General features: G+C 70.9%; 56 protein-coding genes (2 of these 56 cut by a window edge). 18 read left to right on the forward strand and 38 right to left on the reverse strand.

The features are described 5' to 3' along the window. From HEB94_RS46245 to HEB94_RS46255, 3 genes are all read right to left on the reverse strand, one after another. Nucleotides 1-474 carry the 5' portion of a phosphoribosylaminoimidazolesuccinocarboxamide synthase gene (locus HEB94_RS46245; protein ID WP_192755711.1) on the reverse strand. Its footprint begins 387 nt before the window's first position, so the window shows 474 of its 861 coding nt (coding positions 1-474); it begins with the start codon at nt 472-474; its stop codon lies beyond the left edge, outside the window. A 71-nt stretch (nt 475-545) separates the two neighbouring features. Further along, nucleotides 546-1,301, reverse strand: coding sequence for a metallophosphoesterase family protein (locus tag HEB94_RS46250; protein WP_192755712.1), 756 nt, complete (start codon nt 1,299-1,301; stop codon nt 546-548). Nucleotides 1,302-1,403: 102 nt separating this feature from the next. Then, nucleotides 1,404-2,801 (reverse strand): sulfatase family protein, encoded by a 1,398-nt coding sequence (locus HEB94_RS46255; RefSeq protein ID WP_192755713.1) that lies wholly within the window; start codon nt 2,799-2,801, stop codon nt 1,404-1,406. 51 nt (nt 2,802-2,852) lie between these two features. Here HEB94_RS46255 and HEB94_RS46260 point away from each other — a divergent pair, with 51 nt between their 5' ends. Beyond that, the gene (locus tag HEB94_RS46260; RefSeq protein ID WP_192755714.1) at nt 2,853-3,305 is read left to right on the forward strand and encodes a VOC family protein; all 453 of its coding nucleotides are present in this window, start codon (nt 2,853-2,855) and stop codon (nt 3,303-3,305) included. A gap of 30 nt (nt 3,306-3,335) precedes the next feature. On the opposite strand, the gene HEB94_RS46265 is transcribed toward HEB94_RS46260, so the two are convergent. The 4 genes from HEB94_RS46265 to purB form a co-directional block, all read right to left on the reverse strand. Then, nucleotides 3,336-4,238 carry an NAD(P)-dependent oxidoreductase gene (locus tag HEB94_RS46265; RefSeq protein WP_192755715.1) on the reverse strand — a complete coding sequence of 301 codons (903 nt, stop codon included), beginning with the start codon at nt 4,236-4,238 and terminating at the stop codon, nt 3,336-3,338. 113 nt (nt 4,239-4,351) lie between these two features. After that, nucleotides 4,352-4,753 carry a hypothetical protein gene (locus HEB94_RS46270; RefSeq protein WP_192755716.1) on the reverse strand — a complete coding sequence of 134 codons (402 nt, stop codon included), beginning with the start codon at nt 4,751-4,753 and terminating at the stop codon, nt 4,352-4,354. Further along, a complete protein-coding gene (locus HEB94_RS46275; protein WP_192755717.1) occupies nt 4,750-5,373 on the reverse strand; it encodes a glycine zipper family protein in 624 nt (207 codons plus the stop codon). Before HEB94_RS46275 ends, HEB94_RS46270 begins: the two co-directional genes overlap by 4 nt. A gap of 239 nt (nt 5,374-5,612) precedes the next feature. Next, on the reverse strand, nt 5,613-7,040 hold the full coding sequence (gene purB / locus HEB94_RS46280; protein WP_420481563.1) for an adenylosuccinate lyase: 1,428 nt from the start codon (nt 7,038-7,040) through the stop codon (nt 5,613-5,615). A gap of 137 nt (nt 7,041-7,177) precedes the next feature. Here purB and HEB94_RS46285 point away from each other — a divergent pair, with 137 nt between their 5' ends. Continuing rightward, nucleotides 7,178-7,969, forward strand: coding sequence for an LLM class F420-dependent oxidoreductase (locus tag HEB94_RS46285; protein WP_192755719.1), 792 nt, complete (start codon nt 7,178-7,180; stop codon nt 7,967-7,969). Between the two features lie 376 nt (nt 7,970-8,345). Then, on the forward strand, nt 8,346-8,639 hold the full coding sequence (locus tag HEB94_RS46290; protein ID WP_202896902.1) for a DUF1540 domain-containing protein: 294 nt from the start codon (nt 8,346-8,348) through the stop codon (nt 8,637-8,639). Nucleotides 8,640-8,716: 77 nt separating this feature from the next. Here HEB94_RS46290 and purD read toward each other — a convergent pair whose 3' ends face one another. The 3 genes from purD to HEB94_RS46305 form a co-directional block, all read right to left on the reverse strand. Continuing rightward, nucleotides 8,717-9,985 carry a phosphoribosylamine--glycine ligase gene (purD, locus tag HEB94_RS46295; protein ID WP_192755720.1) on the reverse strand — a complete coding sequence of 423 codons (1,269 nt, stop codon included), beginning with the start codon at nt 9,983-9,985 and terminating at the stop codon, nt 8,717-8,719. A gap of 163 nt (nt 9,986-10,148) precedes the next feature. Further along, nucleotides 10,149-10,538 (reverse strand): NTP pyrophosphohydrolase, encoded by a 390-nt coding sequence (locus HEB94_RS46300; RefSeq protein ID WP_192755721.1) that lies wholly within the window; start codon nt 10,536-10,538, stop codon nt 10,149-10,151. 111 nt (nt 10,539-10,649) lie between these two features. Continuing rightward, complete coding sequence (locus HEB94_RS46305) at nt 10,650-11,942, reverse strand: adenylosuccinate synthase (protein WP_192755722.1); 1,293 nt, start codon at nt 11,940-11,942, stop codon at nt 10,650-10,652. Between the two features lie 227 nt (nt 11,943-12,169). Here HEB94_RS46305 and HEB94_RS46310 point away from each other — a divergent pair, with 227 nt between their 5' ends. Then, nucleotides 12,170-13,102: a diacylglycerol kinase family protein gene (locus HEB94_RS46310; protein WP_192755723.1), complete on the forward strand. Its 933-nt coding sequence runs from the start codon at nt 12,170-12,172 to the stop codon at nt 13,100-13,102. Between the two features lie 203 nt (nt 13,103-13,305). Further along, nucleotides 13,306-14,166, forward strand: a complete 861-nt coding sequence (locus tag HEB94_RS46315; RefSeq protein WP_192755724.1) for an aldo/keto reductase — start codon at nt 13,306-13,308, stop codon at nt 14,164-14,166. Between the two features lie 65 nt (nt 14,167-14,231). On the opposite strand, the gene HEB94_RS46320 is transcribed toward HEB94_RS46315, so the two are convergent. Continuing rightward, nucleotides 14,232-14,651, reverse strand: coding sequence for a DUF3151 domain-containing protein (locus HEB94_RS46320; protein ID WP_192755725.1), 420 nt, complete (start codon nt 14,649-14,651; stop codon nt 14,232-14,234). 620 nt (nt 14,652-15,271) lie between these two features. Then, on the reverse strand, nt 15,272-16,297 hold the full coding sequence (fbaA, locus tag HEB94_RS46325) for a class II fructose-bisphosphate aldolase (protein WP_192755726.1): 1,026 nt from the start codon (nt 16,295-16,297) through the stop codon (nt 15,272-15,274). A gap of 29 nt (nt 16,298-16,326) precedes the next feature. Here fbaA and HEB94_RS46330 point away from each other — a divergent pair, with 29 nt between their 5' ends. Next, nucleotides 16,327-16,773: a VOC family protein gene (locus HEB94_RS46330; RefSeq protein WP_192755727.1), complete on the forward strand. Its 447-nt coding sequence runs from the start codon at nt 16,327-16,329 to the stop codon at nt 16,771-16,773. 45 nt (nt 16,774-16,818) lie between these two features. Here the strand turns inward: HEB94_RS46330 and HEB94_RS46335 are convergent, their stop codons facing one another. Continuing rightward, on the reverse strand, nt 16,819-17,583 hold the full coding sequence (locus HEB94_RS46335) for a GntR family transcriptional regulator (RefSeq protein ID WP_337918447.1): 765 nt from the start codon (nt 17,581-17,583) through the stop codon (nt 16,819-16,821). Nucleotides 17,584-17,750: 167 nt separating this feature from the next. On the opposite strand from HEB94_RS46335, the gene HEB94_RS46340 reads away from it, so the two are divergent. Together HEB94_RS46340 and HEB94_RS46345 are read left to right on the forward strand one after the other, a co-directional pair. Next, entirely contained in the window at nt 17,751-18,794 is a 1,044-nt protein-coding gene (locus HEB94_RS46340; protein ID WP_192755729.1) for an SIS domain-containing protein, read from the forward strand. 367 nt (nt 18,795-19,161) lie between these two features. Continuing rightward, nucleotides 19,162-20,124 (forward strand): 23S rRNA (adenine(2058)-N(6))-methyltransferase Erm(C), encoded by a 963-nt coding sequence (locus HEB94_RS46345; RefSeq protein ID WP_202896903.1) that lies wholly within the window; start codon nt 19,162-19,164, stop codon nt 20,122-20,124. Nucleotides 20,125-20,151: 27 nt separating this feature from the next. Here HEB94_RS46345 and HEB94_RS46350 read toward each other — a convergent pair whose 3' ends face one another. Then, complete coding sequence (locus HEB94_RS46350; protein ID WP_192755730.1) at nt 20,152-20,904, reverse strand: ANTAR domain-containing protein; 753 nt, start codon at nt 20,902-20,904, stop codon at nt 20,152-20,154. Nucleotides 20,905-21,772: 868 nt separating this feature from the next. On the opposite strand from HEB94_RS46350, the gene HEB94_RS46355 reads away from it, so the two are divergent. Next, a complete protein-coding gene (locus HEB94_RS46355) occupies nt 21,773-22,057 on the forward strand; it encodes a hypothetical protein (protein WP_192755731.1) in 285 nt (94 codons plus the stop codon). Between the two features lie 206 nt (nt 22,058-22,263). After that, nucleotides 22,264-23,043, forward strand: coding sequence for an HAD-IIA family hydrolase (locus tag HEB94_RS46360; RefSeq protein ID WP_337918448.1), 780 nt, complete (start codon nt 22,264-22,266; stop codon nt 23,041-23,043). A gap of 22 nt (nt 23,044-23,065) precedes the next feature. Here the strand turns inward: HEB94_RS46360 and HEB94_RS46365 are convergent, their stop codons facing one another. After that, nucleotides 23,066-23,698 (reverse strand): TrmH family RNA methyltransferase, encoded by a 633-nt coding sequence (locus HEB94_RS46365; protein WP_337918449.1) that lies wholly within the window; start codon nt 23,696-23,698, stop codon nt 23,066-23,068. Nucleotides 23,699-23,822: 124 nt separating this feature from the next. Between HEB94_RS46365 and HEB94_RS46370 the strand changes: the two genes are divergently transcribed. Further along, a complete protein-coding gene (locus HEB94_RS46370; protein ID WP_192755733.1) occupies nt 23,823-24,524 on the forward strand; it encodes a VTT domain-containing protein in 702 nt (233 codons plus the stop codon). Nucleotides 24,525-24,560: 36 nt separating this feature from the next. Here HEB94_RS46370 and HEB94_RS46375 read toward each other — a convergent pair whose 3' ends face one another. The 6 genes from HEB94_RS46375 to HEB94_RS46400 form a co-directional block, all read right to left on the reverse strand. Further along, complete coding sequence (locus HEB94_RS46375) at nt 24,561-25,283, reverse strand: LemA family protein (protein ID WP_192755734.1); 723 nt, start codon at nt 25,281-25,283, stop codon at nt 24,561-24,563. Nucleotides 25,284-25,329: 46 nt separating this feature from the next. Further along, entirely contained in the window at nt 25,330-26,025 is a 696-nt protein-coding gene (locus HEB94_RS46380; RefSeq protein ID WP_192755735.1) for a hypothetical protein, read from the reverse strand. Between the two features lie 121 nt (nt 26,026-26,146). Beyond that, nucleotides 26,147-26,692 carry an orotate phosphoribosyltransferase gene (gene pyrE / locus HEB94_RS46385; protein ID WP_192755736.1) on the reverse strand — a complete coding sequence of 182 codons (546 nt, stop codon included), beginning with the start codon at nt 26,690-26,692 and terminating at the stop codon, nt 26,147-26,149. Between the two features lie 85 nt (nt 26,693-26,777). Beyond that, nucleotides 26,778-27,416: a peptidoglycan DD-metalloendopeptidase family protein gene (locus HEB94_RS54040; RefSeq protein WP_192755737.1), complete on the reverse strand. Its 639-nt coding sequence runs from the start codon at nt 27,414-27,416 to the stop codon at nt 26,778-26,780. Between the two features lie 73 nt (nt 27,417-27,489). Next, a complete protein-coding gene (locus tag HEB94_RS46395; protein WP_192755738.1) occupies nt 27,490-28,269 on the reverse strand; it encodes an SDR family NAD(P)-dependent oxidoreductase in 780 nt (259 codons plus the stop codon). Between the two features lie 30 nt (nt 28,270-28,299). Beyond that, the gene (locus HEB94_RS46400) at nt 28,300-28,782 is read right to left on the reverse strand and encodes a hypothetical protein (RefSeq protein WP_192755739.1); all 483 of its coding nucleotides are present in this window, start codon (nt 28,780-28,782) and stop codon (nt 28,300-28,302) included. 330 nt (nt 28,783-29,112) lie between these two features. Between HEB94_RS46400 and HEB94_RS46405 the strand changes: the two genes are divergently transcribed. Then, complete coding sequence (locus tag HEB94_RS46405; RefSeq protein WP_425550399.1) at nt 29,113-30,279, forward strand: pyridoxal phosphate-dependent aminotransferase; 1,167 nt, start codon at nt 29,113-29,115, stop codon at nt 30,277-30,279. A 23-nt stretch (nt 30,280-30,302) separates the two neighbouring features. Here the strand turns inward: HEB94_RS46405 and HEB94_RS46410 are convergent, their stop codons facing one another. After that, complete coding sequence (locus HEB94_RS46410) at nt 30,303-31,280, reverse strand: helix-turn-helix transcriptional regulator (protein ID WP_192755740.1); 978 nt, start codon at nt 31,278-31,280, stop codon at nt 30,303-30,305. Between the two features lie 171 nt (nt 31,281-31,451). On the opposite strand from HEB94_RS46410, the gene HEB94_RS46415 reads away from it, so the two are divergent. The 3 genes from HEB94_RS46415 to HEB94_RS46425 are packed head-to-tail and all read left to right on the forward strand — an operon-like array spanning nt 31,452 to nt 33,824. Further along, nucleotides 31,452-31,922 carry a DUF3224 domain-containing protein gene (locus tag HEB94_RS46415; protein WP_192755741.1) on the forward strand — a complete coding sequence of 157 codons (471 nt, stop codon included), beginning with the start codon at nt 31,452-31,454 and terminating at the stop codon, nt 31,920-31,922. 35 nt (nt 31,923-31,957) lie between these two features. Then, a complete protein-coding gene (locus HEB94_RS46420) occupies nt 31,958-32,653 on the forward strand; it encodes a maleylpyruvate isomerase family mycothiol-dependent enzyme (protein ID WP_192755742.1) in 696 nt (231 codons plus the stop codon). Between the two features lie 40 nt (nt 32,654-32,693). Continuing rightward, nucleotides 32,694-33,824, forward strand: coding sequence for a winged helix DNA-binding domain-containing protein (locus HEB94_RS46425; RefSeq protein WP_192755743.1), 1,131 nt, complete (start codon nt 32,694-32,696; stop codon nt 33,822-33,824). A gap of 46 nt (nt 33,825-33,870) precedes the next feature. Here HEB94_RS46425 and HEB94_RS51930 read toward each other — a convergent pair whose 3' ends face one another. Then, complete coding sequence (locus HEB94_RS51930; RefSeq protein ID WP_337918451.1) at nt 33,871-34,395, reverse strand: DinB family protein; 525 nt, start codon at nt 34,393-34,395, stop codon at nt 33,871-33,873. Between the two features lie 106 nt (nt 34,396-34,501). On the opposite strand from HEB94_RS51930, the gene HEB94_RS46435 reads away from it, so the two are divergent. Further along, nucleotides 34,502-35,410 carry a dihydrodipicolinate synthase family protein gene (locus HEB94_RS46435; RefSeq protein ID WP_192755745.1) on the forward strand — a complete coding sequence of 303 codons (909 nt, stop codon included), beginning with the start codon at nt 34,502-34,504 and terminating at the stop codon, nt 35,408-35,410. Between the two features lie 111 nt (nt 35,411-35,521). Here HEB94_RS46435 and HEB94_RS46440 read toward each other — a convergent pair whose 3' ends face one another. From HEB94_RS46440 to HEB94_RS46490, 11 genes are all read right to left on the reverse strand, one after another. Continuing rightward, nucleotides 35,522-36,223, reverse strand: a complete 702-nt coding sequence (locus tag HEB94_RS46440; protein ID WP_337918452.1) for an HAD family hydrolase — start codon at nt 36,221-36,223, stop codon at nt 35,522-35,524. 95 nt (nt 36,224-36,318) lie between these two features. Then, the gene (locus HEB94_RS46445; protein WP_192755746.1) at nt 36,319-37,323 is read right to left on the reverse strand and encodes a Gfo/Idh/MocA family protein; all 1,005 of its coding nucleotides are present in this window, start codon (nt 37,321-37,323) and stop codon (nt 36,319-36,321) included. Continuing rightward, nucleotides 37,320-38,408 carry a DegT/DnrJ/EryC1/StrS family aminotransferase gene (locus HEB94_RS46450; RefSeq protein WP_192755747.1) on the reverse strand — a complete coding sequence of 363 codons (1,089 nt, stop codon included), beginning with the start codon at nt 38,406-38,408 and terminating at the stop codon, nt 37,320-37,322. The genes HEB94_RS46445 and HEB94_RS46450 overlap by 4 nt, the downstream gene beginning before the upstream one ends. Continuing rightward, nucleotides 38,405-39,013, reverse strand: a complete 609-nt coding sequence (locus HEB94_RS46455; RefSeq protein WP_202896906.1) for an acyltransferase — start codon at nt 39,011-39,013, stop codon at nt 38,405-38,407. The genes HEB94_RS46450 and HEB94_RS46455 overlap by 4 nt, the downstream gene beginning before the upstream one ends. Nucleotides 39,014-39,037: 24 nt before the next feature. Beyond that, nucleotides 39,038-40,270: a DegT/DnrJ/EryC1/StrS family aminotransferase gene (locus tag HEB94_RS46460; protein WP_192755749.1), complete on the reverse strand. Its 1,233-nt coding sequence runs from the start codon at nt 40,268-40,270 to the stop codon at nt 39,038-39,040. A 6-nt stretch (nt 40,271-40,276) separates the two neighbouring features. Next, a complete protein-coding gene (locus HEB94_RS46465) occupies nt 40,277-42,400 on the reverse strand; it encodes a hypothetical protein (RefSeq protein ID WP_192755750.1) in 2,124 nt (707 codons plus the stop codon). A 123-nt stretch (nt 42,401-42,523) separates the two neighbouring features. After that, nucleotides 42,524-43,732: a glycosyltransferase family 4 protein gene (locus HEB94_RS46470; protein WP_192755751.1), complete on the reverse strand. Its 1,209-nt coding sequence runs from the start codon at nt 43,730-43,732 to the stop codon at nt 42,524-42,526. Next, nucleotides 43,729-45,225, reverse strand: coding sequence for an O-antigen polymerase (locus HEB94_RS46475; RefSeq protein ID WP_192755752.1), 1,497 nt, complete (start codon nt 45,223-45,225; stop codon nt 43,729-43,731). The genes HEB94_RS46470 and HEB94_RS46475 overlap by 4 nt, the downstream gene beginning before the upstream one ends. After that, on the reverse strand, nt 45,218-46,534 hold the full coding sequence (locus HEB94_RS46480) for a lipopolysaccharide biosynthesis protein (RefSeq protein ID WP_192755753.1): 1,317 nt from the start codon (nt 46,532-46,534) through the stop codon (nt 45,218-45,220). The genes HEB94_RS46475 and HEB94_RS46480 overlap by 8 nt, the downstream gene beginning before the upstream one ends. Beyond that, nucleotides 46,531-47,718, reverse strand: coding sequence for a glycosyltransferase family protein (locus HEB94_RS46485; protein WP_192755754.1), 1,188 nt, complete (start codon nt 47,716-47,718; stop codon nt 46,531-46,533). The genes HEB94_RS46480 and HEB94_RS46485 overlap by 4 nt, the downstream gene beginning before the upstream one ends. Before the next feature lie 98 nt (nt 47,719-47,816). Further along, entirely contained in the window at nt 47,817-49,649 is a 1,833-nt protein-coding gene (locus HEB94_RS46490; RefSeq protein WP_192755755.1) for a polysaccharide biosynthesis protein, read from the reverse strand. 158 nt (nt 49,650-49,807) lie between these two features. Between HEB94_RS46490 and HEB94_RS46495 the strand changes: the two genes are divergently transcribed. Next, nucleotides 49,808-51,232: a polysaccharide biosynthesis tyrosine autokinase gene (locus tag HEB94_RS46495; protein WP_192755756.1), complete on the forward strand. Its 1,425-nt coding sequence runs from the start codon at nt 49,808-49,810 to the stop codon at nt 51,230-51,232. 16 nt (nt 51,233-51,248) lie between these two features. Here the strand turns inward: HEB94_RS46495 and HEB94_RS46500 are convergent, their stop codons facing one another. Next, complete coding sequence (locus HEB94_RS46500; protein WP_192755757.1) at nt 51,249-52,184, reverse strand: WD40/YVTN/BNR-like repeat-containing protein; 936 nt, start codon at nt 52,182-52,184, stop codon at nt 51,249-51,251. A gap of 259 nt (nt 52,185-52,443) precedes the next feature. Between HEB94_RS46500 and wecB the strand changes: the two genes are divergently transcribed. After that, complete coding sequence (gene wecB / locus HEB94_RS46505; protein ID WP_192755758.1) at nt 52,444-53,601, forward strand: non-hydrolyzing UDP-N-acetylglucosamine 2-epimerase; 1,158 nt, start codon at nt 52,444-52,446, stop codon at nt 53,599-53,601. A 64-nt stretch (nt 53,602-53,665) separates the two neighbouring features. On the opposite strand, the gene wecC is transcribed toward wecB, so the two are convergent. The 3 genes from wecC to HEB94_RS46520 all read right to left on the reverse strand — a co-directional run. After that, complete coding sequence (gene wecC, locus HEB94_RS46510) at nt 53,666-54,928, reverse strand: UDP-N-acetyl-D-mannosamine dehydrogenase (protein WP_337918454.1); 1,263 nt, start codon at nt 54,926-54,928, stop codon at nt 53,666-53,668. A gap of 113 nt (nt 54,929-55,041) precedes the next feature. Beyond that, nucleotides 55,042-56,076: a CAF17-like 4Fe-4S cluster assembly/insertion protein YgfZ gene (gene ygfZ / locus HEB94_RS46515; protein ID WP_337918455.1), complete on the reverse strand. Its 1,035-nt coding sequence runs from the start codon at nt 56,074-56,076 to the stop codon at nt 55,042-55,044. Nucleotides 56,077-56,170: 94 nt separating this feature from the next. Next, nucleotides 56,171-56,416: the 3' portion of a Fur family transcriptional regulator gene (locus HEB94_RS46520; RefSeq protein WP_192755759.1), read on the reverse strand. Its footprint extends 237 nt past the window's final position; the window shows 246 of its 483 coding nt (coding positions 238-483); the start codon falls outside the window, past its right edge — the gene reads right to left on this strand; its stop codon occupies nt 56,171-56,173.

The following is a 56,416-nucleotide window of genomic DNA, read 5'->3' on the forward strand; positions in this document are numbered from 1 at the left end:
CTCGAACGTCATGGCGGTGTCGTGTTCGCCAAGCGCGGCCTTGGTGGTGGGCGTGAAGATCGGTTCCGGGATCCGGGAGCCGTCGGTGAGCCCGGCGGGCAGCGGGATACCGCAGACCGTGCCGGACTGGGCGTACTCCTTCAGCCCCGACCCGGTGAGGTAGCCGCGGGCGATGCACTCGACGGCGACCATCTCGAGCCGGCGGCAGCGGATGGCCCGGCCGGCGAACTCCGCGGGGACGTCGGTGCTGGACAGCACGTGGTTGGGCGCGAGATCGGAGAGCTGGTCGAACCACCACAACGACAGGGCGGTCAGGATCCGGCCCTTGTCCGGGATCGGAGTCGGCAGGACCACGTCATAGATCGACATCCGGTCCGAGGCGACGAGAATCAGGTCGTCACCGTCGGTATAGATGTCTCGGACCTTGCCCGAGTAGGTGTGCTGCGGACCCGCTGGCGGAACGCGCTCGCTCATGGCCCAATCCTTTCAGAGCCGCTCGGACGGACCGGCGCCCGGACCGGGTATGCCCCGCTTCGTCCAGCCGCTCAGGCCCGGCCGTCCCGTGGACCCATCGCCTCGATCGCGTCCGCGTCCGAAGCCCGGGAACGGAGGTAGTAGTCGGCCCACTCCGCGGCGTCGGCGAAACCGGACTCGGCGGCGACCCGCGCGCACGCCTCGTCGAGGTCGAACGCCGTGCGCCGCAGACTCACGCCCGGGCCGAGCAGCGCCCAGTGCGCTCCCGCCCCGCCGTAGGGCATGCCGACGCTGCCCGGGTTGACGACGAGTCGCCGGTGGGCGAGGCGTGCGTACGGCATGTGGGTGTGCCCGCAGACCACCGTCCGCACGGACTCCTCCAGCCCGGCCAGGACCTCACTCCACCGTGCCAGGCGCGAGTCGACCAGGACGACCTCCTCGTCGTCACGCGGCGTGGCATGGCAGAACAGCGTGGGCCCGAGCCCCTCCACCGCGAGCGTCACCGACACCGGGAGCGAGTCGAGCACCTTCAGTTGGTCCGTACGCAACTGGCCGGCCGCCCAGCGAGCGACCGGGTCGTCTGTGGCCATGACACCGGTACGGGCGAACTCGACGAGTTCGCGGTCGGCGTTCCCGCGCACCCACACCGCCCGCTCGCCGAGCGACGTCACCAGGTCGAGAACCTCCACCGGCTGCGGTCCGGCCGCGATGTCGCCGGTGAGCACGATCCGCTCCGCGCTAGCGACGTCGGGCTCGGCCAGCACCGCCTCCAGGGCGGGCAGGACGCCGTGGATGTCGGACAGGACCGCGACGCTGTGCAGGGACATGCGCCCAGCCTGGCGACCCGCTTCGCGGACGGAAGGCGTTTCCGCGCAGAGCAGAGAGCGCCGACCGTGCCCGGGTGCCTGTGCCCCGTGGCCCGTGGGGACTCAGCCGATGCCGACCTCGGCGCGCCAGGCGTCGTGGCGGGCCCGCAGCCGCGCGACGACCTCCGGGTAGTCCGAGGTCCAGTCGGTCTCCTCCCCCACGTCCCTGCCCAGGTGGGTCAGCCGGGACCCGACACCCACGTCGGCGTGTTCGGTACGCCGGAGCGCCTCCGCGTGCGGGCCCTCGTCCGCGCTGTGCAGCTTCCAGTCGCCCTCGCGGACCGCCCACTGGAAACCGCAGTCCCAGTGCAGCACCTCGTGGCCGACGGCCCCGACGTCTCCCCGCAGGGCGTCGAGTTGGTCGAGCCCGTCGGAGTGCTCCCAGCGGGTCGGAGTGGCACCTGCCGCGGAGAGCAGTGTGGGGTAGAGGTCCAGGGTGCTCACCAGCCCGGAGTTCGTGCCGCCACCGCGAACGCCCCCGGCGGGCCAGCGAACCAGGAAGGGCACCCGGATCCCGCCCTCCCACAGCGTGTACTTCGTTCCCCGCAAGGGCGTGTTGACGCCGAAGTTGCAGGTCGAGCCGCCGTTGTCCGTCGTGTAGACGACGATGGTGTCCTCGGCGAGGCCTCGCCGGTCGAGCTCGTCGAGCAGCCGGCCGATCTGCGCGTCCATCAACTCGAGCTGGGCCAGGTAGTAGGCACGTCCGTCGGGGAGGTCCGGCCAGATCGCACCGTCGTACCAGTCCACGTACCTAGACGTCGAGGGGTCCCAGTCGTCGTACTTCGTCAACCCCCGCTTGTCGAGCTCCTCGTCGGGCAGCTGGAAGCAGAAGTTGTGGACGGCGTTGAAGGCGAGCATCAGGAAGAAGGGCTCGTCCTGGTGGCGGGCGACGAAGTCCCGCGCCCGGTGGCCGAGCTCGTCGGTGAGGAACCCCTCCAGCTCCACCTCGTCGTCTCCGTCAAGGAGAGGTTGCACAGCCATCCGCCAGGACGCGTCCGGACCGTAACGCTCGACCGCGTCGCGGGAGTGGTGCAGGTAGTTGAGCCGCCCCATCTGCTGACCGGCCAGGCCGTAGTAGCTCTCGGCGAAGCCGTGATGGGGAGGGCAACCACGGTCGCCTGGACGTTCCTGGCCGTAGTGGACCTTGCCGAGGTATCCGGTGGCGTAACCGAGTTCGGCGAAGCGCTCCGCGAGTGAGGGGAGATGGTCGGGGAAGCCGCTGCTGTCGAACCACCGCGCACCCCACCGCTGCTGGTACTGCCCGCCGATCAGGCCGGCTCGGGACGGGCTGCAGATCGGAGCCGTGACGTACGCCTGCGCGCAGGTGACCCCCTCCGCCGCCAGCCGGTCCAGGGCGGGGGTGTTCACGTGCGGGTCGACGCGGAGCGCGCCGCGGTCGGCGTAGCCGTGGTCGTCGGACACGATGAGGACGACGTTGGGGCGTTTCGACGTGGTGGCCATGGCGGCATCCTCCCGGGCGGACCCGCACGCGTGCGGGATAGCGTCACCCGGGTGACCGTACCTGGACAGCCGGACGTCGATCCGGCACCGACAGCGCGGACCGCGACTCCCACACCCGGCCAGCTTCACCACGTCGAGCTGTGGGTCGCCGACCTCGCCGCGACCAGGCGGAGTCTGGGGTGGCTGCTCGGCGAACTCGGCTACGAGCTGTACCAGGACTGGGCGGCCGGATGCAGCTGGCGGCTCGGCCCGACCTACCTCGTGGTCGAGCAGTCCCTGGCGCTGCGACCCGGACCACACGACCGGCTACGGGCCGGGCTCAACCACCTCGCCTTCCACGTGGCCGATCGGTCCGAGGTCGACCGGCTGGTCGCGGCCGCGACCACCCACGGCTGGACGCTGATGTTCGCCGACCGGCACCCCCACGCCGGAGGTCCCGAGCACTACGCCGGCTACCTCGAGGACGGCGAGGGGTTCGAGGTCGAACTCGTCGCCGCGACCTGAGGGTTCCGTCCGGGGCGACGGCACCGCCGTTCAGACCCCCTCGGCCATCCGGACCGCCAGCGCCCGGGCGTCCTCGTCACCGTGCCCGGCGGCGACCACCCGCCGGCAGGCCTCCCGCACCGCCTGCGTCAGACCGAGTTCGTCCGCTTCCCGCAGGCACAGGTCCAGGTCCTTGAGCAGGAGAACCATCTCGAAGGCCGCGGGCTTGGTCCGTCCGGTCTCCACGATCTCCCGGATTCTCGGGTACGACGGTCCGAGCTGGCTGGTTTCGATCAGGTCGTTCCGCAGGTCGTCCGGCAACCCCAGGACGCTGCTCAGCCGCAGCGCCTCGCCGGTGGCGGCGATCGAGACCCCGAGGATGAGGTTGCGGACGAGTTTCGCCGCGCTGCCGGCGCCGACCGGGCCGAGGTAGCGCACCTTCGCAGGGTCGCCCCACTGGTCGAAGAAGGGCCTGGCCCGCTCGAAGTTCTCACGCTCGCCGCTGCCGTACACCTCGAGCACGCCCTCGGTGGCCGGGCCGACCGTGCCGTACACCGGCGCGTCCACGTAGCGCAGGCCCCGCCCGGAGGCCTCGGCGGCGATCTCGCGCGTGACGGTGGGCCCGATCGTGCTCGAGTCGATCACCAGCGTCCCCGGCTCGGCGGCGGAGAGGACCCCGGACGAGCCGGACATGACCTCCCGGACGGCGGTGGGGTCGGCCAGCATGAGGACGACGACCTGCCGCCCCCGCGCAGCCTCCGCCGGTGTGTCCGCGACCTGGACGCTCTGCTGGGGGACTTCCTGGGCGACTTCCTGGGCGAACGACTCGGCCTTCGACCTGGTGCGGTTCCAGACCGCCAGGTCGTACCCCGCACGCGCCACGTGCCGCGCCATCGGCGCACCCATCCGGCCCAGGCCGAGGAAGGCGACGCGGGGACGGTCCGTGGACGACATCGCTGCTCCTCCGTGTCGCGGGCGCGTCGTGGGCGCGGCGCCGCCCGACCCGCGGTGTCCGTGCTCGGCGGCCTCCACATCTCCTACCCCCGTGCGACGTACGGGGCACACCGTCAGTCGCTCGGTCGTTGAGTAGGAAGAGGCACCTCCGGTCCCGCGTAGGGCGGCAGCTCAACGTCGACGATCGGCCGCGGCTCGTGCTCGGCGCCAGGCTCGGCGCGTCGGAGCACCCGTCGACGGACGACATTCCGAACGACGTTCCAGCTCGGCAGGGACCGCTCTCGCGACCGGCTGGTGCTGGCGGCCGGCGTGTCCTCCCTCACGCCGGCCGCCATTCCCCCCATCCCGGAACCCGACGGCCCTCCTCCGCCCGGCCCGGGAGTTCCTGTTCCGCCCGCCCACAGCTCCCGGTCCGCACCACGGTGCGAGCGGATCACCGCGACCACCCGGCGTACGACCGCGCGGCGGGGCCTGTCCACACGCACCGCCCGCGCCGCCCGCGCCAGGCCGGTCATCGCGGCGGCCCGTAGACCCGGTAACACCACGCCTCGTTCCAGACGTGCGGATAGACGCCGTCCATGAAGTAGGCGCCGAACTTCCTGATCGGGTACCGCGAGTGGTCGTGGTAGAGCCACCAGAACGGGATGACTGTCGCCAGTGCGTAGTTGACGAGCACGAGCGGCACGTAGAACGGGCCGAAGATCCTCGCCTGGAGCACGTGACCGTGTTCGTGGGCGTGGACCGCCGGAGCGACACCGGCGATCACCGTCCCGATCGTGGTGAGATAGCTGACCCCGTTGATCCGTGGAAAGACACCTCGCGTCAACTGCACGCAGCCGCTGTGCAGGCTGTAGTGACGCTCCACCCGGTTACCGCCGATCAGGTTCCCGGTGAGATACACCGCGCCGATGAGGGTGTTGGGCAGGCTCCACGTCAGGTCGACGACGTAGCGAAAGATCCCGATTCCGGCGCTGAAGTCGTACGGTCGGGCCGTTGCCACCGCCCAGCCGAAGACCGCGCCGGCGACCCCTCCCACGACCAGGCCGACGACCAGGCCCACCGCGGCGCCCAGCGCATACCCGACAAAGCCCGTCGCGCCGGCGAGAACCACCGCGGCGATCGTTCCAGCCACCATCGCCGGAGCCCTTCCGCTCGAGCCTTCGACGCGGTGGTTCGGCGGGCGAGTGCCACCCCGCCGCCTCCCGTCGCCGAGGGCTGCTCCTGCCTGGTGATCAGCACCGTGATCAGCTTGGCCTGATTTGAGTCCACGGACGGAGCAGCGTCAAGCCCCAGCGACGCGCGGATCCGGGCGGCGTGGTGTCGGCGGGTCGGAGCAGAGCGCCGACGGCTCGGCCGGCGTCCTGGTCAGAACGTCTAGAGGATGGCGCCGGGCTTGTAGGCCGCGGCCTCCGGGTAGCGGTCGGCGACCTCCTGCGCACGACGGACGATCTCGGCGACCTGAGCCGAAGCCGCGCCGGTGAACGTCAAGGGGTCGTTGACGAGGCCGGCCAGGTCGCTCCGGGAGAGGCCGAGCCGCCCGTCGGAGGCGAGCCGGTCGAACAGGTCGTTACGGTCCGCGCCCTCCCGCATCTCCAGCGCGACGGCGACCGCGTGCTCCTTGATCACCTCGTGGGCGGTCTCCCGGCCCACGCCGCGCCGCACTGCCGCCATCAGGATCTTGGTGGTGGCGAGGAACGGCAGGTAGCGGTCGAGCTCTCGCTGCGCCACCGCCGGGAAGGCACCGAAGTCGTCGAGCACCGTCAGGAACGTCTGGAACAACCCGTCGGCGGCGAAGAACGCGTCCGGCAGCGCGACCCGGCGTACGACGGAGCAGGAGACGTCGCCCTCGTTCCACTGGTCACCGGCCAGCTCACCCACCATCGACAGGTAGCCGCGCAGGATGACGGCGAGGCCGTTGACGCGTTCGCAGGAGCGGGTGTTCATCTTGTGCGGCATCGCCGACGAGCCAACCTGGCCCGGCTGGAAGCCCTCGGTCACCAACTCGTTGCCCGCCATCAGTCGGATCGTGGTGGCGAAGCTGGACGGCGCGGCCGCGGTCTGGACCAGGGCGGAGAGGACGTCGAAGTCGAGTGAGCGCGGGTAGACCTGACCCACGCTGGTGAGGACCCGGCCGAAGCCGAGGTGTTGGGCGACCCGGCGTTCGAGCTCGGCGAGCTTGGCGGCGTCACCGTCGAACAGGTCGAGCTGGTCCTGCGCCGTACCGACCGGCCCCTTGATCCCCCGCAGCGGATACCGCTCGAGCAGGTCCTCGAGGCGTTCGAGCGCCACCAGCAGCTCGTCCGCCGCGGAGGCGAACCGCTTTCCGAGCGTGGTCGCCTGCGCCGCGACGTTGTGGCTGCGGCCGGCCACCACCAGGTCGGTGTACTCGGCGGCGCGCCCGGCGAGGCGGGTCACCGTGGCCACGGCGCGGTCCCGGATCAGCTCCAGGGACGCCCGCACCTGCAGCTGCTCGACGTTCTCGGTGAGGTCGCGGCTGGTCATGCCCTTGTGGATGTGCTCATGCCCTGCGAGCGCGGAGAACTCCTCGATCCGGGCCTTCACGTCGTGCCGGTTGATCTTCTCCCGCTCGCGGATCGAGTCGAGATCAACCTGGTCGACGACGCGCTCGTAGGCCTCGACAACACCGTCCGGGATCTCGACACCGAGCTCAGCCTGGGCGCGGAGCACGGCGATCCACAACTGGCGTTCCAGAACGATCTTGTGTGCCGGTGACCACAACCGGGCCAGCGACTCGGAGGCGTAGCGGGCGGCAAGGACGTCGGGGATCACAGGCTGCGGCACGTCCCACATTCTCTCCCGGGCCCGTAAACCCGGCCACCACCAGGTACCCGTCACGCGGTGCGGGCCACCGCGAAGCGCGCCGGTGCCCGGGTCACCCGTCCCCCAGAACATCAGGATGGCCCCCTAGTCTGCTCGGCATGACAACGCCCGCACGTGTTGCTGTCCAGATCCAGCCCCAACACGCCGACTACGCCCAGATCCGGCGCGCCGTCGCCGCCGCGGAGGAGGCCGGAGTCGACATCGTCTACAACTGGGACCACTTCTTCCCGCTGTCCGGTGAGGCCGACGGCAAGCACTTCGAGTGCTGGACGATGCTCGGAGCGTGGGCCGAAGCCACGTCCCGCGTCGAGATCGGCGCCCTGGTGACGTGCAACAGCTACCGCAACCCGGAGTTGCTCGCCGACATGGCGCGCACCGTCGACCACATCAGTGACGGCCGGCTGATCCTCGGGATCGGCGCCGGCTGGTTCGAGCGCGACTACACCGAGTACGGCTACGAGTTCGGCACCGCCGGCAGCCGACTGAACGACCTGTCCGAGGCGCTGCCGCGCATCACGAAGCGGTGGTCCAAGCTCAACCCGGCGCCGACCCGCGACATCCCGATCCTCATCGGTGGCGGCGGCGAGAAGAAGACCCTGCGCTACACCGCGGAGTACGCCAAGATCTGGCACGGCTTCGGCGACTCGGAGACCCTCACCCGCAAGCGGGACGTCCTCGACAAGTGGTGCCACGAGATCGGCCGGAACCCGGCCGAGATCGAGCGGTCCGCCGGTGTCGGCGGCACTCCCGACGAGGTGGCCGAGACCATGGTGGCCGCCGGGATCACGCAGTTCACCGTCGGAGTCTCCGGTCCCGACTACGACCTCGGCTCCGTGCGTGACTGGGTCGCCTGGCGCGACGACTTCAACAAGGCGGCGGCCAGCGCCTGACGGCCGCTGACTCGCACGACCGTACGCCCGCCACGGCATCGACCGCCGTGACAGACGAGGCGGACGTGGCGGAGGACTGAAGTCCGACATGATCGGCCCCGGCGACGACCGCCGGGGCCGATCGCTTGTGGCGGCCGGCTCGCCCGCGGAGCGGCCATGATCACGAAGACGGACCGACGGGCGGGCGGGTGCGTACCGAAATCCTCCGTGATCACGGGAGGGCGTTGGGGAGGGGCACCGGGGAGGAGAAGGTTCTCACCTGCCCGGGAGCGAAGTCCCACAAACCGGCAATACCGCGGTCGCACAGTACCGACGCACGTAGCGTGGTCAGGAGGTCAGCGGCCGTTGGTGGCCGGAGACGAACGGGGGAACCACCATGGACAACGTGGACATGCCCGTCGTGGACAACTGCACGGCAGACGCGTGTGCGTACAACCGCAACAACTCCTGCCACGCCCTCGCGATCACGGTGGGGGACGGCGGAGGTGCCCACTGCGACACGTTCTTCGGCATCTCCCGCAAGGGCGGAGTGGCGTCGGTGACCGGTGGAGTCGGCGCGTGCAAGATGGCCGACTGCACCCACAACGTCGACTTCGAGTGCCAAGCGCCCGCCATCAGCGTCGGCGCCCAGCGGGACTCGGCGGACTGCCTCACCTACGAGCGCCGCTGAGCGGCTCCTGGCGAGGTCCGGCCAGAACTCCACCCAACAAGCTCCGGCATGGCGTCCGGCAAGGCGTCGAGGCAGGGTCAGGACTGCGGTACGACGACCTCGCCGAGGGCGGCCTTCGCCGCGATGTCGCTGCGGTGATGTGCCCCGTCGATGTGGATGCGCGCCACCGCGTCGTAGGCACGGTCGCGGGCGAGAGGTAGGTCGGGGCCGTACGCCGTGACGGCGAGCGCCCGGCCACCGGTGGTGAGGAGTTGTCCGTCGGGGCCGGCCGACGTGTTCGCCTGGATCACTCCCACGCCCGGTAGCTCGTCGGCCTCCTCGACGCCCTCGATCACGTCCCCGGCGCGCGGCGCCTCCGGATAGCCGTGCGACGCGACGACGACCGTGACCGCGGCTCCCTCCAGCCAGCGCGGCGGCTCGGCGTCGGCGAGCGCGCCGTTGGCCGCAGCCGCGAGCAGGCCGGCCAGCGGCGAGTCGAGCAGCGCCAGCAGCGCCTCGGTCTCCGGGTCACCGAACCTGCAGTTGAACTCCACCACCCGGATCCCGCGCGAGGTGAGGGCCAACCCGGCGTAGAGAACGCCGACGAACGGCGTCCCCCGGCGCCGCAGCTCCTCGACCGTCGGCCGCAGCACCCGGGTGAGAACCTCGTCCGAGAAACCCTCCGGCAGCCAGTCGAGCGGGGCGTAGGCACCCATGCCACCGGTGTTGGGGCCGGTGTCGCCCTCGCCCACGCGCTTGAAGTCCTGCGCCGCCACCAGGGGTACGACGTTCGTGCCGTCGCAGATCCCGAACAGCGACACCTCCGGCCCATCGAGGTACTCCTCGACGACGACCCGCTCGCACCGCTCCGCGTGGGCCAGCGCGGCGTCCCGGTCCTCGGTGACCACCACACCCTTGCCACTCGCGAGAGCGTCGTCCTTCACGACGTACGGCGCACCGAACGCGTCGAGGGCGGCGACGACCTCCTCGTGCTTCTCACACACGTGCGCCAACGCGGTGGGCACGCCGGCCGCGGCCATCACCTCCTTGGCGAAGGCCTTCGATCCCTCGATCCGCGCCGCGGCCCGGGACGGCCCGAAGCAGGAGATTCCGCGGGAACGTACGGCGTCGGCGGCCCCGGCCACCAGCGGCGCCTCCGGGCCGACGATGACCAGGTCGACCCCGAGCCGCTCGGCGAGGTCGGCGATCGCGTCGTTGTCGGTCATGTCCACCGGGTGGGCTTCCGCGACCTGCGCGATTCCGGGATTGCCGGGCGCCGCGTGCAGGGCCTCCACGGCGGGGTCGCGGCGGAGCGCGAGCGTGAGCGCGTGTTCGCGGCCGCCGGAGCCGACAACGAGTACGTCCATGACGCACGACCCTAGCGATCCTCCGCCCAGCCCAGGCGCCGCGGGTGACCCTGGATTGTCGCGGCGCCGACCCCGGGCCATCGGCCGTGGGGAGCCGACCCGGCACAGGGTTCACAGCGCGGGGTTCACCACGTGGGGTTTGACCGTACGGCGAGAGAACCGGTCACGGGTAGACGGTGCGGGGTCCGACGACCTCGGCGCCGAGATCGCGTACCCGCGAGCGCAGCCCACGGTCGGCGGTGACGACGATGCGTCGGCGAGCCGGGTCGGCGGCGCGTACCAGGTCGACGATCTCGTCGTCGCCGGAGCCGGCCGCGAGGACGACGCGGACCTGCGGGGTGCTCTCCACGCCCCGCGCGGCGCCCTCGGTGACCAGCACCACCTCCAGCGGGGGCTCCGCGGGAAGGCCAGCCCGGCCCTCCGCCGCGATCGGCGCGAGGGCGTCGCGCACCCGCACGGCCGCCGCGGACCGGTCATGCCACCAGCCGTCCGGAACCGAGCCCATCACGTTGGCGGCGTCGACCACGAGCAGCGGGCGCGTCTCGGCGTTCATCCGCTCAGGCTGCCACGACCGCGATCGGGACGGAGGACGACAGCCTGACGGAAACCGGCGACCCCGAGGGGAACCGGCGACGTGAGGGAGGAGGCAGACCGCGCGCGCCGCTCAGGCCGCGGGGACGAGTTCCCGGATCGCGATGACCTCGTCGCGTCCCGGCCCGACGCCGACGCCCGCGACCGGAGCGCCGATCAACTCCTCGAGCCTCTTCATGTAGGCCTGCGCGGCCTTCGGGAGGTCCTCGAACGACCGGCAGCCGGAGATGTCCTCCCACCAACCGTCGAGGTACTCGAAGATCGGCCGGGCGTGGTGGAAGTCCGTCTGCGTCATCGGCATCTCGTCGTGCCGCACACCGTCGACGTCGTAGGCCACGCAGATCGGCACCCGCTCGAAGCCGGAGAGGACGTCGAGCTTGGTGAGGAAGTAGTCGGTGAAGCCGTTGATCCGGGTGGAGTACTTCGCGATGACCGCGTCGAACCACCCACAGCGGCGGGGCCGACCGGTGGTCACGCCGTACTCGCCACCCACCTTGCGCAGGTGCTGACCGTCGGCGTCGTGCAGTTCGGTCGGGAAGGGCCCGGCTCCGACGCGGGTGGTGTAGGCCTTGAGCACACCCACCACCCGGTCGATTCGGGTCGGCCCGACCCCGGAACCGATGCAGGCGCCGCCCGCGGTCGGGTTGGAGGACGTGACGAACGGATAGGTGCCGTGGTCGACGTCGAGCATCGTGGCCTGCGCGCCCTCGAGCAGGACGACCTTGTTGTCGTCGAGGGCGCTGTTGAGCACGGCCGAGGTGTCGGCCACCTTCGGACGGAGCGCGTCGGCGTAGCGGAGGAAGCCGTCGACGATCTCGTTCACCGTGATCGCGCGCCGGTTGTAGACCTTCAGCAGCAGGTGGTTCTTCTGGTCGAGCGCGCCTTCGACCTTCTGCCGGAGGATGCCGGGGTCGAAGAGGTCCTGGACGCGAACCCCGACTCGGTTGACCTTGTCGGCATACGTCGGACCGATCCCGCGGCCCGTCGTACCGATCTGGTTCTTGCCGAGGAAGCGTTCGGTCACCTTGTCGATCGTCGCGTGGTAGGGCGCGATCAGGTGGGCGTTGGCCGAGATGAGCAGCCGGTCGGTGCTCACACCGCGTGCCTCGAGCATGGCGATCTCGTCGAGCAGGACGGCCGGGTCGACCACGACGCCGTTGCCGATCACCGGGACACAACCTGGGGTGATGACCCCGGAGGGCAGCAGGTGGACGGCGTAGGACTCACCGTCGACCACCACTGTGTGGCCGGCGTTGTTGCCGCCCTGGTAGCGGACGCAGTAGTCGACCGAGCTGCCGAGCAGGTCGGTGACCTTGCCCTTCCCTTCGTCGCCCCACTGGGCTCCGACGAGCACGATCGCGGGCATCAGGTGGTCCTTCCGGTGACGGACGTGCGGCCGCGGCAGAGGCCGACTCGACCCTGGTTGATCGCCTTCAGTTGATCATGGTCTTGTACTTCGCCGCTTCGACGCGGAGAATTCAGCCACGGCTCTTGCGCGGGCAAGGGTAGTCGACCGATCCACCAGGTCCCGGCAAGAGGGGCCGCCAGGTGAGGCTCGCGGCCTTGCGACCTCCAGACGGTAGGGTGCCGCTCGTGGAGTCCCTGCTCGTGGTGACCAACCCAGACATCGACGGTTCGGACGAGCACCTGGTCCAGAACGCCATCACCGCGCTACGCGCGGAGGCCGACGTCCATGTCTGCAAGATCGCGTTACCCGGAGACCTGGACGGCGCCCTCCAGCGGCGCGGGAGCCGCAAGGTGGTGGTCGCCGGGGACGACAAGATCCTCCACACGGTCGTAGCGGCACTTCACCGACGCAACGAACTCGACGACACGGTCCTCGCGATCCTCCCCGACGGACCCGAATCCGACTTCGCCCGTGGAGCGGGGATCCCCACCGACCCGATCGAGGCGGCCCGCGTCGTTCTGGACGGCGTCGAGCGCCGGTTCGACCTGTTGATCGACTGCCGCGGCGACGTCGTCGTCAACACCGTCCAGCTGGGGCTCTCCGGCCGTCCCCTCCGGACCCGGATCTGGTCGGCGGGCCGCTTGGAGGACGCCGTCGAGGCCGACCTCGGGTTTGGGCACCATGAGCACTCCCATCCTCGGGCCAAGCCGTTCCACGTCCGGATCGAGGCCGACGACACCCTGGTGGCCGACTTCGACCGGCCCGTACTCCAGGTGGCCGTGACCAACGCCCCGCCCTACGCCGAGCCGCCCACTGGCGGCGCGGCACCGGACGGCGTGGCGGCGAACGGCGCGGCCGAGGCCGACCCGGCGGACGGTTACGCCGACGTGGTGGTCAACTTCGCGGTCGACCCGATCTCCCGAGCCCGTCGCGCCCTGATGCGCAGCGGCCACGACGACGCCGACACCCTCACGGTCCGGGCCCGCCGGGTGAGCGTGGCGGGACAGCGCTTCTGGCTCAACTCCGACGGACAGGACAGCGGCACCGAACGGCGCTGTACCTGGAACGTCGTCCCCCAACTGCTGCGCGTGATCGTCCCGGCGACCGGCGAAGGCTGAGACCTACCGGCCGGCGACGCAGGGAAACACTGAGGTCACCGAGAACGCCTGGGAACGCCGAGGGGCGGACTCATCAGGCTGGCTGCTGAGTGCGAGCAGCTTCCGTTGTTGGACAGTTTCGTGGGCCCGACGAAGGCTGACGGGTGGGGCCGGCGCCACCGGCCCCGACGTGACTGTCCAGCAAGGTCAAGAAAGGCTCATCCATGCGACTTCGCCAACTCGGCGGCCTCCAGGTCGGCGCCATCGGACTCGGCGGCATGCCGATGTCCATCGAGGGTCGTCCGGACGAGGCGCGCAGCGTCGCGACCATCCATGCGGCGCTGGACGCGGGCGTCACCCTCATCGACACGGCGGACGCCTACCACATCCACGCCGACGAGGTGGGGCACAACGAGACCCTGATCGCCAAGGCGCTCGGCAGCTACGCGGGCGCCACCTCCGACGTCCTGGTGGCGACGAAGGGCGGGCACGTGCGCCCCGGCGACGGGTCCTGGCACGTGGACGGTTCACCCGAGCACATCCGCGCGGCCTGTGAGGCCTCGCTGAAGCGGCTCGGGGTGGAGGCGATCGGCCTCTACCAGTTCCACCGACCCGACCCGAAGGTGCCCTACGCCGAGTCGATCGGTGCCATCCGCGACCTGCTGGACGAAGGTCTGATCCGGCTCGCCGGCATCTCCAACGCCAACCCCGACCAGATCCGGGAGGCGCGCGAGATCCTGGGCGGCCGGCTGGCCTCGGTCCAGAACCAGTACTCCCCCGCGTTCCCGAGCAGCCGGCCGGAGCTCGACCTGTGCGACGAGCTCGGCATCGCCTTCCTGCCGTGGGCTCCGTTCGGAGGCAGCGGCGCGGCGGCCCGGCTCGGCAGCACCCACACGGCGTTCGACCGGATCGCCCAGGCCCGGGGTGTCAGCCCCCAGCAGGTCTGCCTGGCCTGGATGCTCGCGACGTCGCCGGTGGTGATCCCGATCCCCGGTTCGAGCCGTCCGGAGACCATCCGGGACTCCGTCGCCGCGGCCGACCTGGACCTCTCCCCGCAGGAGCTCGCGACCCTCGACGCGTCCTGAACGGAGCGGGCCTGCCGCACGCGGCGTCGCGGTGGGGCAGGCCCGTCGTCCGTACGGCGGGGCGCTCAGGCCAGGCCCAGCTCACGGGCGGCCGTGGGGCTCGAGTCGACGAGGAAGGTCGTGCAGCGCTCGTTCTCGTCGGTCTCACCGATCGAGCCGGAAGCCTTCGCGAGCACGCCGAGCGCCCGGAGGAAGCCGCGGTTCGCCGGGTGCTCCCACGGCACCGGGCCGTGACCGCGCCAGCCGTTGCGGCGCAGGGCGTCCAGTCCGCGGTGGTAGCCAACCCGCGCGTAGGCGTAGGCCTCGAGATCGCGTCCGTCGGCGAAGGCCCGCTCGGCGAGCAGCGCCCAGGCGAGTGAGTAGGTGGGGTGGGCTCGCGCGACCTCGGCGGGGTCGACGCCGGCGTCGAGGGAGGCCTTGGCCTCGACGTTCTCCGGCAGTTCGGTGGCGGGCGGCTCGCCCAGCAGGTTGTGGGATGTGCTCATGGCGCCCATCCTGCCGCCTCCCGCGCGCGTGGCCACGCGGTGGACCAACCCGGCGGGCGCCGACCGGGTCGAGGTCCAGGGGAAGTTGGTCGCGGCGGCGCCCCTCATCAACCCGGAAGCCCAGGTCGTCCGGAACGCCGCCGCTGTGCGTTTAGTTTCGCCGATTGCAGGAAACGCGCGCAATACTTCACGACCCATGAGTTCCCTGTAATCGGAGCCGGATCCGGACATCCTTCGCAGAGCGAGCGGAAAGCGCTTACCTACCACGCTGTGCCACCGCACCCCGGCACCAGACGGGGTGAATACGTGACCAACCCGACGAAGAGTCACGAGGCCGCGAGAGACCACGAAGCGGACCGACCAAGGGGTGAGCGGTCTGCGCGAAAAGCGGGGGTTGCCCGCGTAGCGATGGAGTGACCCGTCGGCAGCGCGCCGGCTCAGGTCACGGCGAGGGCAATCGGCGGGAGGCCGCCGCGGCGGCGGACCGGTGGGCGTCGATGCCGGTGGCCCCACCGGAGGAACGCCTGATGGAGCCACCCTTGCTGATCACGGCCGAAGCCCCGGCCGCGCGACCGGGGACCGGCCGCGCGGACGTCGGGGCTCTGCGTGCGTGGTGTGGCTTACTTGCCCATCGTGGTGCCGGTGGAGCGGAGGTGCTCCGCGGCCTCCACGACGCGGCGAGCCATCGAAGCCTCGGCGCTCTTGCCGTAGGCGCGCGGGTCGTAGAGCTTCTTGTCCCCGACCTCGCCGTCGATCTTGAGGACACCTTCGTAGTTCTTGAAGATGTGGTCGACGATGCCGCGGGTGAAGGCGTACTGCGTGTCGGTGTCGATGTTCATCTTGACCACGCCGTAGTCGAGCGCGGCGCGGATCTCCTCCAGCAGCGAGCCGGAGCCGCCGTGGAAGACGAGGTCGAACGGCTTCTCCTTGCCGTACTTCGCGCCGACCGCTTCCTGGATCTCCTTGAGGATCTCCGGACGCAACTTCACGTTGCCCGGCTTGTACACACCGTGCACGTTGCCGAAGGTCAGGGCGGTCATATAGCGGCCGTGCTCACCGGTGCCCAGCGCCTCGGCGGTGGCGAGTCCGTCCTCGACCGTGGTGTAGAGCTTGTCGTCGATCGCGCCGACGATGCCGTCCTCCTCACCACCGACCACACCGACCTCGATCTCGAGGATCACGTGGGCGTCGGCGGCCTTCGCCAGGAGTTCCTTGGCGATCTCGAGGTTCTCGGCCACAGGGACCGCCGAGCCGTCCCACATGTGGGACTGGAACAGCGGCTCCTCGCCACGGGCCACCCGTTCACGGGACAGCTCGAGCAGCGGACGCACGAACTTGTCGAGCTTGTCCTTCGGGCAGTGGTCGGTGTGCAAGGCGACATTGACGGGGTAGCTCTTCGCGACCTCGCGTGCGTATGCCGCGAACGCCGCGGCACCGGTCACCATGTCTTTCACCGTGGCGCCCGAGAGGAACTCCGCACCACCGGTGGAGACCTGGACGATCCCGTCGCTCTCCGCCTCGGCGAAACCCCGGAGCGCAGCGTGCAGGGTCTGCGACGAAGTGACGTTGATGGCCGGGTAGGCGAACGCGCCCTCCTTGGCGCGGTCGAGCATCGCGGCGTAGGCCTCAGGCGTGGCAATAGGCATGGGGCGCTCCTAGGAATGGACAGTCAGTCATGCTCCGCATCAAGTATCGCCGAGCCGGCTGGTCACAGTGTTCTCGGGCTGGGCAGACCCAAACCTGTCATGATCCACTACCGGAACGCGGTCGCGGGCGCCGTTACGGATCGCCTGCCAGGGCCGCGCCGACGGCATCGAGCCCCCTGTCGGTCGAGTCGGCTGGCGACGCTGAACCACCGCTCCCACACCGGTCGAACCACCCTCCCCGCAAGCTCTACTTCCAGCGGGTCCCCGAGCGCAAACGCGTCAAGAACCGCCTCCACTTCGACCTCGAGGTGGGCGAGGGCCCCGACGTCTCGGAGACGGAGTGGCGGGCCCAGATCGACCCTTTCGTCGAGCGGCTGGTGCGGGCGGGCGGGTCGGTGCTGCACCTCCACCATGACGTCTTCGACCGCTATGTCGTGATGAGTGACCCCGAGGGCAACGAGTTCTGCGTCTGCTGACCGGCTCCTGGCGACCGGGCTCCTGGCTGAGCTCGAGGCGTCCGGCTACGGGCGGCCCGCTGACATCCAGCCCGCGTCGCCCGCCCGCGCGAGGTCGATGTGCACCTGGTAGCGGTCGCCGCGATACCACGACGTGATGTGCTCGACCGGGCGTCCGGCCGCCGTCGACGTACGGTCCAGCACCAGCAGTGGGGAGCCGACCGCCACGCCCAGGATCCGGGCGGTCTGGGCGTCGGAGATCTCCGACCGCAGGGTCTGCTTCGCCGCGTCGATCACCACGCCGTACGTCCGGGACAGGATGACGTACAGCGACTGGGACAGGTCCCGGTCCAGCAGCCCCGGCGCCGGCTCGGAGACGTACCAGCCGTTCTCCAGTGCCATCGGCACGCCGTCGGCGATCCGCAACCGCTCGATCCGGTAGGCCGTCTGGGTCGTGGTCAACCCGAGCGCCTGGCGTACGCCCACCGGCGGCACCAGCTCCACCGACCGCAGCACGACGGTGGACGGCTCGTGGCCGCGGCGGCGCATCTCCTCGGTGAACGACGTGAGCTCGAGCATGGAGTCGACCCGCGGCGCCGCGACGAACGTGCCCTTGCCACGGACGCGGTAGACCCGGCCCTCGGTGACGAGCTGGCCGATCGCCTCCCGGACGGTCATCCGGGAGACGTGGTGGGCGGCCATGAGTTCCCGCTCGGAGGGGATCGGCGCGTCCGGCTCGAGTTCGGACTCGATGAGCGCCTCGAGGATCCGTCGCAGCTGTGTGTGCTTGGGGACTGGACCGTCCGCGACGACCCGACGGTGTTCGTCCACGGACGGCACCTCCCGGTTATCGTCGCACCGACATCGTTGCAGGCATCGTGCCACGGCGGTGCGGCCCCGACCGTGGATGAACGACACCAGTCGTACGCATTCCGTGACCGGAGCGGCACTGGGCGGCATCGATGCTCGCTCTCGAACGAGCCCTTCGGAGCCGCCGCATGACCACCCAGATGGCCCGGGAGATCGCTGAGCAACCGGAAGCGGTTGCCCGGACCCTGGACGCCCTGCGCCCCCTGCGCGGGGAACTCGCCCGCCTCGCCGCCGGTACCCGGCACATCCTCTTCGTCGCCCGCGGGTCCTCCGACAACGCCTGTGTGTACGGGCGCTACCTGGTCGAGACGCACGCCCACCGGATGGCCGGCCTGGCGGCACCGAGCGTCGCCACCCACTACCACGCCGAGGTGGACCTCACCGACGCCCTGGTGGTCTGCGTCTCCCAGTCCGGTGAGACCCGCGAGATCGTCGAGACCCAGGAGTGGGCGGCCTCGCGCGGAGCCCGGACCGTCGCAGTGACCAACGACGGCGCGAGCGCGCTGGCCCGTGGAGCCGACCTCACCCTCGCCACGGACGCCGGCCGGGAGCTCGCCGTTCCGGCGACCAAGACCTACACCACGCAGCTGGCCGCGATGGCGGTCCTCGCGACTGCCCTCGCCCCGGAGCCGACCGCGCTGGACGCCGACCTGGCCCGCGCCCCGAAGGAGATGGCCCGCCTCGTCGAGCAGCGCGAAGGAGTCGACGCGGCGGCAGCCCAGCTCGCCCACTCCGAGGAGACGCTCGTCTCCGGCCGCGGCCTGCTCTTCGGCACCGCGCTGGAGGTCGCGCTGAAGCTGGAGGAGACCTGCCTGCGGCCGGTTCGCGGGCTGTCGTACGCCGACCTTCGGCACGGGCCGATCGCGGTCGTCGACTCCGACGTCGTGGCGATCGTGGTGGCCGCGCAGGACGGACCCGTGGTCGGCGGACTCACCGAGGTCGCGCTCGACCTGCAAGCACGCGGCGCGACCACGATCGGGCTCGGCGGCGACTCGGCGTTCGCCCAGGCCTGCTCGTTGGCGGTGCCCGGGCCGGACCTGCCGGAGCTGGTGGCACCACTCGCGGCGGTGGTGCCGGGTCAGCTCACAGTGGAGGCCCTCGCCCGAACGCTGGGCCTGGACCCGGACTCCCCCCGCGGCCTGTCCAAGGTCACCCAGACCGACGCCGGCTGACCGGCGTCCGTACCCGAGGCACGCCCCGACCGTGCGCCGGCGCCGCCTCGCGCGCCGGCGCGAAACCCGATGGCCGAACCGGGGCCCGCTGACTACGCTGCGGGACCATGTTCGGCTTCACGGCATGCTTCTTCTGCCGCCTGCGGTCCGACCGCCCCACCGACTCTCGGTGACGGTCTGACCGGGCGCATCCTCTCCCGCTCCGCCCTTGCTGGCGGCGGCGGACGACCCAGGAGCGATCTCTCCAGGGCACTCACGCGCGTCCTCTGACACGGCGCGCGGTTCGAGCGATTCCGGCGGTACCTCTCCCGAGCGATCTCGGTGGGGCCACGTGGCCCTGTCCCCGCGACCGCATCCGAGGTCTGTCATGCCTGCCCGTCGTCCCGCCGGTCGATCCCGCGCCGCCGCATCCCGCGCCGCCAAATCCCGCGCCCCCTCGTCCCGTGCCACCACATCCCGCGACTCTTCGTCCCGTGCCACCCCGTCCCGTGCCGCCGCGAGCAACCGTCACGGCATCCATCTGCTGCGTTCGAGTGGCACGGTCCGCGCCCTGATCGAGTCGGCCGACCTCGTCCCCGACGCTCTCGTCCTCGACCTGGGCGCCGGCCCCGGAACCCTCACCGCTCCGCTGGCGAGCACCGGCGCCCGGGTCATCGCGATCGAGCGGGACCCGGCGTTCCTCCTTCGACTGCGAGAGAGGTTCGACGGCCAGCCGAACGTCCGGGTGGTGGCGGGCGACCTGACCGTGGTTCCGCTGCCCCGCGGGCCGTTCCAGGTGGTCGCCTCCATCCCGTACGCACTGTCGACGACCCTGCTGCGCCGGTTGCTCCCAGGCCGGACCAGGCTCAGCGCCGCCGACCTGGTCGTCGAGTGGGGCTTCGCCCGGCGGATCAGCGCTCCGGTCGGGCGGGACCTGGAGACCGCGTGGTGGGCCGCGCGGTTCGACCTTCGCCTCGTCCGCCGGATCCCGGCCGCGTCGTTTCGGCCCCGCCCCGCCGTCGACTCGGCGCACCTGCGGATCCGGGCCCGCCCCGGCCTCGGGGAACGACGCACCCAACGGATCCTCTACGCCCTGCTGACGGTGGCGTACCGGGGGCCGGGCCGACCCGCCCGCGCCGTGCTCGCGGAGGTGGTGGGGAAGGCCGGTGCGCACCGGATCGCCGCGTCGATCGACCTCGACCAGGCCACCGTCGCCGGTGACGTGGCCGCCGGCCGGTGGGGTGAGGTGGCGCGCCTGGCCGCGGCCGGTCCCGCGGTGGTGGCGCCCCGCCTGCCGAGGATTCCCGCTCGGCTGCTCGACCCGGGACCGGGCAGCCCGCGCCGAGCTTGAGCGGGAGTGGCCGGGCCGGCTCGATCCTCAGCGAGGCGCGCCGGTCCGGCCAGCCCCGGTCAGCAGCGGTGCCGTGTCGACCGCGCCGTCCACGATCTGCCGGGCGAGCTCGGCGAGCCGGAGCCGGTTGCGGCGGGCGTAGCCGCGCAGGACGGTGAACGCCTCGTCGACGGCGATGCCGCCGCGCTCGGCGAGGACGCCCTTGGCCTGCTCGATGACGACCCGGCTGTCCAACGCCGACTGAAGCTGCTCGGCCAGCACCTCGGCCTGGCGGATCGAACGGACCTGCAGGAGACCGATGGTCGCGACGTCGGCCAACGACTGGGCGAGCCGAAGCGCGTCCTCGTCGAGCGTGGTCGTGGTCGCTCCGAAGAGGGTGAGGGCACCGATCACGTCGGTGCGCAGCCGCAGCGGCAGCGCCTGCACCGACCGGTAGCCGGCGGCGATCGCCTGCGGCCCGAACCGCGGCCAGCGTTCCAGCGCGGCGTCGATGTCGCCCGCGGTCACCACGCGGGAGGCCTGGAAGCACTCCAGGCTCGGGCCGTCGCCGCTTCGCAGCGCGGCGAGCTCGACCGTGCGCGCCTGTTCGGATGAGGAGGCGGCGACGCGGAGCTGGCCGTGCAGGTCGGTGAGCACGACGCCGACCGCCGCCGCGTCCAGGAGTTCGGTGCAGTGGCGGGTGAGGACACTGAGGAAGTCGTCGACGTCGAAGTCGTCTGCCAATGTGTCCGCGAGTTCGACGAACGCTTCGGTGAGCTGGCGTTCGGTGACTGTCCGCACTCCGTCACGATAGTGAGCGACAGGGTGTTCGTCACCGATCTACGCATTGTCGCCGCACTTGGATTCGCGGTGACCCGCCCCGTCGTGCGTCCCGCCTCGGCGATGACACGAAAGAACAGCCGAGTGGTTGCATTATGGCATCGAATAGTCACCCTCTGTCCATGAATCCGGTAACCCCGGGTTCCGGCACCGTTACTCGGAGCGTTAGTCTCAGCACTGCGGTGGTCGATCACGGCCAACCGCACGCCGCCCCAGACCCCGGCAGCCTCACGAACACGTCCAGAAGCACGGCTGCGATCAGGGGGTCAGGTGTCGAGCAGGCTCGTCGCGTCACCCACGCCTCCCGAACTCCGAGCGGCACCACCCACCACCGATACACCGGGCATCGAGACTTCGAGCACCCGAACCCCGAGCACGGAAGCGTCGCGCTACCGCGCTCCACCCCCGGTGATCGTGCCCGTGTACGTGCTGGCGTAGCTGTCGCCAGTCGGAACGAACGTCGGTCCGGACGACCAGGGGCTTCGCGGTCACAGGAGGGGGGTGACCGCGGACCCGATGGCGGAAGGCGCCGACGCTCGCCCGGCCTGGCGGCACAACGGGGGACGTCCACCCGCTGGTGCGGGAGAGCGGATTTCGGAGGCGGATCCGCTTCTCCCGTTACGAAGGTCAGGGACGTTCACGCCAGCACGCACGGGTGCCTGGCGCCGACGTCGGGGTCACCCGACAAGGCGTCGTGGATCTCCTCGGGCCGGGCGGCCCCGCTCCACCCGGCCCGAGGAGGTCGACAGCCGTGCCTCCGGCCCGCGCGGACGGGCCGGAGGCGCGGCCCCAACGGTTCGAACACATGCGGGTATGTGGAGGCGGTGCAGTGACGGCCCTACACCAGAACGCGGCGGACCGGACAGCGGACCTGTGGGCCCAGGACGCCGAGGCGTTCACGGCTCGACTGCGTACGTGGATGACCGAGGCGCCGGGACATGACCGGGTGTCGGGCGGGAGCACCCACCTGGACCGGGTACCCGTCCTCAGCGCGCCCGAGGCCCTCGTCGTGGCGCGCCTGCTCCAGCGTCTCGCCCGCCGCTGCGACCAGGATCCGGTCACCGACCTCGCCAACGCGATGGCCGAGCGGCTCTGCGACCGGCTCGGAGTCTGACCCCCCGCCGTCGCACCACCGCGTCCTCACACCACCGCGCCGAACAGCAGTGCGTCCGCACCCCAACACGCACTGGCACCAGCGCGTCCGCACCCCCTCACCGCCCTGCGCGCGTGCGCGCAATCGCTGCGCCGGGCGGGCTGTGGGCCCTGGTTCGAAGGCCGCTACGGTAGGCCGAGCAAGGCTCCGGCCCGGAGGGGGAAGTGGTGTCCGAACCCAAGCCGATCGAGACCTGGCTCGCCGACATGGATGGCGTGCTGGTCCATGAAGGGCACCCGGTGCCCGGCGCGCCGGAGTTCCTCAGCCGGCTGCGCGAGTCCGGCAAGGGGTTCCTGGTCCTGACCAACAACTCGATCTACACCCCGCGGGACCTGCACGCCCGGCTGTTCTCGGCCGGGCTGGACGTCGGTGAGGGGTCGATCTGGACCTCCGCCCTCGCGACGGCACAGTTCCTCAGTGACCAGGCGCCGGGCGGCAGCGCCTTCGTCATCGGCGAGTCCGGGCTGACCACCGCGCTCCACAACATCGGTTACGTCCTCACCGACAAGAATCCCGACTACGTGGTGCTCGGCGAGACCCGCACCTACAGCTTCTCCGCCATCACGACCGCGATCCGGCTGGTGGATCGCGGTGCGCGCTTCATCGCGACCAACCCCGACACGGTCGGGCCCTCGCCGGAGGGTCCGCTTCCCGCCTGCGGCGCGGTGGCGGCGCTGATCACCAAGGCGACCGGCGTGGAGCCCTACTTCGTCGGCAAGCCGAACCCGCTGATGATGCGAAGCGCCCTCAACCAACTCGAGGCGCACTCCGAGACGACCGCGATGATCGGCGACCGGATGGACACCGACGTGATCTCCGGCATCGAGGCGGGTCTGCGGACCGTCCTCGTGCTGTCCGGGGTCACCCGGCGCGTGGACATCGAGCGCTTTCCGTACCGGCCGTCCTGGGTGGTCGACTCCGTGGCCGACTTGGTGGACCAGATCTAGGACGTCCGGCCTGGCGGCCGGGTCAGCCGGCGTGCTGGTCGAACTGGTACCGGCGTACCCATGCGTGCATCGCGACGGCCGCGGCCGCGCCGGCGTTGATGGACCGCGTCGAGCCGTACTGCGCGATGGACAGGACGTCGGTGCAGGCCTTCCATGCCTCCCGGGACAAGCCGGGGCCTTCCTGCCCGAACACCAGCACACACGCGCGGGGTAGGTCGTAGGTCTCCAACGGAACCGACCCGGGCAGGTTGTCCACACCGAGCAGTGGCAGGCCCTGCTCCCCCGCCCAGGCGGCCAGCGCCTCGACGTCCGGGTGATGTCGGACATGCTGGTACCGATCGGTCACCATCGCACCGCGACGGTTCCAGCGGCGCCGGCCCACCACGTGCACCTCCCGGGCGAGGAAGGCGTTCGCCGTCCGCACGACCGAGCCGATGTTGAAGTCGTGCTGCCAGTTCTCGATCGCCACGTGGAAGTCGTGGCGTTCTTCGTCGAGGTCGGCGACGACGGCCTCCCGGCGCCAGTACCGGTAGCGGTCGACGACGTTGCGCCGGTCGCCGTTACGCAGCAGGTCCGGGTCGTAACGCGGGTCGTCCGGCCAGGGGCCTGGCCAGGGCCCGACGCCGACCTCGAGATCGTCTTCCGGTGCGGTCACCGGACCATCTTCGACGGCCGCGACCACGGCAGTTGCGACGGGGCCCGGATGCGGGGAGTGAGGACTTGTCGCCGGAGGCCGCACGGCCCGGGAGTTCTCCTCGTCGCGCGGATAGGCTCACCGCGTGCCACCCACGACGACGCTCGCGCTGCTCCCTGACTGGCTCGACGCGCAGAAGATCCTCGACACTCTCGGGCCGTACGCGCTGGTCGGAGTACTCATCATCATTTTCGCCGAGTGCGGGCTGCTGATCGGGTTCTTCCTCCCCGGAGACTCCCTGCTGTTCACGGCAGGACTCCTGGTAGCGAACGGCGCCATCAAGGCCCCGCTCTGGCTGGTCTGCCTCCTGGTGGCCATCGCCGCCTGCGTCGGCAACGTCGTCGGCTACGGCATCGGATACCGGGTTGGTCCCGCCGTCTTCGGCAAGGGCGACTCCCGGCTGTTCAAGCGGGAGTACGTCGAGAAGACCCATGCCTTCTTCACCCGCTACGGCGCCCGCGCGATCGTCTTGGCCCGCTTCGTCCCGATCGTCCGGACCTTCATCACCGTGACCGCCGGGGTCGGGCGGATGGATTTCCGCCGCTTCATCACCTACACGACGATCGGCGGTGTGATCTGGGGCGCCGGGGTCACCGCACTCGGCTACTTCCTGGGCCAGGTCAGCGTGATCCGGTCGAACATCGAGCTGATGCTCGTCGTGGTCGTCCTGATCTCCGTCGTCCCGATCGGGCTGGAGTTCCTGCGGGTCCGCGCGATGGAACGCCGGCGCGGTCGGCACGCCGTCGGGACGCCCGAGAGCCCACCGCCGGTTGACCACCGGCCCTGACCGCCGGCCAGGCGGCAGGCGGGGACGGACGCCGGATCAGCTCTCCGGCCCCCGGCGCTGCTCCTCACCCGGCTGTGGCTGTGGCTGCGGCTGCGGGGCCGGCGGCGACACCCGCTGCTGACCCGCTCCCAGCTGCGGCGCCGGCGAGCCGTTGTGACCTCCGACGCTCCCGGGCTGACCGGCCGTCGGGCCACTCAGCCCGCTGAAGTCGACCGCGGGCGCCGCGCGCACCTCCGCCTCCTCGACCTCGAAGTACTCCGCCTTGGCGAAGCGGAAGCGCGACGCGATCAGGTTGGACGGGAACGCCTCCACACGGGTGTTGTAGGCGCGCACGTTGGCGTTGTAGAACCGCCGCCCGGCGGCGATCCGGTCCTCGGTCTCGGCCAACTGCTGCTGCAGGCCGAGGAAGTTCTGGTTCGACTTGAGCGCGGGGTAGTTTTCGACCACCGCGAAGAGCTGCCGCAGAGCACCGCTGAGCGCGGACTCCTGCTGGGCGCGGCCCGCGAGGTCGCCGTCACGCTCGGACGCCAACTGGCGCAGCCGGGTCACCTCCGCGAAGACCGCGCGCTCGTGGGTCGCGTAGGCCCGAACGGTGCTGACGAGGTTGGGGATGAGGTCGTAGCGCCGGTGGAGTTCGACATCGACCTGCCGCCAGGACTCCTGGACCAGGTTGCGTTGGCTGATGAACCGGTTGTACGACACCACCACACCGATCGCGAACAACACGACCACAGCGACGACGACGATAATCCAGATCACGCGGACCCCTGCTCTCGACGGGCTGGCATCTCCGGATAGTAGTGCCTCATTCGCGTGTCGAGGCCGAACCGTAGTCCTTCCAGACAAACGACGGCACAAGGTCGACGACGTCGGCCAGGACGTCGAGCCTGGGCACGATCGCGTCGGGCTCGGCCTTGCCCTCCTCCCAGCACAGGAGGGCGTCACCCGCGATCCGCCAGCTCATCCCGTTCCGGCCACGGGCGAGCAGCAGCTCCATCATCCGCGGGTGCAGCATCGCGGTGGCGTAGCGGCGGTCCGGCGTACCCACTCGGAACGTGCGGTTGAACTCCTCGCTCTCGAGCTGCAGGTCGCCGAACCCGAAGGCGGCGGCCACCCGCCCGCCGAAGATGCCCTCCTTGCGGACCTCCAGCTCGGGCAGCCGCGACGGGAGCGTCACCACCCAGATGGCGTACCGGTGGGTGGTGGTCGTACGGTCCTTGCCGTTGTCGGACTCCGTTTGGTACTCGTAGTCGTAGGCGGCGATCTCCCGGCCGCGGTACTTCCCGACCAGGATGTTGGTCGCCCTGCGCTTCCTGCCCTGACCGAAGGGGTGGCTGTTCCAGTTGCGGACGTAGCGGTCGTCCTCCTCGATCCACTGCCACCCCTGCGCGGCCGCGAGCGCCTGGAACGCGGCCATGCGCCGCTGGCGGGCGCGCCGGTTGAGGTACCAGACGGCGCCTACGACGGCGAGGAAGAGTAGGAAGACGATCCAGGGTTCCATCGTGAACGCTCCCCCGTCGACGCGTGCGAAGTGGACCCCCTTGGGGATCCGGGCATGCCGGCGTCAGAGTCCACGAGCCGCGGGACCTGCCGGCCGCCGGACACGCCTGGTCTTTCCTTTACTAGCTCAGGCCGAGATCGTCCAGACCGTAGACGAAGCGATAGGGGACGCCGGCCGCCTCGACCTTGTCCTTGGCGCCGGTGCTTCGGTCGGCCAGAACGGCGACCGCGACCACCTCGGCGCCGGCCTCACGCAGGGCCTCCACCGCCGTGAGCACCGAGGCGCCGGTGGTCGAGGTGTCCTCCACCGCGAGCACCCGCCGACCGGCCACGTCGGGACCCTCGATCCGCCGCTGCAGGCCGTGTTGCTTCTCGGACTTGCGGACCACGAAGGCGTCCAGGCGGCGTCCCTGGCCCGCCGCCGCGTGCAGCATGGAGGTGGCCAGCGGGTCGGCGCCCAGGGTCAGCCCACCGACCGCGTCATAGTCGAGGTCCTTGGTGAGCTCGAGCATCTGCCGGCCCACCAGGGGCGCGGCGGCGCCGTCCAGGGTGATCCTGCGCAGGTCGATGTAGTAGTCGGCGGTCCGCCCCGAGGACAGGGTGACGGTCTCGTGGACGATCGCCTTGGACTTGATCTGGTCGAGTAGTTCGGAACGCTCGCTGGACACGGCGGCAGCTTAGGCCATGCCCGGACACCCGGACCGGCTCGGCGTCCGCGCCGCCGGCCTCGCGCGCAGCAGGCGGGTGGTGTGCTCAGCGAGCGGCCTGGCCGGCACAGGCGTTCGTACTGCGGACGACGGGGAACGGCCCTCCGGGCGACAACTGGTAGGGCACACCCTCGATGACCGGATGGACCATCTCCCAGGTCCGCGCGTTGCCATCGCCGTTCTGGTCGAAGAGCTGCTCGTAGTGGAGGTGGGCCGCCTGGGTGCCGACCGAACCGACCCGGCCGATCTCCTGGCCCTGGACCACTTCCTGGCCGGGTTCGACGCTGATGTGGTCCATGTGCAGGGACAGCGTGTACCAGCGGCCGCCGTGGTCGATCTTGACCCCGCCCGGGTTGACCAGCTGACGGATCCGGCCCGGCGCGGTGGCCCGGACGACCGAGCCCCTGGTGGTGCCCCCGATCCGGAACATGTCCACCTTCATGTCGTCAGGATCGTGACCGCGGTAGGTGCTCAGCCGCCAGCGCTCGCCACAGGCGAAGGGCATGGTGAACTTCGGACGCGGGCCGGGCTCGTCGACGCCGAGACCACCGACGGACCCGAGATTCGGCAGTCCGCCGGTCCACCGGCTGGCCGCCCAGCCGAGCGCGACGACGACCACGAGCGCCACGATGCCGACGAGACCGGCCCGGCGGGTGGTTCGGGCGGGCTGGTCGTGTTCGTCCACGTACGCTCCCCGTGGTGGTGGTGTCGCGGATCCAACGAGCGACGCCCGTGGGGAGTGCCGGAGCGACCGTTCCTCAGCTCTCGCGCTCGCGCATCCCGATGGTGCGGGCCACGGAGCGGACCAGCGGGCGCGGCAGGTGCTTCGCTCCGGCCGCCAGTACGCGGTAGCGCAGCGTCGGCACCAGCACCGGGTCGTTGCGCCCGGAGTCCAGGTGCCGCAAGGTGGCGTTGACAACCTCGTCGATGGTGAGCCACATGAAGCCGGGCAGACCCTTCACCGTCAGGCCGGCTCGCTGGTGGAACTCCGTGCGGACGTAGCCCGGGCACACCGCGAACACCCGGACGCCCGTCCCGTGCAGTTCGCCCGCGAGTCCCTCGGTGAAGCTGGTCACGTAGGCCTTGGCCGCGCCGTAGGTGCCGGACGGCGCGTACCCGGCGAGGCTGGAGATGTTGATGATCGCGCCGGTCCGGCGCCCGACCATGCTCACCGCCGCGGCCTTGCTGAGCCGCATCACCGCGCCGACCAGGACGTCGATCAGGTGCTGCTCGTCCTCCGGTGTGCTGGTGAGGAAGCCGCGCGACGGCCCGTAGCCGGCGTTGTTGATCACCAGGTCGATGGGCGGCGTCCCGCCGGTGATGCGCTTCTCGACCGCGCGCAGGGCGGCCTCGTCCGCCAGGTCGCCGGCCAGCGTCTCGCAACTCACGGCGTACTGGGTGGACAGCTCCTCGGCCACCGCGCTGAGGCGGGTGAGGTCACGGGAGGCCAGGACGAGGTCGAAGCCGCGCTTGGCGAACGCCTCGGCATAGGCCCGGCCGAGTCCTGCGGTGGGTCCGGTGATCAGTGCGGTGGGCATGTCAGCTGTCCTGTGTTCGGTGGAAGCGCGTCACGCCCGGGAGCGCCTGGAGGTCTCGAACCACGGTCGCGAGGCCGGCAGCCACAGCATGACGGCGGCGACGATGCCGACCAGGATCAGGGCGATCCCGACGATCGACAGGCCACGCAGGTTGAACCAGATGTTGGCGACCGCGAGGATCGAGGCCATGATCCGGGCCCAGCCCTTGCCCTTGCCGTTCATGATCGCCATCAGGATCCAGAGGGCGACCATGATCACCCCGAGCGCGATGATGAAGATCATCGTGCTGTTGGCGAGCGAGGCGACCCGCTCCGACGTCACCGGCTGCTTCTGCGCCCGCAGAGCGTCGCGGGCGTTCTGCTGCAACTGGTCGCGGGAGCCGAAGACGGCGATGACCGAGACGGCCGACAGGGCAGCGCCGGCGTACATGAGGTACATCGCGATCTGGATCAGGCGGGGGCGCGCCGTGGGCGCGGCCGGGGCGTCGCCCTCACCGGAGGGCCACGACGGCATCGGGCCCATGGGTGGCGGCGTGGACGACTCGGATCCACCCCGCGACGGCCGCTCCGGCCGTTCCGGTCGCTCACCGGGTGAGTTCGTATCGCTCATCATGACCTCCTGGGCGCTTGGCCCGGCCTTGTCGTCCGCCGTCTGACTGTCTTGTCGTCGCCCTCTACATCTTCGCGGGTGCGCCGAGAGGTCTCACCGCCACCTTGCCATCTCCGCTCGCGCGACGGTGCGGCCAACCCCGGACGCGCCGAAGCGGGCAGTAGCATCGTCGTGGCCGCCCGCGGTCGCGACGTCAGCAAGTCCCGCCCGGAGGCAGCAGTAAGGTCAGTCAGCGTGACGCATCCACGCATGGCCGCCAGGCTGCAGGGCCTCGGGACGACGATCTTCGCAGAGATGTCGGCCCTCGCGCTGCGAACCTCGTCGATCAACCTCGGTCAGGGCTTCCCGGACACCGACGGTCCCGCCCCGATGCTCGAGGCGGCCGTCGACGCCATCCGCTCCGGTGAGCACAACCAGTACCCGCCGGGCATCGGCATCGCTCCGCTGCGTCACGCGGTCTCGGAGCACCAGCGTCGCTTCTACGGTCTGGACTTCGACCCCGACACCGAGGTGCTCGTCACCGCCGGCGCCACCGAGGCCATCGCCGCGGCGCTGCTCGCCCTGGTCGAGCCGGGCGACGAGGTGATCGCCCTGGAGCCCTACTACGACTCCTACGTCGCCTGCATCGCCATGGCCGGCGGGGTCCGGGTGCCCATCACGTTGCAGGCCCCCGACTTCCGGCTCGACCTCGACGCGCTCCGTGCGGCGGTCACACCTCGCACGAAGCTGCTGCTCATCAACACCCCGCACAACCCCACCGGCACGGTGCTGACGCCGGAGGAACTCCGCGCGATCGCCGAGCTCGCCTGCGAACGCGACCTGCTCGTGGTGACCGACGAGGTCTATGAGCACCTGATCTACGACGACGCCCCGCACATCCCGCTCGCGACGTTCCCCGGCATGCGCGAACGTACGGTCACCATCTCCGGTGCTGGCAAGACCTTCGCCGTCACCGGCTGGAAGATCGGCTGGGTCTGCTCCACGCCGGAGTTGGTCACCGCCGTACGCACCGCGAAGCAGTTCCTGACCTACGTCTCCGGTGGGCCGTTCCAGCCGGCCGTCGCCCAGGCGCTGCGCTTCGAGGACACCTACTACGACGAGCTGCGTACCTCGATGCAGCGCAAGCGTGACCTGCTCAGCTCCGGGCTGGCCTCGCTCGGCCTGAAGGTGTTCGTCCCGGGCGGCACGTACTTCGTCACCACCGACGTCCGGCCGCTCGGCTACGACGACGGCGTGGAGTTCTGCCGGATGCTGCCCGAGCGCTGTGGCGTGGTCGCGATCCCGCACGAGGTCTTCTACGACGACAAAGCCGCCGGCCGGCCCCTTGTCCGCTGGGCGTTCTGCAAGCGCGACGACGTCCTCACCGCGGCGGTCGACCGGCTCCGCAACGGCCTGAAGTGACGGCGTCCTGACCCGACTTTGACTCAGCCGCCGGCGTAGAGGCGGGTCACCTCGGCAGCGCTGCGGACCATCAGCTCGCGGAGTTCGCTGGGTTGGAGCACCTCGAGGTCCGGGCCGAACCGGAAGAACTCCATCCGCGCGTGCGTGGGCGACTCGATCGGCAGCGTGACCTGGACCCAGCCCTGCTCGTCGGGCGGTCCGGCCGTCTCCCGGACCGCGCGAGCCGCGAACGGGCCGAGGTAGTAGGGCACCAGGTCGCGCGCGAGCGGTGAGAGCCGGACGAGCGCCTCGGAGTGGTAGAGACGCGCGCGGTACTGCTCCGACCAGGTATCCCAGTAGGCCGCGAGGTCGAAGTCCTGGTCGCGTTCGAAGCGACTCTCGAGGGTGGCCACGGCCCGCATCCGGGAGACGCGGTAGCTGCGGAAGTGGCCGTCCGCCCGGGCGGCGACGTACCACACGCCCGTCTTGAGGATCAGCCCGTACGGCTCCAGAAGGCGCGTCGCCTCGGGTTTGCCCCAGGCCTGGTAGCGGACCTCGACCCGCTGCTGGTTCCACACGGCGTCGGCGACCGTCGCCAGGTGGTCGGGCCGTTCGACCTCGCGGAACCAGCCGGGCGCGTCCAGGTGGAAGCGTTCGCGGATCCGGCCGGCCCGGGAGCGGAGCTCCGGCGGGAGTGCGGCCATCAGCTTGAGCTGCGCGGCGGCCAGGACGGATCCGAGCCCGAGTTCGGCCGCCGCGGGACCCGGGATCCCGGCGAGGAACAGCGACTCCGCCTCGTCTCCGGTCAGCCCGGTGAGCCGGGTCCGGTAGCCGTCCAGTAACTGGTAGCCACCGGCCGGGCCGCGGTCGGCGTAGACCGGGACACCCGCGACCGACAGCGACTCGACGTCGCGGTAGACGGTGCGGACGGAGACCTCGAGTTCCTCCGCGAGTTCGGGCGCGGTCATCCGGCCGCGGGTCTGCAGCAGGAGCAGCAGCGAGAGCAGCCGGCTCGCGCGCATCGTCGGCTCTCCTCTCCGTCGGCCCGCCCGCGGGATCCCGTCCTTCCGGAAGCCCCGCGGAATCCCGTCCTTCCCGAAGCATTGTCGCCGATACCTGACAGGGACTGACAGGTACGTCGACGAGAGTGGGTCACGGCAAGCCGAAGTACGACCACGAACGGAGAACACCGCGTGAGCACGAACGCGACCAACCCGACGAACTCCAACGACGAGGCCTCGACCGACCAGGCCACCGCGGGCGGGATCTTCACCACCCTGAGCTGGGAGGAGCCCCAGCCCGGCGAGGACGACAAGGGCCCGCGGGTGGCCCACGCCCACACCACCACCCGCTTCGAGGGCGTGATCGCCGGGACCAGCGACGCGCACTACGTGCTCTTCTACGGCGGCGGCACGGAGGGCTGGGGTGACGGGCACTACCACGGGTACGAACAGGTCACCGGGACCGTCGACGGTCGCTCGGGCACCTTCGTCCTCGCGCACGACGGCGGCTTCTCCGGGACCACCGTCAAGGCAACCTGGACAGTCGTGCCCGGCTCCGCTACTGATGGACTCACCGGCCTGCGCGGGCACGGCGGCTTCACCGCCGGTCAGAGCGAAGGCGGCACGCCGTACACGTTCGTCCACGAGTTCGACGGCCAGTAGACCGACCGCCCGACGGGCGCGAAAGGCAGGCAGGCATGAGCGACATCAACGGCGATGGCGCGGTGACCGACGGCGCCGAACTGTACGACGCGAGCCGAGCCCGGATCATCGAGCTCGTCCGCGACGCGGACCCGGCCACACCGGTGCAGGCGTGCCCCGGATGGACGGTCGGGGCCATGGTCGCCCACCTCGCAGGTGGGCTCGGTGACTTTCTGGCCAGGAGGTTCGACCTCGCCGAGGGGGACAACTTCGGCGAGCGGACGGTCCGCGAGCGTCGGGACCAGAGTGTGGCCGACTCCCTCGCCGAATGGGAGAAGCACCGCGCCATGGCCGAGGAGATGCTCGCCTCACCGATGGGTGAGGTGCTGGTCGCCGAGGTCATCTCGCACGAGCAGGACTTCCGTACGGCACTGGACCGGCCGGGAGCCCGCGAGGATCCCGCCGTCCGCGCGGGCCTGCGCCGCCCGCTTCAGGAGATCGACAAGCGGCTGCGCGAGTCCGGCGGACCGGCGATCCGGGTGGTCGTCGACGGGGAGCCGCTGGTCCTCGGCGCCGGCGAACCCACCACCACACTGACCGTCTCCGCGTACGAGCTGCTGCGAACCATCGGCGGCCGGCGGACCAGGGAGCAGGTGCGGGCGCTCGCCTGGGCGGGCGACGGGGGCGAGGCGGCGATGGACGCGCTCGCGGTGTTCGGCAGCTTCCGGCAGGGCACACCGCTCCCCGAGTAATGGCCGCCCGGCGGATGGACAGGGAAGACAGGAGAGTCGCATGGTCCTCGACGTGAACCGCACGCAGGTGCTGGCCTACCGCGCCGCCGCCCAGGGCCTGGACCGGGCGGTCGACGACCCGGCCAAGCTCGGCGTCCTCGACCTCGGCGTCCAGAACAGCGCCGCGGACACGGCCCGGCTCGCGCTGGCCGCGCGGCTCCCTGAACTCCCCGACGGCGAGGGCGACCCCTTCGCCGACGACGGGGACTTCACCGTGCTGTGGTCCTTCCGCGGCGCGCCCCACCTGCACCGACGAGCCGATCTGGCCGGGCTGGCCCGCGCCCTCTGGCCCCGCGGCGACGGGGACGCCTCCTCCCGGCTGGCCGCCGAGCGTAAGCCTCTGGCGGCCGCCGGGATCGCGCCGCTCGAAGCGTTCCAGGCGGCCGCCAAGGCGCTCCGCGCCGTCGTGACCAGGCCGACACCCAAGGGCGAGGTCAGCGCGGAGATCACCAGGCGGCTGCCGGACGCGTACTCCTACGACTGCCGTAGTTGCAAGGCCCGGCACATCTACGGCGGACTGTTCCAGCTGGTGGGTCTCCCCGCCGGTGTCCGCCACGAGTTCGACACGTCACCGCCCATCCTGGTGCCGCTCGAAGGTCGGCCCGGCATCCCGAAGTCGGGGGCCGGTACGTCCGAGGTCGTCCGTACCTATCTGCGGCTACACGGACCCGCGACCGCTTCCGACGTGGCCGGCTACCTGGGTACGACCCGGACCGAGGTCACGCCGAACTGGCCGGACGGGCTGACGGAGGTACGCGTGGACGGCCACCGGTGTTTCCTCCCGGAGGAGGACCTGGCCGCACTGCGAGATGTCGAGCAGCCCGACTACGCCCGACTGCTGCCGCCCCTCGACCCGTACCTGCAGTCCCGGGACCGTGACGTGCTGGTGCCCGATCCCGCCCGCCAGAAGGAGATCTGGAAGATCCTCGGCAACCCTGGAGTGGTGTTCCTGCGGGGCGAGATCGCGGGGACCTGGCGGGCACGTGCGAGTGGCAAGAAGCGGTTGACAGTGACGGTGCACGGCTTCGGGAAGCTCGCCAAGGCCGCCCGGGCAAGGATCGAGGAGGAGGCCGAACGGGTGGCGACGGCCCGCCGGATCGCCGACGCGTCGGTGGTCTTCGCGCAGGACTGACACGGGCGGCCACTCCTCCGCGCCTCGCCCCTACCGTGAGATGCCGTCACTCCCCCGTGGCGCCGTCGGCGAGCTCACGGGCGACGTCGAGGTGGCCGGCGTGCCGGGCGTACTCCTGCAGAACGTGGAACAGGATCCAGCCCAGCGTCGGCGCTTCGCCGCCCTCGCCGAAGCGTCCTCCGAGCGCGGCGACGTCGGCCAGGTTGGCCCCGGCGGCGATCTTCCGGGACCGCGCGGCCTGCTCGCGGAACGCCGTGCGGAGGTCGTCGACCGATTCCTCGGGCTCGACCCGCCAGCGTCCGTCGGGCCGCCCGTCGGGCCCGTTGTCGGACCACGGATCCGGCACCTGCTCGGCGAGGAACCCCCACTGGAGCCAGCGCCGCTCGACGTTGGTCAGGTGCTTGAGCAGCTCCAGCGGCGTCCATCCGGACGGGAGCCGACTCGTGCGCAGGTCCTGCTCCGACATACCGTCGAGCTTGCGGAGCACCACGTCGCGGTAGTAGTCGAGATAGGCGGCGAGCAACTCGTCCGGGTCGGCGAGGTCTTTGCTGGGTTCGCTGGGCTCGGTCACCGGAACACTGTAGGCGCGGCCGCCGACGACGCCCGCCCCTCCCGGGAGCGTCGTACGCCGGATTCGGTTGTTGACCAGAGCGTGACCGGGACCTAACGTCGCGAGAATGCCCACGAACTTCAGCGCACTGGCCGAGAAGCTCGCCACCGCGGTGGCCGTACCAGTCACGCCCTTTGCCCACGGCTCCGTCGACCTCGACGCGCACGCCGCCCTCCTCCGCCGCATGGTCGACGGCGGCATCACCGTGGTCACGCCGAACGGCAACACCGGGGAGTTCTACACCCTGACTCCGGACGAACGCCAAGCCCTCGTTGACAACACGGTGAAGGCCGTCGGCGCCGACGCCGACGTACTCGCCGGCGTCGGACTCGACCTGCCGGGCGCGACCGAGGCCGCCCGCCAGGCCCGCGACGCCGGCGCCTCGATGGTGATGGTGCACGAACTCGCCCACCCGTTCGTCTCTCCGCAAGGCTGGCTTGGCTACCTGCGGACGATCGCGGACGCGGTTCCCGAACTCGGCGTCGTCCTGTACGTCCGCAGCACGCGGGTGGGTGCGGAGGAGCTTCGCCGGCTCGGCGAACTCTGCCCGAACGTCATCGGGGTCAAGTACGCCGTGCCCGACCCCATGCGTTTCGCGGGCATGGTCCAGGACGCGGGTGCGGAGCGGTTCGTCTGGCTGGCCGGCCTGGCCGAGATGCACGCACCGTCGTTCTGGACCTGGGGCGCGCGCGGCTTCACCTCCGGAATCGCCAACGTGGATCCCACCGTCCCCCTGAACCTGCTGAACGCGCTGCGCGCCGGTGACTCCCCTGCGGTGGCGGCGATCTGGCGAGGAGTCCGCGCGTTCGAAGAACTCCGCGCCGCCGACGGATCCGCCGACAACGTCGCGGTCGTCAAGGAAGCCTTGGCACAACTCAACCTGGGTCAGCGGGACGTACGCCCACCAAGCCGGTTGCTGCCGCAGGCCAAGCGCGAGGAGGTCGCGCGGGCATTGGAGGCACTGCGGTCCTCATAGTCACCGGCCCTCCCGCCGAGCCACGCCAGCCGACGACGATCCGCCACCCTTCTGACCCGAGGGCAAGGCCAACTTGCCCGTCCCGCACGTCCCAGCCCCGGTCAGGACGAGCTAGCCAGCCAGGCCGAGCTTTCCACCCAACAGTCGGGTGAGGAGTTCCAGGACCTCGCCGGGCGTACGAGCCACCGCGTGCGGGCTGTCGACCCGGAGTGACCCACCCCAGCCGGCATGAATGCCGTGCGCACCCGCCGCGTCGGCACATCGCAGGCCGACATCCGCATCTCCGACGTAGACGGAGTCGCTGACGGGAACACCTAGGGACGCGCAGGCAAGGACCAATCCGTCCGGTGCCGGCTTGGGACTGCGGGCCTCGTCGCCACACACCACGACCGTGAAATACCCGACGAGGCCGGAGGCCGCCAGCACGCGATCAGCGGAGTGGCGGGTCGCGCTGGTGAAGACCCCGAGTCGACAGTCCGCCTCGTCGAGACGGTCGAGCATCTCCGCGACGCCAGGGAAGGCGCGTGCCGCTGAGGCCGCAGCGTTCGCGTACCGGCGGAAGCAGTCGAGGTCGGACGGCTCAGCGGGCCGACCGAGGAAGTGCGCGAGGACGACAGGGGTCGGACCGATGTGCCACGTGGCCACGATGTCGTCCGGCGTGACGGCGGGACCGCCGAGCGCACGGATGGTGTCGGCGTACGCCCGCAGCATCGAGTGCATGGTGTCGACGAGAGTGCCGTCGAGATCGAACACCACAGCGATCGGCCTCGCGACCGCGTCCGCATCGCTCGCGGCCGCGTCCGCATCGCTCACGGCCGCACCAGCATCGCTCACCGGTGCGCCCGCAGCGCTCGCGACCGTGCCGGCGGCGCGCCTGGCAGCAGGCTCGCGGTGAATGAGAGCCGCCCTCAGACGAGGTCGACGGTACGTCCCTGCGCCGCCGAGGAGATGATCGCCTCGGCCACCTCGACGATCGCGAGACCTTCCCGCATCCCGACGACCCCACCAGCGTCGCCCGTCACCGGCTTGCCGAGCACGGCGTCCCGGAAGGCCGCGAGTTCGGTGCGCAGCGGTTCGGGCTTGGCGATGGCGTAGCGGATCATGTCGCCTTCGGTCACGCCACGGAAGGACGCCATGGTGTCCCACTCCAGCGGACGGACACCGTTGGCGTGGAACGTCAGGTCGGCGGAGACCGTGTCGGCGACGAACGCTCCGCGCTCGCCGGTGACGACGGTGACGCGTTCCTTCATCGGGGACAGCCAGTTGACGAGGTGGTTGACGACCGTACCGTCGGAGAGTTGGGCGACGACGGCGACGAGGTCCTCGTACTGGCGACCACTCTTGTGCGCGGTCCGCGCGGACACCGAACGGTAGGAACGCTGGGTCACCCAGGCGGTCGAGTCGATGTCGTGGGTGGCGAGGTCCTTGACCACACCGACGTCGGCGATCCGGTTGGGGAACGGTCCCTGGCGGCGAGTGATCACCTGGTGGATCTCACCAAGCTCGCCCTGGGCAAGTCGCGCGCGAAGGTTCTGCAGCGCCGGGTTGTAGCGCTCGATGTGCCCGACACAGCCGACCAGCCCAGCCGCTTCGTAGGCCGCGGCCAGCTTCTCAGCACCGGCGACACTGCTGGCCAGCGGCTTCTCCACCAGCGTGTGGACGCCGGCGTCGGCGAGGACCAGCCCGACCTCCTCGTGGAAGCCGGTGGGTACGGCGACGACGCACATGTCCAGGCCCTCGCCGACGAGCTTCTCGACGTCGGGCAGCAGGTCCAGCCCTCCGGCGACGCCATGGGGGTCACCGCCCGGGTCGGCGACCGCCACGAGTTCGACGCCCTCCAGGGACCGCAGCACCCGCGCGTGGTGTCGGCCCATCATGCCCAGGCCGAGCAGGCCCGCCCGCAGCACGCTCATGCTTCCACCGCCTTCGTCACCGCAGCGACAATGCGTTCGAGATCGTTGTCGGTCAACGCCGGGTGCACCGGCAGCGAGATCGCCTCGCGGCACGCGCGTTCGGTCTCCGGCAGGTCGACCCCACGTCCGGCCCCGTCCGCGAACGACGGGAGCCGGTGGTTGGGGATCGGGTAGTAGACACCGGTACCGATGCCCGCCTCCGACAGCCGCGCCTGCAGGGCGTCGCGGCCGTGCGCCCGGACGGTGTACTGGTGGTAAACGTGCACCGCACCGCCGGCGACCTTCGGGGTGGCGACGCCGGTGAGGTGGGTGTCGAGGTAGCTGGCGTTGGCCTGTCGGCGTTCGGTCCAGGCACCGACCTTGGTCAGCTGGACCCGGCCGATCGCCGCCGCGATGTCGGTCATCCGGGTGTTGAAGCCGACCAGTTCGTTCTCGTACCGGCGTTCCATGCCCTGGTTGCGCAGCAACCTGACCTTGCGGGCGATCTCCTCGTCGGCGCACACGACCAGGCCACCCTCGCCGGTGGTCATGTTCTTGGTCGGGTAGAAGCTGAACGTGCCGATCGTGCCGAGCGCGCCGACCGGTCGGCCGTGCCAGCTCGCGAGGTGCGCCTGGCAGGCGTCCTCGAACAGCGCCAGACCGTGTCGGTCGGCGATCGCCTGGAGAGCCGTCATGTCGGCTGCGTGGCCGTAGAGATGGACCGGCATGATGCCGACCGTCCGCGGGGAGACGGCGGCCTCGACGGCGACCGGGTCCAGGCAGAAGTGGTCGGGTTCGATGTCGGCGAACACCGGAGTCGCACCCGTCAGCGCCACGGAGTTGGCGGTGGCCGCGAAGGTGAAGGACGGGACGATCACCTCGTCGCCCGGCCCGACACCCGCGGCGAGCAGGCCGAGGTGCAGCGCGCTGGTGCCGGAGTTGACCGCCACGCACGGTCGACCCTCGACGAGCGCGGAGAACTCCTCCTCGAACGCCGCGACCTCGGGCCCCTGCACCACCATGCCGCTGGCGAGGACCCGGTCGACCGCCCGGCGTTCCTCGTCACCGATCATCGGCTTCGCGGCCGGAATCGCCCCCGTGCTCATGTCGTCTCGCTTTCGTCCTCGCGCAGGATGCCCGCGCTCTCCACATACCCGGTGCCGGTGCGGGGACATACCCACCGCCCGTCACCCTTGTCCTCGAGGCGTACGCCGGCACGGCCGACCCAGCCGATCCGCCGAGCCGGTACGCCGGCCATCAGCGCGAAGTCGGGAACGTCCTTGACCACCACGGCTCCCGCGGCCACCAGCGCCCATCGCCCCACGGTCACCGGGGCGACGCAGACAGAGCGGGCACCGAGCGAGGCTCCCTCGCGCAGCGTCACGCCGACGGCTTCCCAGTCGTCACCGCGTTTGAGTTGGCCGCTGGGATCGACCGAGCGCGGGTACTGGTCGTTGGTGAGAACGGCGGCGGGGCCCACGAAGACGCCGTCCTCGAGCACCGCCGGCTCGTAGACGAGGGCGTAGTTCTGGATCTTGACGTGCTTGCCGATCTGCACACCGGCACCGACGTAGGCGCCGCGCCCGACAATGCAGCCTTGCCCGAGTACGGCGTTCTCCCGGATCTGCGCCAGGTGCCAGACGGAGGTGTCCGCGCCGATGACGGCACGCTCGTCAACGTCGGCGCTGTCGGCGACGAAGCCTGAGCTCATGGCCATTGAGGGTAACGAACTTGGTCATTGATCGGTGGCGGCGGCCATGACCTTCTGGAACGCCTCCACCGTGTCGTCGATATCCCGCTTCGTCAACGTGGGATGGACGAGAAGCATGAGAGAAGTCTCCCCGAGTTCACCGGCGACCGGTAGCGGCTCGGCTGGTCGACCGCCGCTGTCGAACGCCTTCTCGCGGTAGATCTCCGCGCACGCGCCCTGGAAGCAGGGCACGCCTTCGGCCTCGACCGCGCCCATGATGGCGTCGCGGTCCCAGCCGGGTGCGAGTTCGTCCGGCCGGACGAAGGCGTAGTACTTGTAGTAGGCGTGTACGACGTCGTCCGGCGGCACGGTGAGCCGGAGTCCGGGCACGTCGGCCAGGCCCGCGTCGAGCGTGGCCGCGTGGGCGCGCCGGCGTTCGGACCACTCGGGCAGCTTCGCCAGCGCCCGCCGCCCCTGCGCCGCCTGCACCTCGCTGATCCGGGCGTTGGTGCCGAAGGACTCGTGCAGCCAGCGGAAGCCCGGCGGGTGTTCCTTCTCGTAGACGGCGCGGTAGCTCTTGCCGTGGTCCTTGTACTCCCAGACCGCGCGCCAGACCTCCTGGTCGTTCGTCGTCACCGCGCCGCCCTCACCGGCGGTGGTGAGAATCTTGTCCTGGCAGAAGGACCAGGCGGCGACGTGTCCGAGCGACCCGACGGTCCGGTCGGCGAGCTTCGCGCCGTGCGCCTGGGCGCAGTCCTCGACGATCTTCAGGCCGTGGGTGCCGGCGAGCGCCATCAGCTCCTGCATCGGCGCCGGCCAGCCGGCCAGATGGACAGGGATCACCGCCCGGGTCCGAGGTGTGAGGACGGCCTCCACGGTCGCCGCGGTGAGGGTCTGGGTCACCGGGTCGATGTCGGCGACGACGGGGCTGGCGCCGACCGCCACCACCGCGCTCGCGGTGGCGACGAACGTCCGGGCGGGTACGACGACCTCGTCCCCGGGGCCGACTCCCACGGCGCGCAGGGCGAGTTCCAGCGCCACTGTGCCGTTGGACAGCGCGACGGCGTACTCCGTGCCTACCGCGGCGGCGAACTCGCGTTCGAACGCACGCCCCTCACCGCCGGTCCAGTAGTTGACTCGGCCGGATCGCAGCACCTCCACGACCGCGGCGATCTCGTCCTCGGCGAAGTAGGGCCAGGGCGGGAAGGCGGCCGTACGCACGGGTGCACCACCGGACACGGCGAGCGTGGCGGCGCGCGTGGAACCGGGGACGGACATGGGCTTTCAGCCTCCCATGTTGAGGAGCAGGTTGGACAGGATGCCGAACACCACGGCGTCGGTGCGGGTGGCCGTGCCGCCGGTGAAGGACCCGTCGGCCTTCTGCTTGACCAGGGTCCTCGAAACGTAGCGGGAGACGTCGAGGGAGAGATTCAGGCCGTACACCGACGCGTAGCCCTCCGTCGGAACCATGCCGGTGCGGGCGTGGTTGGCCATCCAGCTGAACCCCCGGCCGGCTGTGGCGACCCAGTCATCACGTCCCCGCATTCCGCCGTACTCGAAGAGACCGGTGTAAGAGATGTTGGCATATCCGCCTGAGTGAGGAGACGGCTCGTACCACGAATACGGGATCGAGCCATCATCACGGACCTTAGTCGCAAGGTTGGCGGCGATCGCGTCACCGTATGTCAACAAGCGCTTGTCGCCGGTTTCGACATACAGCCCCTTCATGAACGACAGGGCGGCGCCGTCGATGTTGTAGATCTCCACCGAGCTGTTGCGGACAGCCGGTAGGACCGCGTGGGCAGCGACCCGCGGGTCGTCGGGCTCCAGGACGGGCCGCAGGTCGCAGTAGGGAATGCTGCCGCGGGTGTGGTTGGCGTCGAGCCACTGGAAGCCGTTGGGGCCGTGCAGAAGGTAGTTCATGGCGCGGGCGGAGGCGGCGAGGTAGCGGCTGTCGCCGTAGACCTTGAAGCCGTCCAGCAGCGCGCTCCCGGCGGCGATCGTCACCACGGCGAGCGGGTCGCCCGCCCGGTGGGAGTCGGCGCCGCCCGGATAGTGCAGGCGGGTGTTGAAGTGGCCGGTGTGCGCGCCGAAGGGCCAGGGCAGCCCGAAGCCGCCGTCGCTGTGCTGGTTCTTCACGAGCCACTCCAGGCCCTGCCGGGCGCGTGCCTCGTAGGTCGCGTCGGAGGAGGACTGGGCGCGGTAGAGGTAGCCCTGGGTGATGACGGCGATCGCCTGTGGGTCCTCGCGGAGCTGGCCCGGCCAGTACGGGTGCGCGATCGCCCAGCCACCGTCGGGGAGCCGGCGGCCGTCGAGGTACTTCCCCAGCTGGTTGACGGCGGTGAGGATCGCCTGCCGGTCAGGCAGCTCGAACGCGCCGCTCGAGCCGTCGGAGAAGTTCTGTGCGGCCACGAACACCGGGAAGCTCGCACCCGCCACCGGGTCGCCCAGGGTGGCCCGCGGGAACCCGGTGCCGGGCGTGGGCGTGAAACGTCCGCCGGTGATGTGGATGGTGGCCGGCTGGCCGGGTGGTACGACGATCGTCTTGGTGTCGGCCTGGTACTTCGCCGAACCGGCGAGGGCGTAGGCGAGCCGGTCGCCGTCCTGGGACTCGAGGCGCGCCGACCCGCGGACGGCGAGGTGCTGCCCGAACGCGTCGATGGTGCCGATGTGGACGCCGCCCGGCGTCGGTGTCGTGACCTGCAGGGTCAGGGTGTCGCTCGACTCGCCGCGGCGGACGCCGGTGCCTCCCCACACCTCGAGGATCGGGCTGTCGCGGGCCTTCACACCGTCCAGCCAGACCGTCCGGCCAGGTCCCTGCACCGTGATCTCGATCGCGACCGACCTGGTGCCCATCGGCGAGTCCGCCTTGGCGGAGACTCCACCCCAGGCCCAGGGCTCCGGCTCGCCGTCCCGCTCGCTCTGGGAGCCGACGAGTTTGTTCTGGGCGTCGTAGAAGAGCAGTCGGACCGACTCGCCGCCCGCGGCCGCGCTGGAGGAGCGTCGCCACACTGTCGCGACGTAGGTGCGCTGCGGCTGGGCCGGCATCCGGGCGCTGCGCAGGGTGTAGACGTCCCGTTCGTTCGGAACCGAGACCTGCAGGGCGTGGTTGCCGCCGTGCGCGACCTCCGAGCTGAGGGTCGCGCTCGCCGCGCCGGAGGTTTCGCAGGCCCAGCGTGCCGGGCAGGTACCCGCGAGAGGCTCCTCGAAGCTCGGGTTGCTCGGCTGCATCGGTGGCGCCGACGGCGGCACGGTCGGCAGCGCACGTGACTCGGCGGTCGCTGAGCCGTCCGGGCCACCCGCCTCCATCGGCGCGGGTTCGAACGACTGCTGCAGCCTGGACGCGTCGGCGCAGGCGCTGGCGAGCAGGCCGAACAGGACGGTCAGGCAGACGAGCGTCGTACGCACGGACAGCCGACCCACACCTCCACACCGGAAGGCGCGGGGCCGGCGCAGCCATCTCGCCTGGCCAGAGCGCACCTGCGAAGCAGCTCCCTCCCGACTGGCGGCATCGGCTCGACGCCTGGGCCCCTACTTCCGGACGACGTCGTCGAGAAGCTGCTCCAGGCGTGCAGCCATCACGGTACGTGAGGCGTGCTCCTCCACATAATCGCGACCATGCGCGCCCATCGTCGCGCGCTCGTCCACGGACCGGTCCGCGAGGTTGCGGATCGCCGCCGCCAGGCTGGGGAGCGACGACTCGCCGGAAGGGGGCGAGCCCTGCACGGCACAGCCCGCGGCGATGAGCCGTTGCTCCAGCTCACCGCCGACGTTGGTGATGACGGGCAGACGCGCGGCCATGTAGTCGTAGAGCTTGTTGGGGCTCATCGCCTCCTTGAACAGCTCGGCCTGGGCGAGGGTGTGCAGGCCGGCGTCGCACCCGGCGAAGACGTCGGCCAGTTTCTCCTTGGGCACGGCGTCGAGGAAGCGCACGTTGTCGATGCGTTCCTCCCGTGCCCTGGCCACCAGCCGAGCCTTGTCCAGACCGTCTCCGACCAGCAGGAACGTGCAGTCGGTGAGCTGTTTCGCGGAGTCGAGGATCAGGTCGAGCCCGTTGGCGGGCCCGTGGGCGCCCGCGTAGACGGCGACGAACCCGTCCACCCCGAGCTGGGCGCGGGCCTTGTCCCGGGTCAGCTTGGGAGTGAAGTCGTCGGGCTCGGCGCCGTTGGTGATAAGGATCACCTTCTCGGCGGGGACGCCGAACGACGCGAAGTGGCGTTCCCAGCCCGCCGCCACGGCCACGATCCGGTCGGCGGAGCGGTACAGGAACCGCTCCAGCCCCACCAGGACGCGGTGCAGGTGGGACCCTTCGGCGAGGTAGCCGAGTTCGACCATCGACCGCGGCCACAGGTCACGCACCTCGAGGACCAGCGGGGCCCGCCGTACCTTCGCGAGTACCCAGCCCGCCAGCGGGGTCAGCAGGTGCGGTGAGGACGCGTAGACCACGTCGGGGCGGGGCCGCCGGAACCCGACCGAGAGCGCCGCCACGGCGTAGGTCGCCCAGTTGAGCATCCGGCCGACGCCGTTGGAGGCGTAGCTCGGCACCGGCACCGTCACGAAGTCCGGTGAGGTGCTCTCGAACTTCTGCTGGGTGTTGTTGTTGCGGTTGCCGGCCACGATGAGGTGCGACCAGCCCGAAAGCCGCCCGAACAGCTCGACGTGCCTGGTCCCACCCCCCTGGGACCGGGGCAGCGCGAAGTGGTTGAGGACGAGGACACGTCGGGTGCGTCCATGGGTCATGGCTGTCGTTCGCTCCCTGAGTTCTCTGGACGAGCGGCCGGCATGGGGCTGGTGCCGTCAGGACTCTCCGCGGGCGCCGGGACCGACGGCGGACCGGCCGGGTGGGGCAGGTCGCCGTCGCCGGCAGGGTCCGGGGCCACGGGTTGCCGGCCGCCCCGATGTCGGGGCTGCAGCGGGGGCGGGCGTTTCGGCTGCCCGTCGCCCAAGGGCATGAGGTAGACGAGGACCATCGCGAGCAGCATGCCGTGGGTGAGGAAGACCGTCAGCATCGCGGTGTTGGACAGGCTGAACGCCGACTGGGCCAACGCCCCGATCGCGAGGCCGGTCGGAAGACCGCGGGCCACGCTGTCGACGAAGAGCAGGACGAGCGCCAGGATGCCGGTGAACGCGAAGACGCCGATCAACCCGAAGTTGGCGTAGGCGTCGGCCCAGATGTTGGCGTTGGCGCTGGTCTCGGGGTTGCCGTAGTAGACCTGACCGATGAGGAACGCGGGTGACAGGTCGTACGGATAGTCGACCCAGCGGGCCAGCAGACCGTAGCCGAGGTGCGCCTTCGGGTTGTCCAGGAAGAACTCGAAGTGGTACTTCGTGTTGATGGCGGTGGTCAGCACCAGCCGGCGGACCAGGATCGAGGACAGGCTGAACCCGTTGGTGACGAAGTCGTAGGTCGTCACCGCGAAGACCCCGCAGCCGACCAGCGCGGCCACGCGGTAGCCGAGCCGGCGGATGTCGGTCGTCTTGACCAGGATCACCACGCCGGCGACCAGGATCGAGGAGAACAGCAGCTGCTTGAAGCCGGTGATCGAGACGAGGAACAGTTCGGTCGCCACGCCGAGGAGCGCCCAGCTCCACCGCCTGGTCATCAGGCCGCGGGCGATCGCGATCGGGGCGACGACGTTCCCGAGCCAGGGAATGGCGTACCGCGCGAACTTCGGCACCTGGTCGAAGGACTCCCGGTAGGTGTCGCGGATGGCGTAGATCTCCGACAGCGAGACGAGTCGGAACTGCAGTCCGTAGTAGCCGACGACGACGGCGAGCAGGCCGAGCCAGACCAGGCAGTATGCCGGCCAGTACAGGCGGGGGGAGATCACCGGGCGCGGGAGTGAGGCCAACGGCACCGAGTAGATGCCGCCCAGCAGCCAGAACGCCAGCGCGACGCCGCCGACCATCAGCCAGACCGGTGTGGACAGGTCGGTCGTGAACACGGGCAGCACGTGGATCGGCGCGACCACGACCAGGAACAGCATCCAGTAGACGATCGCGGACGGGCGCTCCCACGACGCCGGCAGCCGCCGCGCGCACAGCACGTAGGTCGGGATCATCACCAGCGCGACGAGCGGGTTGGGTGGGACCTTCTCGAACCCGAGGTAGGCGAACGGCGGAGCGATCACGAAGTAGTGGCAGACCGCGAGCCCGACGGCGTAGACGGCGAGCCAGATGACGCCGTTACGTCCGATGCGCGGAGCGTCCGGCGGTGCTTGACGTCTAGGCACGGCGGAGGACCCACCAGACCAGCGCGAGGACACCCCCATAGGAGAACACGAGGACGCCCGCGTAGGCAGCGACCCCGGCCAGATCGGAACCTCCCAGTGCGAAGACGAGCCAGGGCGCGCCGATCACGAGGGCCAGCCGGACGACCTCCCAGACCAGGGCGAGGCCCTGGCGTTCGACGAGGTTGAAGACGTTGGAGATGGGGCTCGCCACGAACTGTGCGAGGAACGCCACGGCCAGCACCTGCGCGTACTGCCCTGCCCGCTCCCACTGCCCACCGAACACCCAGCCGAACACCCATGGCCCGATGACGGACAGCAGGACCGCCGGTGCGAGTCCGAGGAGGGCGAGGCGGCGGACGGCGAGCCAGGTGAGCCGCGGCAGTTCGCCGGTCGCTCCCCGCTGGGCGCTCGCTCCCCGGCCCAGGAAGACCTGCGCCACCGCCTGCCCGACCACCGTGACCGGCACCGCGAGCAGCCGGGTCGTGAACGCGAGGTAGCCGGTGGGGTTCTGGCCGTAGGTGAGGGTGAAGACGAGGTACGGCGCGTACTGGCCGGCGTTGTTGAGCAGCGCGGCCCAGGTGGTCAGCAGGGGGAACCTGCGGAAGTGCGAGACCGCCGCGACCATCTCACCCGCCGTCACGCGGGTGCGAGGCTCGCCGGCGGCGCGGGGGAACAGGCCGTTGCGGGCGATCGAGACCAGCCCCGCGGCCCGACCGATGCTCATGCCGAGCAGGAGACCGAGGGGACGCGTGCCGGCCAGGCCGAGGCCGATCTGGGCGGCGGCCGTACCGACGCCCTGGACGGCGTTTCGACCGGCGATGTCGCGGTAGCGCTCGGCGCGGACGAGGACGGCACTGACCAGCTGGAACACCGCGATCGCCGCCACCGTCAGCGGCACCAGCCACCACGACGAGCGTAGGTCGACCAGGGTGGTCCCGACCGCCCACAGTCCGGCCGTGGCGAGTCCGAGGAGCCAGACGAGCACGGCCACCACGACGGTGCCGAACAGCCCGGCGCGCAGCACCGCCCTGGTCTCCCGAACGTCGCGGGCCAGGGGGATGGCGAGTTCCAGTCGCAGGCTCGCGAGGACGGCACCCATCGAGACGACGCCGGTGAAGATCTGCAGGAGCGCGAAGTCGGCTGGGGTGTAGAGCCGGGACAGCAGCGGCGAGGCGATGGCGAGCAGGCCCTGTCCGAGGACGGTGCCGAGGACGATCTCGACGACACCGCGACGGGCACCAGCCCGGGCCGGCCGTTCCGCCCGGGTGGTGCCGGCGGCCCGCGACGCCGTCCGTCTCACGTGGCTCATCTAGTCCTGGCGGCCGCGATCTCGCGGGGAAGCAGACTGTCGTAGAGGGCGAGGAGGGTCCGGGCCTCCGGCTCCCAGGAGTACTTCTCGTGGACGGCCTTCCGGCCGCGTTCACCCATCGCCGCGGCCTCCTTCGGGTCGCCGAGCAGCCGCGAGACGGCCTCCGCGGCGGCCTGGCCGTCCTCCGGCGGCACGGTCACGCCCGCGCCGGCGTCGTCGAGGATCCCCTTCCACAGGGGGAAGTGGGAGGCGACCACCGGCAGCCCCTCGGCCATGTACTCGAACATCTTCGTCGGGAGGTTCTTCTTGTACGCCTCCGGACCGATCTGCAGGATCAGCCCGACCCGTGCTTCGCTGACGAGGCGGCGAGCCTCGGCGGGCTTCTTGACGCCGACGTAGTCGATCACGTCGGCGAGTCCGGGATCGGAGAGCCGCGCCTCGAGCTCGGGCGGCATGAACGGGCCGATGAGGGTGAACTTCTCCCCGTGCCGCGCTCCCGCGACGCGGGCCACCTCGAGCATGCTCGCGAGCCCGCGCAGATCGGAGAGGCCTCCGACGTAGACCATGCCGCGCGGCCGCTCGTCGTAGGGGATGTCCGGGTGGCTCTCGGCGGAGACGTCGTCGTAGAGGATCGGGAAGTTGTTGACCACGACGAGTCGCTTCGCCCCGGCGTAGACGCCCTCGACCAGCGGTGACGCGGCGACCACGGCGCTCATGCCACGTCCGGCGACGCGCACCAGCACTTCGGTGATCCGCGCGACGAGTGGTCGCAGCGGAGCGGGTATCCAGTGCTTCGCCATGATCTGCGACGGGAGGGGTTCGTGGGCGTCGAAGACGACCTGGCGTCCGCGGGCCCGTAGCGCCAGGCCGAGCGGGATCAGCTCAGGGTCGTGGAAGTGGTAGACGTCGGCGCGGTGGGCGAGCAGAGGTGCCCACAGGCTCCAGACGCCGACCGTCATCCGGGCCGCGCGGGAGCGGGGCTCGGGCACCGGACGTACGCTGACGCCCGCCTCGTCGTAGGGCTGGTCGGTGCGGGCGTAGAGCACCACGTCGTAGCCGGCCGCGGCGAGTGAACGACACTGCTTGTGGAAGATCCGGATGTCGGTGGACCGGTGCACGATCGACACGTGCACCGCCTTGGGTCGCCTGGCCGTGGCGGGTGTCGGTGCGGAGCTGGCGGTCATTCCCTCATCCATGTGGTGGCTGCACATTCGTCGGACTCTGGAGGGGCCGGCCGTCGCGCTCGTCGAACACCGTCGGTCGCGGCGACCAGGCTCGGGCGTCAGTTGGAGGACTGCACGTCAGAGGAGATGTGTGGGTCACCGTCGGCGCAGACTAACAGGTCATCCCGGGCCTGCCCGAGTATGTCGGCGTACTCCACCTCTCCCGGCGCGAGCCGTGGCACCGCCACGTGTGAGATGAGTGGATGGAACGGTCGTTCGTCGACCTCCTCCTCGCCGAGCAGTTCCTCGTGCAGCTTCTCCCCCGGACGCATGCCGGTGAACACGACCTCGACGTCGGCGTCGGCCATCTCGATCAGCTGCCGGGCGACGTCGACGATGCGCACCGGCTCACCCATGTCGAGCACCAGCGCCTCGCCGCCCCGGCCGATGGCCGCGGCCTGGATGACGAGTTGGACCGCCTCCGGGATCGTCATGAAGTAGCGCGACACCTCCGGGTGGGTGACCGTCACCGGCCCGCCGGCGGCGATCTGCCTGGTGAACGCCGTGAGCACCGAGCCGCGGCTGCCGAGCACGTTGCCGAACCGCACGCTCAGGAAGTTGCCCTGCACGGAGTGGGCGTAGTGGGCGGTCAGGCGCTCGGCGAGCCGCTTGGTGCGGCCGAGAACGCTGATCGGGTTGGCGGCCTTGTCGGTCGAGATGTTGACGAAGCGTTCGACGCCGACCTTCGCGGCCGCCTCGAGGACATGGGTGGTCCCGAGCACGTTGGTCTTGTACCCCTCCTCGGGGTACTGCTCGAGCATCGGCAGGTGCTTGAGTGCCGCCGCGTGGAAGACGACCTCGGGCTGGCGTTCCTCGAAGATCGACATGACCCGGTCGTTGTCGCGGATGTCGGCGAGGATGACGGCGTCGGTGTCGAGCAGGGCGCGTCCCTCGATCGAGAGCTGGACGCCATGCAACGCGGACTCGTCGCGGTCGAGCATCATGAGTTCGGCGGGCTCGAACCGCGAGATCTGCCGGCACAGCTCGGCGCCGATCGAGCCGCCGGCGCCGGTGACGAGCACCCGCTTGCCGGTGAGATAGCCGGCGATCGCCTGGATGTCGGTGTCGATCTGGTGCCGGCCGAGGAGGTCGGAGACGTCGATGTCGCGGACGTCGCGGATGGAGATGTGGCCGGGCGCGAGGAGTTCGGACAGCTCCGGAAGCACCTTGACCTCGAGTCCGCGGCGGCGTCCCTCCACGGCGACCTCGCGGTAGAGCGAGGCCCGTCCGCTGGGTACGGCGACCACGAGCACCTCGGCGCCGAGCCTGCGGGCCACCTCGACGAGGTCGTGCCGGGTGCCGCAGACCCGAACCCCGCTGATCCGCAGGTGACGCTTGCCGGGATCGTCGTCGAGCAGCCCGACCGGGAGATAGGGGCTCGCCGGGTCGGTCATCATCGACCGGATCAGCTGGTGGCCGCCGTCGCCGGCGCCGAAGACGAGGGTGCGGGCGCCCTCCCGGGGACGCGCCGTCCCTTCGAGCAGGCCGCGGATCATCGCGCGGGTCGTCACCATGCCGAGCACCGCGGCGGCGGTGCCACCGAACGGCACGCTCAGCGGCACGAGCCTGCTCGGATGAACCGCGAGGTCGAGGATGAGCAGCGACGCGCCGACCACGAGTCCGACCGCGGCGATCATCACCGCCTCGTCGAAGCTCGCCGTGCGGTATCCGCCCTGATAGAGCTTGACGAGAAAACCGACCGCGAGTTGCAGGACGCAGGCCAGCACGGTCACCACGAGCAGGCCCCGGGTGTCGATACGGTCGAGGTCCCCGTCATAGCGGAAGAGCGTCGCGAGGCCGAGGGAAAGTACCCACGCCACGACGTCGTTGACCGTCAGTCCTGCCCTAGCCCACGGCACGCTCGGTAACGAGCCGACGCCGCGCTGCGACACGAGACCGCCCCTTCCATGGGATATCTGCAATAGTCTGTCCGGCTTTGGGCGAGACGTTACCCGAGATTGCTGCGAGGCTTGTCACACATGCAGCATGTCCGGCATGCCAGACTCGTGGCGCCCGACGAGTTGGCGAACCAGCAGGAAGGTTGCTCCCTGTGGAGCTGCGCGAGTACCTCGGAGTGATCCGCAAGCAGTGGATGATCCTGGTGTTGTGCGCCACCCTGACGGTGGCGATCGCGGCGATCATGGTGCTGCGCACGACCCCGACCTACGCGTCCAAGGCCACCCTGTTCGTGACCGTCACACCGACGGACGACTCGGCCGTGAGCGCCTACCAGGGCAGCCTCTTCTCCCAGCAGCGGGCCCGGTCCTACGCCGACCTCGTGCGCGGTGAGGCCATCACGCGCGGGGTCATCGAGGAGCTCGGCCTGTCGATGTCGCCCGCGACGCTCGGCAGCAAGATCTCCGCCCGGGTCCTTCCCGAGACCGTCCTGTTGGAGATCACGGTCACCGACACCGACCCCGCGCGCGCCCAGCAACTCACCAGCGCCGTGTCCGCGCAGTTCGCCACCTTCGTCAAGGAGCTCGAGCGGCCCAACGCGCAGTCGGCCTCGCCGATCAAGGCGACGGTCATCGACGCGCCGACCCTGCCCGCCAAACCCGTCGCCCCCCAGCCCAGCCGTACCCTCACCCTCGGGCTGCTCGCCGGCCTGGTCCTCGGCGTCGCCATCGCGATCCTGCGTGAGGTGCTCGACACGAGCGTGAAGACGGCGGAGGCGCTGACCGCGCGGACGGGTGCGCCCAACCTCGGCGTCATCTCCCACGACGCCGAGGCACAGGCCAATCCACTGGTCGTCCATCTGGAACCGCGCTCACCTCGGGCCGAAGCGTTCCGGCAGCTGCGCACCAACCTGCAGTTCATCGACGTCGACCGGCACCCGAAACGCATCGTCATCACCAGCTCGGTGCCCTCGGAGGGCAAGACCACCACCACCTGCAACCTCGGCCTGACACTCGCGCAGGCGGGCCAGCGAGTGGTGCTGGTCGAGGGCGACATCCGCCGACCGAAGCTCGCGGAGTACCTCGGGGTCGAGAGCGCGGTCGGCCTGACCAGTGTCCTGATCGGCCGGATCGCGCCCGAGGACGCGCTGCAGCCCTGGGGCGACATCCCACTCGACATCCTCGCCAGCGGGCCGCTGCCACCCAACCCCAGCGAGCTGCTCCAGTCGCGGGCGATGGAGCTGCTGTTGCGGGAGCTCGAACGCCGCGCCGACGTCATCCTCATCGATGCGCCACCGCTGCTGCCGGTCACCGACGCCGCGCTGCTGGCGCGGATGTCCGACGGAGCGGTCATCGTCGTACGACACGGAAAGACCAGCACCGACCAGATCGAGACCGCCGTCGGCAACCTCACGAAGGTCGACGCCCGGCTCCTCGGCACGGTGCTCAACATGGCACCGGCGAAGGGGCCGGACGCGATGACCTACGGCTACGGCTACGGCTACACCCCCGAGGGTGGCCGCCGGCGTTCGACGTCCCGGGACGGTGTGGGGGTTCGCGCCAGCGCACCGACCCGGTGAGGCGGAGCGGAGCGGCTCAGCCGCGAGCCCGCACCGCCCAGGTCGCACCGCCGTCCGCGCTGAACCACACCGTGGCCCCCTGGGCGAGGTAGGCGCGGGAAGCGTCCGCGGAGATGTCCGGGAGTGCTGACTGCGCGCTCTTCACGCACGCGCGTCGCGTCCACGTCTCCCCGCCGTCGACCGTACGCAGGATCGCCACGCCGGCACACGACCTGTCGCCGACGGCGGCCGCGAGGCCGGTCTGGCTGTCCACGAAGTCGAGGTCGTCGGCACCGGCCGCGGTCCCCCGCTGCTCCCAGCTCTCCCCGGCGTCGCTGGTGGCGAGCACCGTGCCCTTCGCGCACAGGGCGAACACCTGGCTGTTGGTGAGCGTGCTGAACCCGGTGACGACGCCGCCGCCCGCACACGGCACCTCCACGTCGCCCTCGGGCGCGTGGAGACTGGCCGCCGCCTTCGCGACCCGGTGCCAACTTCCCGCGGACCCGTCCGACTGACTCCAGGTACCGCCGCCGTTGGTCGTCTGGTACGTCGACAGCGCGCCGCACTTCGCGTCGGACGCGATCACCGTCGTCCTGTCGATGTTGGAGGCGGCGACCCGCAGGATGACCTGCGCGCCCGGGACACTGGTGCGGGCGAAGGTCTCGCCGCCGTCGCGCGACAACTCGACCGTCCCGCCGCCCCTGCCGCAGGTGCCGGTCCGGGCTCGGGCGACCGCGTCGCCGGAGCCGATGTCGACGACGACCCGCGCGGCGTACTGCGTCGGTGTCGGCCGGGTGGTCGGGCGCCCCGCGGGTCCCTCCCGGGACGTCGAGGTGGGAAGCGGTGTGGCCACGACGTCGGTCAGGTCAGGCGACCCACCGCGTACATGGCGCACCGCCATCGCCACCAACACCGCATCGACCACGACCATGGCCGCCAGCCCGGCGATCGCCACTTTGCCCGTTCGCGCCATGTGGTCCTCCTTGCCCGCGATGTCGGAAGCCGACACCTCATCCGGGTGTGCTCAGGAGCGACGCCCACCGTAGCCGTCCTGGACGTCGTCACCGTATGGACGAGGCGACCGGCAGGTGGCGACCCGAACAGGCTGTTGGAGCGGTATGGGGACCCGTTAGCCTGACGGCCGTCCCGGCGGCCATCCCGGTTCGGCACACGACACCCTCTCCAACGACCGAGCGGCCGCGAAGCAACGACTCCAAGGGGTGCCCCGGACCGTGGCACGCGTCATGCTCGTCTACGGAACGCGACCCGAAGCCATCAAGATGGCTCCCGTCGTCAAGGCTCTCGCCGCGTCGACCGCGATCGAACCGATCGTCGCGGTGACCGGGCAGCACCGGGAGATGCTCGACCAGGTGCACGCACTGTTCGGCATCGAACCCGACCACGACCTCGCCATTCTCACCCACCGGCAGACGCTGGCCGAGGTGACGACGCGGGCACTGTCCGGGCTCGACCCGCTGGTCCGTGACGTGGCACCAGACGCGGTGGTCGTCCAGGGCGACACGACCACGACGTTCGCCGGTGCGCTCGCGGCGTTCTACCAGCAGGTCCCGGTGGTCCATCTCGAGGCGGGTCTGCGCACGGCCGACCGCTACGCGCCGTTCCCGGAGGAGATCAACCGCCGGCTCACCACCGAACTCGCCACCCTGCACCTCGCGCCGACCTCGACCAACCGGGCTCACCTGGAGGCGGCGGGCGTGCCCCGGACGTCGGTCGTGGTCACCGGAAACACCGTCATCGACGCGTTGTTCGAGGTCGCGGGGCGCGAACACCCCTACTCCGACGCCCGCCTCGAACGCCTCACCTCGGCTGCTGCCGCCGCTTCCCGCCGCGTCGTCGTCGTCACGACCCACCGCCGCGAGTCGTGGGGCGAGCCGATGCGGGAGGCGGTCCGGGCCGTCGCCGAGGTCGCCGCCGCGCACCGCGACGTCGACTTCGTGTTCCCCGTCCACCGCAACCCGGTGGTGCGGGAGGTGGTGGAGGCCGAGCTCGCCGACGAGCCGAACGTCCTGCTCACCGAGCCGCTGTCCTACGCCGAGTTCGCCCGGCTGTTGGGCGCCTGCCACTTCGTCGTCACCGACTCCGGTGGCGTCCAGGAGGAGGCGCCGAGCCTCGGCAAGCCCGTCCTCGTCCTCCGCGACAACACCGAGCGTCCCGAGGCGGTCACCGCCGGGACCGTCCGCCTGGTCGGCACCCGGCGTTCCGTGGTCCGCGAGGCGATGCTCGAACTGCTCGACGACGAACGCGCCTACGCCGGGATGGCCGCCGCGGTCAATCCGTACGGCGACGGCAAGGCCGCCGAACGCAGCGTGGCCGCCATCGAGGAGCTGCTCGGCCTCGGCCTGCGACTGCCCGACTTCCCCGGCGCCTGATTCACCGCACCTGATTTCCCGGCGCCTGACGTCCTGGGGTCTGGCCCGCGAGCAGGGTGCCTGGTCAGGGCCGTTGTCGCCAGCGGCCACGGGTGTCGACGACCGCCGCGGCCGCCAGCCGGGCGGGTTCGATCGCGGTGAACGCGTCGTGGTCGACCAGCAGGGCGAGCACCCCGGCCTGGTCCAGCGCCTCCGCCGCCGTGACCAGCCGCAGCTGGTCGTGGATCGCCAGGCTCGCGGGCAGCTCGCGCACGTGCGGCTCGACGACCAGCACGGGTACGTCGGTCAGCTCGGCGGCCACCGCCTGGACCACCTCGACGGCGGGGCTCTCCCGCAGGTCGTCGATGTTGGCCTTGAACGCCAGCCCGAAGCAGGCGACCGGCTCGCCCGGACGCGTCCGCGCGGCCGCGACGATCTGGCGTACGACGTGCGCGGGCCGGGCGTCGTTGACCTCCCGGGCGGTGCGCATCAGACGGGCATGTTCCGGCGCGGACGACACGAGGAACCACGGGTCGACGGCGACGCAGTGACCACCCACCCCCGGGCCGGGCGCGAGGATCTGCACCCGGGGATGCCGGTTGGCGAGCTCGATCACCTTCCACACGTCGACGCCGAGCTGGTCGCTGACGAGGGAGAGTTCGTTGGCGAAGGCGATGTTGACGTCGCGGTAGGCGTTCTCGGCGAGCTTGGTCATCTCGGCCGACTCGGCGTCGGTGAGGTGCAGCGCGCCCTGGGTGAAGGTGCGGTAGAGCTCGGCGGCCCGCTGCGCGCAGGCCGGCGTGAGGCCGCCGACGACCCGGTCGTTGGTGACGATCTCCACCATGATCCGGCCGGGGAGTACGCGCTCGGGGCAGTAGGCGACGTGGACGTCGACCACACGGGCCCCTTCGTGGGCGAAGACGAGGTCGGGGCGGAGTTCGGCCAGCCATCGGCTCACCTGGCGCGTCGTTCCCGGCGGCGAGGTCGACTCGAGGACCACCAGCGTGCCGGGACCAAGCCGCGGAGCGATCTCCTCGGCGACCGCACGCACGAACGTGAGGTCGGCCTGCCGGTCCGCCTTGAACGGCGTCGGAACGGCGATGACGTAGGCGTCCGCGACCGGAACCTCCTGGGAGGCGCGCAGCCGCCCCGACGCGACCGCACCCGCGACGGCGCCGGCCAGGTCGGGTTCGACGAAGCGCACCTCACCGCGGTTGACGGCGCGCACGGTGTCGGGGTCGATGTCGACACCACGCACCTCGACACCCTGGGACGCGAGGGCGGCCGCGGTCGGCAGCCCGATGTATCCGAGGCCTACGACGGCCACTTTCCGCACTACTGGGCTCACCGTAGGGCACTTTCGATGTCGGTACGTGGACAAAGGCGAGCGTACCGGCCCGGACCGACGGGGTGGAACGTGCCCGGCTTGGCCGTTTTGCGAAGAGCTGGTGAGCCTCTGGCTCAGCGGGTCCGCTGCGCCCGGACGTGCAGTCCGGCCTCGGGGTCGACGATGACCTCCTGCGCCGCGGCCACACCGTCCGCGAGCAGCGTGGCGTCGACCGCGACGTTGCGGCGGACGAGCGCCATCGCCACCGGCCCCAGGTCGAAGTGGCGGGCCGCGCTGGTCACGAAGCCCACCTCGCGGTCTCCTTCGGTCACGGGCGCGCCGTGGCCGGGGAGTCGGTCGACCGAACCGTCGAGGTGCAAGAAGACGAGCCGGCGCGGCGGCCGGCCGAGGTTGTGGACGCGCGCCACCGTCTCCTGCCCGCGGTAGCAGCCCTTGTCCAGGTGAACGGCGGAGCCGAGCCAGCCGACCTCGTTGGGAATCGTGCGGTGGTCGGTCTCCAACCCCATCCGCGGAACGTGCGCGGCGATACGCAGGGCTTCGTAGGCCCAGACCCCGGCGGGCTCACCGGCGGAGTCGGCGTAGTCCCGAAGCGCTCCCCGTGGCAGGAAGAGTTCGCGGCCGCCCAGCGACTCCGGTCCGGACCGGGACAGCGGGCCGCCGTCGGTGGCCTCGCCCTCCGTCGCGGCGCGTGGTTCCCACACGACCGCGTACTCCTGCGTCAGGTCGGCGACCTCGACCCGCATCAGGAAGCGCATCGAGTCGAAGAACCCCGCCACCTCGGGCGCGCTCCCCGGCTCCACGTGCATCCAGAACGCCTCGCCGTCGTCGACGCCCGCGAGCGCGTGCTCGACGTGACCGTGCGGTGAGAGGACGAGTGCCGCCGCCGAGGTGCCGGGCGCGAGGCGCTCGAAGTCCTGGGTGGTCAGCGCGTGGAGCAGGGACAGCCGGTCCGGGCCGCTCAGCCTGACCACGCCGCGGTGCGACAGGTCGACGAACCCGGCCCGGTCCCGGACCAGGCGGCGCTGCTCGGGCAGCGGCTCGCCGTAGTGGGCGGCGACGCCGGCGTCCGGCGGATCGGCCGACACCGCGCCCGGGTGCTCGAGCAGCGGGCTGGCGTAGGGCTGGGCCTGGGCCGAAGTGGAGGTCACGGGTTCGAGATTACGGCCTCCCCCGCGAGGTCGGTGATGACCGGTGCGGGTGGGAAACGCGGTGGCCGGGGTTTCGCGCAGGGCGGACGCCTCGTCAGCTCTCGGACGAGGCGTTTTTCGCCGCGCCCTCAGCCGAGCATTCGCGACAATCCACGCACTCCCCGAACACGGTGAGGTGGCGTACGTCGGTGTCGAAGGCGTACTGCTCCCGCAGCGTCCGCGCGAGCGACTCGATCATCTGCGGCGGCACCTCGATCACCCGCCCGCAGGTCCGGCACACGAGGTGGGCGTGGTCGGCGGTGCTGGCCGCGTGGTAGGTCGGCGCGCCGTGGCCGAGGTG

It is taken from the genome of Actinopolymorpha pittospori (genome assembly GCF_014873875.1).
Lineage (GTDB): Bacteria > Actinomycetota > Actinomycetes > Propionibacteriales > Actinopolymorphaceae > Actinopolymorpha > Actinopolymorpha pittospori.

Coding starts and splice junctions, on each gene's coding strand:
- HEB94_RS46480 (WP_192755753.1), bottom strand. CDS start 46,534: ATGAGCCACGTGAGACGGACGGCGTCGCGGGCCGCCGGCACCACCCGG.
- HEB94_RS46275 (WP_192755717.1), bottom strand. CDS start 5,373: ATGGTGGCTGGAACGATCGCCGCGGTGGTTCTCGCCGGCGCGACGGGC.
- purD (WP_192755720.1), bottom strand. CDS start 9,985: ATGGACGTACTCGTTGTCGGCTCCGGCGGCCGCGAACACGCGCTCACG.
- HEB94_RS46255 (WP_192755713.1), bottom strand. CDS start 2,801: ATGGCCACCACGTCGAAACGCCCCAACGTCGTCCTCATCGTGTCCGAC.
- HEB94_RS46425 (WP_192755743.1), top strand. CDS start 32,694: ATGGTCCTCGACGTGAACCGCACGCAGGTGCTGGCCTACCGCGCCGCC.
- HEB94_RS46445 (WP_192755746.1), bottom strand. CDS start 37,323: ATGAGCGTGCTGCGGGCGGGCCTGCTCGGCCTGGGCATGATGGGCCGA.
- HEB94_RS46395 (WP_192755738.1), bottom strand. CDS start 28,269: ATGCCCACCGCACTGATCACCGGACCCACCGCAGGACTCGGCCGGGCC.
- HEB94_RS46410 (WP_192755740.1), bottom strand. CDS start 31,280: ATGCGCGCGAGCCGGCTGCTCTCGCTGCTGCTCCTGCTGCAGACCCGC.
- HEB94_RS46285 (WP_192755719.1), top strand. CDS start 7,178: ATGACAACGCCCGCACGTGTTGCTGTCCAGATCCAGCCCCAACACGCC.
- HEB94_RS46300 (WP_192755721.1), bottom strand. CDS start 10,538: ATGAACGCCGAGACGCGCCCGCTGCTCGTGGTCGACGCCGCCAACGTG.
- HEB94_RS46500 (WP_192755757.1), bottom strand. CDS start 52,184: ATGGCGCGAACGGGCAAAGTGGCGATCGCCGGGCTGGCGGCCATGGTC.
- HEB94_RS46460 (WP_192755749.1), bottom strand. CDS start 40,270: ATGTCCGTCCCCGGTTCCACGCGCGCCGCCACGCTCGCCGTGTCCGGT.
- HEB94_RS46265 (WP_192755715.1), bottom strand. CDS start 4,238: ATGTCGTCCACGGACCGTCCCCGCGTCGCCTTCCTCGGCCTGGGCCGG.
- HEB94_RS46250 (WP_192755712.1), bottom strand. CDS start 1,301: ATGTCCCTGCACAGCGTCGCGGTCCTGTCCGACATCCACGGCGTCCTG.
- HEB94_RS46320 (WP_192755725.1), bottom strand. CDS start 14,651: ATGAGCACATCCCACAACCTGCTGGGCGAGCCGCCCGCCACCGAACTG.
- HEB94_RS46330 (WP_192755727.1), top strand. CDS start 16,327: ATGCTCCGCATCAAGTATCGCCGAGCCGGCTGGTCACAGTGTTCTCGG.
- HEB94_RS46345 (WP_202896903.1), top strand. CDS start 19,162: ATGCCTGCCCGTCGTCCCGCCGGTCGATCCCGCGCCGCCGCATCCCGC.
- HEB94_RS46380 (WP_192755735.1), bottom strand. CDS start 26,025: ATGGAACCCTGGATCGTCTTCCTACTCTTCCTCGCCGTCGTAGGCGCC.
- fbaA (WP_192755726.1), bottom strand. CDS start 16,297: ATGCCTATTGCCACGCCTGAGGCCTACGCCGCGATGCTCGACCGCGCC.
- HEB94_RS46450 (WP_192755747.1), bottom strand. CDS start 38,408: ATGAGCACGGGGGCGATTCCGGCCGCGAAGCCGATGATCGGTGACGAG.
- HEB94_RS46305 (WP_192755722.1), bottom strand. CDS start 11,942: ATGCCCGCGATCGTGCTCGTCGGAGCCCAGTGGGGCGACGAAGGGAAG.
- HEB94_RS46400 (WP_192755739.1), bottom strand. CDS start 28,782: ATGCCGTCGTGGCCCTCCGGTGAGGGCGACGCCCCGGCCGCGCCCACG.
- HEB94_RS46315 (WP_192755724.1), top strand. CDS start 13,306: ATGCGACTTCGCCAACTCGGCGGCCTCCAGGTCGGCGCCATCGGACTC.
- HEB94_RS46270 (WP_192755716.1), bottom strand. CDS start 4,753: ATGACCGGCCTGGCGCGGGCGGCGCGGGCGGTGCGTGTGGACAGGCCC.
- HEB94_RS46340 (WP_192755729.1), top strand. CDS start 17,751: ATGACCACCCAGATGGCCCGGGAGATCGCTGAGCAACCGGAAGCGGTT.
- HEB94_RS46290 (WP_202896902.1), top strand. CDS start 8,346: ATGGACAACGTGGACATGCCCGTCGTGGACAACTGCACGGCAGACGCG.
- HEB94_RS46435 (WP_192755745.1), top strand. CDS start 34,502: ATGCCCACGAACTTCAGCGCACTGGCCGAGAAGCTCGCCACCGCGGTG.
- HEB94_RS46485 (WP_192755754.1), bottom strand. CDS start 47,718: ATGACCGCCAGCTCCGCACCGACACCCGCCACGGCCAGGCGACCCAAG.
- HEB94_RS46470 (WP_192755751.1), bottom strand. CDS start 43,732: ATGACCCATGGACGCACCCGACGTGTCCTCGTCCTCAACCACTTCGCG.
- HEB94_RS46455 (WP_202896906.1), bottom strand. CDS start 39,013: ATGAGCTCAGGCTTCGTCGCCGACAGCGCCGACGTTGACGAGCGTGCC.
- HEB94_RS46420 (WP_192755742.1), top strand. CDS start 31,958: ATGAGCGACATCAACGGCGATGGCGCGGTGACCGACGGCGCCGAACTG.